This is a genomic window from Mycobacterium sp. IS-2888, from assembly GCF_001954215.1.
In the GTDB taxonomy this organism is placed as follows: domain Bacteria; phylum Actinomycetota; class Actinomycetes; order Mycobacteriales; family Mycobacteriaceae; genus Mycobacterium.
In genome coordinates, this window is record NZ_MBET01000099.1 from 171,160 (window position 1) to 226,365 (window position 55,206).

Below are 55,206 nucleotides of genomic sequence, written 5' to 3' on the forward strand. Positions count from 1 at the left end.
CACCGCGCCAATCCGGGTCAGGGCGACGGCGACCTGCACCCAGCGCACGCAGTTGGGCATGATCAGCCCGACCCGGGTGCCCTTTCCGATGCCGGCGTCGACGAAGATCGCGGCCAAATCGCGTGTGGTTGTGTCGAGTTCGCGGTAGCTGATCCGGGTCGTCGGGTCGATCACCATCGGTTTGGCGCCGTGCTGTGTGGCACGCAACCTGACAAGCCGGTCGATGGTGTCAGGCATCGAATAGCTTCCTCAGCCGCTGCGTGTCGACCTTGCCGCTGGACAGCAGCGGTATTTCGGCACGGGTCAGGGCGGCGAACCGCCTCGGGATTTTGTACGCCGACAATTCGGCTCTGAGCCGCTCGCGCAACGCGCCTTCGTCGAGATTGGGGTGGACGACGACGGCCGCTACCAGCTCGCCCCGCTCGGCGTCCGGAATGCCCACGACGTGTGCCTCGGCGCCGGTGACCTTGGCGATGGCCTTCTCCACCTCCGCCGCCGAGACGTTGGCGCCCGCCGTTTTGATCATCGCGCTGAGCCGGCCGGCGAAATAAAAGAAGCCGTCCGCATCGACGCGCACCAAATCGCCGGTGTGGAACCAGCCGTCGGCGTCGAAGCATTCCTCGCGGCCGCGCTTGTAATACCGCTGCATCACGTACGGCCCGCGAATGCACAGCTCCCCGACTCCCGCGGAATCGGGATCGACGATTTTGGTCTCGAATCCCGGTGCCGGCTTACCGAACGATCCCCGCCGCGCTTCGGGCTGATCCGATTCGTCGTCGCTGATCAGTACGACGCTGCCGGCCTCGGTCATGCCCAGCATGTTGTGACGCAACTCCGGGTCGGCCGGGCGAACATCGGGCGGCATGATCGGGTACAAGTTGCCGCGGCGCATCGAGGACAGATCGCGTTCGGCGAAGCTGGGATGGTTGGCCAGGTGAGCGACCCCGGCTGCGAAACCGTTGGTCATGGTTGGCTTTTCGGCCTCCAGCAGGTCGAGCGTCTCGCCGGCATCGCTGGCGTTGGAGCACACCAGCGTCGACCCGGCAACCAGGGTGGCCAGCAGGCCAAACGCGAACCCACCGATCCAGAAAAACGGCGAATTGCAGAACAGCTTGTCGGCCGCGGTCAAACCGCGGATCTCGTTGAGGTTTTGCTGATGTTCGAGCAGGGCGGCGTGGGTGTGCACCACTCCTTTGGGAGCGCTCGCCGATCCCGACGTGTACACGACGGCCAGCGGATCGCAGCCGTCGACATCGTGTTCCATGGCTGCGAGCAGCGCGGGCTCGACGGACGTGGCCAGCCCGCAGAGCTGCCCATGCGTGAGCGCAACGTGGCCCAATTGCGGTGCGGCGGCGACGAACAGGCGTTCGCCCGAATCGAAGCGGGGGTCCGCCAGCGCCTCGGCGATTCGTTCCGCGTAATCGTGGGAGCGGAACGACTCGGCGCTCAAGAGAATTTCGACATCGCTGTGGACCAGTTGCTCGCGCAGCTCGCGAGCGGTGACGAAAGTCGAAAACGGGATCACGACGGCGCCGATTCGCGCGGCCGCGAGCATCCCGACGACGAACTCGGGGCCATTTGGATAGAGCAGGCCGACATGGGTTCCCTTGCCGGCGCCGAGGGCGATCAGTCCGCGGGCCAGCTCGGCCGACCGCCGATCGGCCTCGGCGTAGCCGATGCGATCGGCGTCGCAGACCAGAAGCGGGTGGCCACCGCGCGACTGCGTCTGGGTCCGCAGGATTCCGGCGACCGTCAACTCACCGCACATGGTCTCGCTGCGCGGCGGATTCGTCGAAGAAACGCTGGACCGCACTCAGATCGGCCTTACCCGACGGTGTGCGCGGGATCGTGTCGACGACCGCGATTTCGGTCGGAATCTCGTAGCGGGCCAATCGCGTTCGCAGGTACTCCACCAGCGCGTCGGCGTCGACGTATTCGGCTGCGCGCAGTTCCACCAGGGCGACCGGAGTCTCCCCGAGCCGCTCATCCGGTCGCCCGACCACCGCGGCACCCGCCACCGCGGGATGGCCCTCCAGCGCGACGCGGACGTCGTCGGGCATGACCTTGAACCCGCCGCGGATGATCGCCTGATCGGCCCGCCCGACGATCCACACAAAGCCGTCGGCGTCGATTCGCGCCATATCCGTGGTCCGCATCCACGTCGCCGCAGGCCCGAGTTGTCCCGGCTTCACCTCGAGCAGGCCCACCCGGTCCGGCTCGAGCGTCTCGCCGTCATCGCCGACCACCCGCAGCTGCGCACCCGGGTTGGCCCGGCCGACGCTGCCGCGTTTAGCGCGCCAGTACTTCTGGTAGTCGGTCAGGGTCCAGCCGGCGACGCCTCCGCCGAATTCGGTTGCGGCATAGGAAGTCAACACGGGGATGCCGTACTTGTCGGTGAAGGCGTCGGCGTCGTCGGCCGAGAGCGGAGCCGTGCCGCAGGTGACCGCCCGAATGCTGTCCAGGTCGGCCCGCGGCACATCGGAGTGCAACACCGTCCGCAATGCCGCCGGTACCAGCGAGACGGCGCGGGGCCGGTGCTTGCGGACCGCCTCGGCCCAGGCGTTGAGCTCGAATCTTTCCAGCAGCACAAACGATCTCGCTTCGGCGATGCATTGCAAAACCCGGAACACACCGCCGATGTGCACCAGCGGCGAATTGACGATCGCGACCCCGCGCCTCAGCCGCGTGGGCGCCGGCGCGTTCTCCGGATCGGGACCCATCACGCTGCGCGCCAGCATGTCGTAACTGAGGTCAACTCGTTTGGGAGGGCCGGTGGTTCCGCTGGTCAGCATCCGGACCGCCACGCCCGGTGGGTCAGCGGCGTCCGGCATCGGTCGCGGCGACCCGCCGGCATCGTCCAACAGGCCCGAGATCGCGACGGTCGGGGTCTCCGGGCTGACCAGCGTCGCCAGGTCCTCGGAATCGCCGATGACCAATGGCAGTCGTAGCCCGGCGATATCGGCTCGGGTGCGCTCATCGCCCCGAGATGGATTGATGGTGACCACAGTTCCGCCGCCCAGCAGCACACCGAGGAATGCCGCGACGTGGGCTGGCCGGTTGCGCAGCAGCATCCCGATCCCGGCCTTGTGGTTGGGGGTGAGGGATGCGACGTGCCGTGCCGCGTCGCCAACTTGACGCCACGACAACCACCGGCCTTCGTACTCGATGGCGTGCGAGTCGGGCTGCAGGTCAAGTACTTCCGCGATGCGCTGGCTGAGTGGGTGAGGAGGCATCAGCGGATCTTCGGCTGGCGCGGGCCCTCGCTCTGCTGGGTGGCTAACTCGGCGGTGCCGAGCGGGTTTCCCAGCCGGGTGTAGATCAGCCCCTGCTCCAATGCGGCTCGATACGGCTTGTCCAGCGACTCCCAGATCGCCTTCACGGTGCCCTGGGTCGCCGACGGCGGCTTGGCGGCGATCGCCGCGGCGATCTCACGGGCACGGTCCCACAGCTGGTCCGGGGAGACCACCTCCGATACCAAGCCGATTCGCAGCGCGGTGTCGGCGCCGACCCGTTCGTCGTTGCCCATGAGCGCGATCCGCAACGTCTCACCCAGACCGATGCGCCGCATCAGGCCGATCGGCTCCAACGCGCAGACCAGGCCGGCCGACACGTGTGAATCGAAAAACGTTGCGTCCGTTGAGCAGATGACCACGTCGGATTCGTTGAGGAAGTAGAACGCACCCGCGGTGCACATGCCCTGGACGGCGCACACCACGGGTTTCCACATCTTCTGCCACTTGGGGCTCAGCGACTCGCCGGGATCTTGGTGGTTCCAGACGTTTTCGGGTTGGCCGTAGGGCGTCTTGATATCCAGGCCGGCGCTGAACGCCCGGTCGCCGGCGGCGCGCAGCACGACGGAGTGCACCGAGTCATCGAGTTTGACCGCGCGCCAGGCTTCGGCCATCTCCTCACACATGGCTCGGTTGAACGCGTTGAGCTGCTCGGGCCGATTCAGCGTGATGGTCGCGACGTGGTCGGAGGCGTCGACGTCGAGCAGGATGGTTTCGAAACTCATCGACACCGCCAATCCGGCTTCCGCTTTTCCACGAACGCCTTGGGCCCTTCGAGAGAATCCTCGGTGTGCAGGTTGCGTTCGCGGAACGACTCGGCCAGCATCTCGGCTTCGTGCAGCGGCAGGTCGAGGCCTTTGATGATGGCGAGCCGGGTGCCCCGAACCGCCAGCGGCGCATTGGAGTTGACGATGTCTGCGATCTCGTGGGCGCGTTCCAGCAGCCGGTCGTGTTCGACGATCTCGCTGATCAGCCCGAGCTCGTATGCCCGCTGTGCGTTCATCCGCTCATGCTTGCCCATGAGAGCCATGCGCAGGGCAATCGAGCGCGGCAGCACCCGGGCCACCCGGACCACCTCGCGCCCGGCCACGAGCCCGATGCTGACATGGGGATCGAAGAACGTCGCTTTGTCCGACGCGATGACAATGTCTCCGGTGGTGACCCAGTCCAGCCCGGCACCACAACACAATCCGTTGATCGCCGCGAGCACCGGCTTGGCCATCGTGCGAAACGGCGGCGTGCCCTCCTGCGGTGCCTCCCACTGTTCGTAGGTCGACAAATACGGCCGTTCGTTGATTACCTTGCCGTCGCCGGGAATGGCTTTGACGTCGGCCCCGGTGCAGAAGGCGCGTCCGGTGCCGGTCACGACGAGCAGCCAGACCCTGTCGTCGTTCTCGGCCTCGTCGTAGGCGGCCCGCAGTTCGGTGATCATGTGCGGGCTCAGCGCGTTGAGCGCCTCCGGCCGGTTCAGCGTGATGGTGGCCGTGTGCCCGTCGACGTCGTAGTCGATGGTGTCGAACGAGTCAGTGGGCATCCCTGCTCCTCATCGGCCGTTGAATTTCGGAGCGCGGCGTTGCCGGAAGGCTTCCAGGCCTTCTTTGAAATCGCTTGTCCGACACGATAGTTCCAGATTGAACAGCTCCTGGATCAGCGACTGGCTCAGCGTCGCATCCTGACCGAAGCCCAGCGCTTGCTTGGCCAGCCCGAGTGCGACCGTCGGCCCGGACGCCAGCCGGCCCACCAACTCCTCGGCGGCGCCGTCGAGTTCGGCGGGGCTTACCGCCTGGTGAATCAATCCCCAGTCGGCGGCATCCGCCGCGCTGACTTTCTCGCCGAGCAGCAGCATTCGCCTGGCCCGGGCCAGGCCGACCAGTCGGGGCAGCAGCCAGGTCGAGCCGGAATCCGGGCTGAAGCCGCGGTCGACGAACGGCTCCCAGAACACCGCGTCGGTCGCGGCCACGGTGAAGTCGGCGGCCAGCGCCAAATTGCAGCCGAACCCCACCGCCCGTCCCTGCACGCTGCACACCACCGGCAGCTGAATGCTCCCGACGAGCTCGATCACCCGATGGGCTTGGTGGGGAATGCGCCGCACCAGATCACCGGTACGCGGGCGCTGCCGATCGTTGGTGGCCACCCAGTCGACACCCGCACAGAAGTCGTCGCCGGCGCCCCGAAGGTGAATCGCCCGCAGCGAGTCGTCGGCGGCGGCATCGGTCAACGTCTCGACCAAAGTCCCGATCATCAACTGGGTCAACGAATTACGCCGGGATGGCCGGTCGAGCGTGACCCGCAAGACCGCGCCGTCTCGGCGCACAGTCACCGAACCGTCGGCACCGGCCTTCTCGGCCTCGTGGCTCACCGTCGAATCCGGCCTTTCTCCGCCGATACGGTTACCCATACAGTAGGCAATACGATTGATACGCTGTATAAGTTAGCAAGGAAACGCTGCCGACGGAAATATCCGGGTGAAAGAGGAAGCATGGCCGAGGGCACAACCGCTTCGCCCCACACCGGCGACGCTAAGTTCGGCGAGGCCCCGCTGGCCCAGACCGTGGCCGCCGCCGGCGCCATGCGGCGCCTGATTTCCCTGCTGCTCAGCCTCGAACACGATCACCCGACGGTCGACGTCATGCTCTCCAAGTTCGCCGAATGGGAAAGCGAGCTGGGCGCCGCCGCTCCGAAGGACTACGCGCCCCGAATAGGTGAGATGGACGACGATCCCCGGCGCGTCTATCTCAATCACGCCACGGACATCGGCGCATACAATCCATGCTTTCCGGAGTATGGGTTCGATCATCTCGACGCCGAGACGGCCGGCGGCCGGGTTGTCTTTCCCCTCGTCTACGAAGGCCCGCCCGGACTGGTGCACGGCGGCTTTCTGGGCGTCTTTTTCGACTGCGTCATACAGCATCACAATTGCGTTACCGGGCTTTCCGGCAAGACGCGATCACTGCTCGTGACGTTCCGCCGGCCGACGCCGATCGTGACCGAGCTGCGGTTCGACATCGTTCGCTCGCAGGGCGAACGAGGGATCACGTCGACGGCCCGGCTCCTGCTCGACGACGAAGTGCTGTGCATCGGTGAGGTCAACACGTTGGCCTCGCCGCCGGAGAAGCTGACCGGATTCAAATTCGGCAGGCGGCGAAAGGAATCCGACGGATGACTGCCTCGGGCGACCCGGACGATCGGGTACTTTTCGACGTCGATGCGGAGCGGCGAATCGCGACGATCACGCTGAACAATCCCAAGCAACGCAACTCCTACGACGCCGCCATGCGCGACGCCGTCGCCCGTTGCCTGGATCGCGTGGCCGACGACGACGACCTCACGGTGGTCCTGCTGCGCGGGGTCGACGGCGTCTTCAGCACCGGCGCCGACATGAACAACGCGTACGGCTGGTATGGGAAGGAGGGCGGTCCAGACGATGCGGCGGCCAAGCGCCGTCCCAGCCAGCGCAGGCGACTCACGGTGGACCGCAAGTCATTTGGCTTCTACCATAACTTGCTGGGCTTCCCCAAGGTAACGGTCGGTGAGATCGCCGGCTACGCCCTGGGCGGCGGCTTCGAGATGGCGCTGATGACCGACATCTCCGTCATCGCGCGCGACACCAAGATCGGCATGCCGGCGACGCGCTTCCTCGGCCCGGCGCTCGGTAGCCTGCACATGTTCTTCCACCGGCTGGGGCCGGTGCTGGCCCGGCGCCTGCTGCTGACCGGCGACATCATCGAAGCCGGCGACATCGAGCAGCTCGGAATCTTCACTGACACATGCGATCCCGGCTCCGTCACGGCCCGCGCCCGGTACTGGGCCGAGAAGGCGGCCAAGATGCCGGCCGATGGAGTCGTCATCGCCAAGGAGGCGTTCCGGCTCGTCGAGCAGACCCAGGCGTACCAGGGTGAGGAAGTGGCGAGCTATCTGTTCCACGCTTTCGGCACCAACCTGCAGTTCGGCCCGGACGAGTTCAACTTCGTCAAAACCCGCGCACAGCACGGCACCAAGGAAGCATTTCGGCTACGTGATGAGCACTTCGATGTGCCGGAACCCGATGCGTGATAACGCGATTCGCCGGTGCTAACGCGCCGCCGGCGCCTTGCTCCGCGCCCGCTGAGCGGGTGACTTGGCCGCCTTGCGTTGCCGCGATGGCGCCGACTTGGCGCCCTTCGACCGCTTGCCCTCTTCGATCAACCGGTCGGCGTGGTCGAGGATGCACGTGAGGCCGTATTCGAAATTGGTGTCGTCGGGGGCCGCGATGCGGTGGCCGATTCCGGTCACCTGGGCCAGCAGGGGAGTGGTTCCGGGATCGATGGCCACGGCGTCCTCGATTGCGCGCTGTCCGAGGTCCGTCGATTGGTTCTTTTCGTAGAGCCGCTGCAGCACCACCGACCCGCGGACGTGCATCGAGACCGCGGAGTAGGTGTCGAAGGCATCCTCGGGCGTGAGCCCGGCCTCGACCAGGTTGGCGATCGCTTTTTCCATCTCCTGCGCCCCGAGGCGCGCGGCTTTGGGACTCAGCGCGGCGCGAATCAGAATCAGGTCGCACAGAATTGGGTTACCCATGAACGTCTTGCGCATCAAACGTGCATGGTTGCGCAACGTCTCGCGCCAGTCGCTGACTTCGACGTACGGGGTGGCGAACACGTACTTGCTCAAGGCGCGATCGGTCATCGCGTTGAGCAGATCGTCCTTCTTGCGGAAGTACCAGTAGATGCTGGTGACACCGACGCCGAGGTGTTTGCCAAGCAGGGGCATGCTCAGGTTGTCTATCGATACCTGCTCTGCGAGTTCGAATGCGCCGCTGATGATGTCATCGGGATTGATGGATCCGCGTTCGCGTCGCTGCCGCTTGTCAGCGGTTGCCTGCTTTGCCACTACGGGCACCTCCATCAGAATGTATCCTGCGTCTGCGGTCTTGAAGAACCGTGCCACCCGTGCAGGTGAATCTACCGGCAGATCCTCTCCCACCTGTGCATACGCGGGCGTGTCGCTGTTCGCCTTTGACCAGCCAACTCGGCTTTCGTGCAAATTTCCATCTGCTACTGTAATACCTATCGTAGGCTTTTTGGTAAATAAGGCTGGACGGGCGAAGATGGCCGGACGCAACCCTGTGGGTGAATCTCCCGATGAGCCGCGGATTACACCATGGATCTAGGACTGGCGAACGCCGCTGCGGTGGTCGTCGGCGGTAGCCGTGGCATGGGGCTGGCGACGGCGCGTTGCCTCGCCGAGGAAGGCGCCCGGGTGGCGGTCGTCGGCCGAACACGGGCCAGCCTCGACAGCGCGGTGACGGATTTGACGGCGCGCGGCAGTCCCGATGCCGTCGGGCTCGCCGCCGACATCGGTGACGCCGGCGAGGTCGACAAGCTGTTCGCCGAGCTTGGCGAGCGGTGGAACGGCGAACTCAACGTGCTCATCAATACGGTCGGCCCGGGCGCGCCGGGCAGCTTCGAAGTCCTGACCGACGACCAGTGGCGCGAGGCCGTCGAAGAAGGCGTGATGGGCATGGTGCGCTGCGTTCGCGCGGCACTTCCGTTGCTGCGCAACGCGCAATGGGCACGGATCGTCAACTTTTCGGCGCATTCGACGCAGCGACAAAGTGTGATGCTGCCCGCCTATACGGCGGCCAAGTCGATGCTGACGAGCGTCTCGAAAAACCTGTCCCTGTTGCTGGCAAAGGACGAGATCCTGGTCAACGTCGTATCGCCGGGCAGCATCGCGTCCGAGTCGCTCGTCGGCTGGGCGAATTCGGTCGGCGTCGACGGGAGCGACCCCTATCGCCTGATGGAGGCCATCGGCAAGCACTTCGGGCATCCGGCGCAAATGCCCCGGGCCGGGCTACCGGAAGAAATCGGGCCCGTCGCCGCGTTCCTCGCGTCGCGACGGAACTCCTACATGACCGGGGCCAACATCAACGTCGACGGTGGTTCCGACTTCACCTGACTTCAAATCGCTTGGCGCACATAAGGAGTGGACTATGGCGACGGCTGCCGAGGCGCGTGTTTGGGCGCGAGGGGCACTGCGGGGAATCGGCGACTCCCTCTACACGCCGTTCTGCGGCGCCGACGGCGACGACATCGACTGGGACGCCTACCGGACGCTGGTGGGCTACTGCGTCGGCGACCTCGGCCACCCGATGTTGTGGTGCACCAGCGGCATCGCCGAGTTCTGGTCGCTGACCCTCGACGAGCGCAGACGCCTGTTAGAGGTGGCAATCGAGGAGGCGCGCAGGCTGAATCCCGATGTCGTCGTGCAGGCCTGCACGGCCGCGATGTCGGCGAAGGACTGTCTGGAGTTGACGCTCCACGCCCAAGAGGTGGGCGCCGACATCGCCTACATCCAAACGCCGATGATGGAGGCCCACGGCGGCGAGGGCGTGTTGCGGTTCTTCAAGTACATCGCCGCGCGCACCGATATCGCGTTGGGGATGTTCAACTCCCCGTCCTCCGGCTACGTGTTGACCCCGGCCGAAAGCGCGCGGATCTACGACGAGGTACCCGCCGTGTGCGCCACCAAGGAGGGCGCCTTCCGGCCGGAGGCCAGCCGGCGGCTGCACGAGTTGGCGCCCGACTTGGCGATCTGGGAATGCGACCGGACCGTGTACCGCGCGGGGTGGTTGCGTGCCGGCATCGTATGCCCCGCGCAATTGGGTACGGCCGGCTACCTGTTCGAGACCCCCAAGCGGCGACTGTTTTCCGAGTACTGGGATCTGGTCAGCAACGACAAACTGCTCGAGGCGATGGACTACGGCCGCGAGTCCGGGATGGACCAGTTCGACCTGGACGTCGGATCCTGGTGGACCTGCTACCCCGGGCGATCGGACTACTTGACCCACTGGGGCGGCGCGTTCAAGTACGCCGCCTCGCTGCTGGGTCTGCCGGTGGGTGACTACCCGCACTCCCGGCCGCCCCAAGCGGTGCTGCCGCCCGAGGCGAAGGCCCAGATCGAGAAGGCCTACCGCCGGCTGGGGCTCATCGACCAGTAGCTGTCGCGCGAAAACGATTGGCGGCGAGCTACTTTCAAGACGAAAGGCCCGACCTCCGACGAGCCGGGCCTTTCGCCATGCAGTTGATGCTTAGTGTTGTTCGGCCTGCTGGCGTTTCTCCGCGAGCTTGGCCGCGCTGCGGGCGGATTCGGCTTCGGCCTCCTTCTTCGCCGCATTGCGCTGGGCCTGGGCCTTGTCCTGCTGAGCCTTGCCCTCGTTGAACAAATCGTCACGACCGATCACCGCGCCGATGACGACCTTGGCCTTGCCCTTCACGTCTTCCACGACGCCCTTGACGGCTTCCGCCACACCGCTCTTGATGTCAACCATTGCATTCCCTCCCCTCGCTAATGGATGTCTCCTATGCGTCTTCCCGGTCGCCGGGCGGGACCAAACGTGTGTCGCGGCGTGTCGCTCGCCACACCCGGGACACGAATCATCCGATCGCCTCGTGAGCGGGGGATTTACACTTCCGTCGACGACTTCGGCGACACGGAATTCGCTGTTGGCCCGGGTTTCGTGTGGCCCCGGTGGCAGTTGTGGAATGCGGTACCGATAGGTATACAGTATGGGTACAAAAAGCCCACCGAATCCGGCAGTCAAGCACGAGGGGGTGCCGCGCACGATGTCCGGCAGCGACGGCGCCTCAGACGCCGAAGACGCTGTGCTGTACGAGGCCACCGATAGTGGAATCGCGATCCTCACGTTCAACCGCCCCGAGCGCCTCAACGCCTGGGGCCCCGACCTTGCCGCCGGGTTTTACGCCGCCGTCGACCGCGCCGAACAGGACCCGGACGTCCGGGTGATCGTGCTGACCGGCCGGGGCAGGGGATTCTGCGCCGGCGCCTACCTGGGCGCGCCCGGTTCGGCGGCCAAAATGGGCGAGACCATGGAGAAGGCGGGTCGGACCGACCTGGCCGACCTGGTTGGCGAACGCCCGCCGCATTTCGTGACCACGCTGCGCAAACCCGTCATCGCCGCGATCAACGGTTCCTGCGTCGGCATCGGGCTCACCCAGGCGCTGATGTGCGACGTCCGGTTCGCCGCCGCCGGAGCGAAGTTCGCCGCCGTGTTCGCCCGCCGCGGGCTGATCGCGGAATTCGGCATCTCCTGGATACTTCCCCGGCTGACCAACTGGGGCGTCGCCCTCGACCTGTTGCTGAGCGGGCGCACTTTCCTCGCCGAGGAGGCCGCCCAGCTGGGCCTCGTCAAAGAGGTCGTCGCGCCGGAAGACTTGATGAAGCGTGCGCTCGACTACGCCGAGGACATCGCGCGCAATTGCTCGCCGGCGTCGATGGCCGTGATCAAGACGCAGGTATACGGCGACGCGACGCGCGATGTCGTGGAAGCCACTTCGCGTGCCGAGGTGTTGCTGCACGAGGCGATGCCGCGACCTGACGTCATCGAAGGGATCACGAGCTTCCTCGAGAAGCGCCCGCCGCAGTTTCCCTCGCTCGCGGGTACTGGAAAGGAATCATGATGGGCAGCTTGCGGTACAAGGCGATTGACGTCGACAACCACTACTACGAACCGCTCGACGCGTTCACCCGCCACCTGGACAAGGCGTTCAAGAGCCGCGGCGTGCAGATGGTCACCCAAGGCAAGCGCACTCTGGCCGTGATCGGGGGCCGGGTAAACCATTTCGTTCCCAATCCGACCTTCGACCCGATCATCGTGCCGGGCTGCCTGGACTTGTTGTTCCGCGGTGAGATTCCCGAAGGCGTCGACCCGGCGTCGCTGATGAAGGTCGAGCGACTGGCCGAACATCCCGAGTACCAGAACCGTGATGCGCGCATTCAGGTGATGGACACCCAGGACATCGAGACCGTGTTCATGCTGCCGACATTCGGTTGTGGGGTCGAGGAGGCGCTCAAGCACGACATCGAGGCGACGATGGCGTCGGTGCACGCCTTCAACCTGTGGCTGGACGAGGACTGGGGCTTCGACCGGCCCGACCACCGGATCATCGCCGCGCCGATCATCTCGCTGGCCGATCCGGTCCAGGCCCTCGCCGAGTTGGAGTTCGTGTTGGCGCGCGGCGCCAAGCTCGTGCTGGTGCGACCGGCGCCGGTGCCCGGCCTGGTCAAGCCGCGGTCACTGGGTGATCGCAGCCACGATCCGGTGTGGGCGCGACTGGCCGAGGCGGGCGTTCCGGTGGGATTCCACTTGAGCGACAGCGGCTATTTGCACATCGCGGCGGCGTGGGGCGGCAAGTCGACGTTCGAGGGATTCGGCGCCAAGGACCCGCTGGATAACGTTCTCCTCGACGACCGTGCAATTCATGACACCATGGCCTCGATGATCGTGCACGGCGTGTTCACCCGGCATCCGAAACTCAAGGCGGTTAGCATCGAAAACGGTTCGTACTTCGTCCACCGGCTGGTCAAACGCCTCAAGAAGGCGGCCAACACCCAGCCCCGTGATTTCCCCGAGGATCCGGTGGAACAGCTGCGCAACAACGTCTGGATCGCCCCCTACTACGAGGACGATTTGCCGGAGTTGGCCGAAGTCATTGGCGTCGACAAGATCCTGTTCGGCTCCGACTGGCCGCACGGCGAGGGCCTCGAGTCCCCGTTGTCGTTTGTCGGGGAGCTTAAGGATTTCAGCGACGCGGATATTCGAAAGATCATGCGCGAGAACGCCTTAGATCTGCTGGGCGTCACAGCCCCAGTGGCGGCCTAGGCGGCCAGCCCGGTGAGCGAATGGACCGTCGGGGCGGTACTCGACGCGATCGCCGAGGTGGTACCAGACCGCCTGATGACTGCCTGTGGCGACCGGCGCAGCAGCTTCGCCGACTCGGCAGTTCGAACCAGTAGGCTGGCAAACTTCCTCATCGACAAGGGATTCGGGGTTTACGCGTCGCGCGACACGCTCGAACGATGGGAGTGTGGTCAGGACCGGATCGCGCTCATCATGTACAACGACCTGTATCCGGACATGCTGATCGGATGCCTGAAGGCGCGCGTGGTTCCGGTCAACGTCAACCATCACTACTCGATGCGTGAGATCGGCGACCTGCTTGACTACATCCGTCCGCGGGGCATCATCTATCACCGCTCGCTCGGCGCCCGGTTCGCCGAGGTGTTGCCGCCCAACGGCACTGAGTTGCTGGTTTCCGTCGACGACGGAAGCGGCGCTTCCGAACTGCCGGGGGCCATCTCGCTCGATGACGCCCTGGCCGCCGGTGCCGCCGACCTCGACCTGGCTGGATCGCCGGACGATTTGATCATGATGTGTACTGGCGGAACGACGGGACGGCCCAAGGGAGTCCTGTGGCGCCAAAGCGACATGTACGTGTCGTCGATGGTGGGCGCCGACCACGAGAGCGTCACCGAGATCCACGACAAGGTCCGCCCCGGCGGCCCACCCTGGTTCGCGGTCTCGCCACTGATGCACGCGGCGGGGATGTGGACCGCGTTCGCGGCGCTCTGTGCGGGCCTGCCCGTCGTGCTCTACGACGATCGCCACAAGCTCGACGTGCGGTCGGTGTGGGAAACCGCCGAGCGGGAAAAGGTGGGCATGATGACGATGGTCGGCGACGCGTACGCCGGCCCGCTGGTCGCCGAACTACAGGCGCACACCTACGATCTGTCGGCGCTGAACGCCATCGGCACCGGCGGCGCGGCCACCCACGCGAAATACAAACGGGCACTGATGGAATGCCTGCCGCACATCACCATCATCGAAGGCTACGGATCGTCGGAATCCGGGAACATGGCGTTCGGGCACAGCCGCGACGGGCACGCCAGCGAAACCTTCGAACCCAGGGTCGGCGCCACCGTCGTCTCAGCCGACCGCAGCCGGTTCCTGGAGCCCGGTGAGCAGGAGATCGGCTGGGCCGCGAGGACCGGCCGGATTCCGCTCGGATACTTCAGCGATCCCGATGGCACCCAACGGACCTTCCCGGAGATCGACGGCCAGCGAGTCGTGATCCCGGGCGACCGGGCGTCCCTTGAAAAGGACGGCACCATCCGCCTTTTCGGCCGCGATTCACTCGTTGTCAACACCGGGGGCGAAAAGGTGTTCGTCGAAGAAGTCGAGGAGGTGCTGCGCGCACATCCCGGCATCGCCGACGCCCTCGTGGTGGGGCGCCCGAGCGAACGGTGGGGCCAGGAAGTCGTCGCGCTCGTCGCCGCCCACCCGGGCGCCGACCTCGGCGGAGATGGGCAGGACCTCTATACCTTCTGCACCGCGCAGCTCGCGCATTTCAAGGCGCCCAAGGCATTCATCTTCGTCGAGCAGATTCAGCGGCTCGGCAACGGTAAGCCCAACTACCGCTGGGCCCGAGAGCAAGCCGAACAGAAGGTGTCATGAACACGGGAGCGATCGACTGCCTGGTCAACGTGCACTTCGGTGAGACGGATTCCCAGCCCTCCTGGATGCTCAAGGTCCGCGACGACTACTTCAAGGGGCCGGAGTCGATGTTCGCTCCGGTCGACCTGTCCGAGCTGCTCGACGAGATGGACGAGCAAGGTGTCCAGAAGGCGATCCTGATGGACTCGCTCGCCAATCCGTCGACCACCGCGCGCAAGTTCGTCGAAGCCAAGCCGGATCGGTTCGCGCTGGCCATGGGCGGGGTCAACCTGCTGCGTCCGGTGCGCTCATTGCGGGAACTGAGCGGGATCGTCGGCGACCTGCCGGTCGCGTATGCGGTTGTGGGGCCGAGCTTCTGGGGCGACGGCCAGTATCCGCCCAGTGACGCGGTCTACTACCCGCTCTACGCCAAGTGCGCGGAGATCGATCTCCCGCTGTGCGTCAACACCGGCATCCCGGGACCACCGATTCCCGGCGAGGTGCAGCACCCCATGCATCTCGACCGCGTGTGCGTGCGGTTTCCCGAACTGAAGCTGTGCATGATCCACGGCGCGGACCCGTGGTGGGACGTCGCGATCCGGTTGCTGCTCAAGTACGCCAACCTGCGGTTGATGACATCGGCATGGTCGCCGAAGCGGCTGCCGGAAAGCCTGCTGCACTACATGCGCACGCGCGGTCCCGACAAGGTGATCTACGCGTCCGACTGGCCGGTCCTGCGCATGCGCCGCGTGATACCCGAAGCCCGTGCGCTGGACCTGCCGGCCGAGGTCCTGGACAACTACCTCTACAACAACGCGCAGGAATTCTTCTTCGGACAGGAGCACTGACCATGGACCGCTTCGAACTGCGCAGACTGGACTACAGCCTGTCCGACGACCACGTGGACCTGCAGAACGCCTACAGGCAGTTCTTCAAAACCCACTGCCCGATCGAAACGGTGCGCGCCGCAGAGCCTTCCGGCTTCGACAAGAACCTCTGGGAGCGGTTGTGCGCGATGGGCGCGACCACGATGGCGCTACCGGAATCGTGTGGCGGTGACGGGGCGACGTTGGTCGATCTCACCCTGGTGGCCGAAGAGATCGGCCGGTCACTGGCGCCGGTCCCGTGGATCGACCATGTCTGCGCGGCGCGGCTGCTGGGACGCCTGGACGCACTGGGCGCCGAAACCGCCGGCGTGACCAATGGAGAACAGCTCGCCGCGCTCGATGCGCGCCTCGACGGCTCGCCGGGCCCGCGCCTGATACCGACCGGGTCGATCGCCGACCACATCGTCGTCCGCGACGGCGATCAGGTGGTGCGCCTGACGTTCGGCACCCGGCCGGCCACGGTCGACAACATCGGCCGGCTACCGATGGCGTGGGTGGATCCGGCCGCGGCCGACGCCCGCACGGTCATCGCCGAAGGACCCGACGCGATCGCGAATTACACGCGGGCGCTGGATGAGTGGCGGCTGCTGACCGCTGCGGCCCTGGTGGGCCTGGTCGAGGAAACGATGACCATCGCCGCGGAATTCGCCAAGACCCGCTACACGCTGGGTGTGCCCATCTCGACGCTGCAGGCGATTTCGCATCCGCTGGCGAACATGGCCATCACCGTCCAGGGCGGTCGCAACCTCGCCCGGCGCGCAGCGTGGTTCCTGGACAACGAACCCGACGAACGACCCGAGCTGGCGCCGTCGGCATTCGTGTTCATGGCCGAGGAGGCCGCCAAAGCCGCAACCATGGCGGTGCACATCCAAGGCGGGCTTGGGGTTTCGTCGGAGGCCGCCGCGACTGCGTATCTGGTCCGGGCCAGGGGGTGGCCGCTGGCGGGCGGCGACCCGGGTGCAACCGCCCAGCGGGTCGCCGAGATTGTGACCGCCCGTGAATGCGCCCCCGTAGGACAGGAGCATTAGATGGATTTCTCCCGGGTTGAGCTGTCCGATGCGGACCAGGCCTTCCTCGATGAGGCGCGGAACTTTCTGGGCACCCACATGACCGAAGAGGTCAGGCGGCGAGACCGCGAAACCGGCGACAACTTCGACGAAGGTCTGCATCTCAAATTCGGTGCCGCAGGCTATTTGGCCAAGGAGTGGAAGCCCGAATCGGAGGGCGGGTTCAGCCGGGTGCATCGGCGCATCTGGGAGCTGGAGAAGCGCCGCGCGCACGTGCCGTGGGTGACGTGGGGGACCACCGCCATGGTGGCGCGCTCGGTGCAGAAGTTCGGGTCACCGGAAGTTCGCGACGAGGTGCTGCCCAAGGTCTTCAGCGGCGAGGTCCGGCTGTGCCTGGGCTACACCGAACCGGAAGGCGGCTCCGACGTCGCGACCTGCAAGACCCGCGCGGTGCGCGACGGTGACGCGTGGGTCATCAACGGCTCCAAGATGTTCACCACCGGCGCGCACAACTGCCAGTATGTCTTTCTGATCACCAACACCGACCCCGATGCGCCGAAACACAAGAGCCTGACCATGTTTCTGGTGCCGTTGGATACCCCGGGCATCGAAATCCAGGGCATCCGCACGGTCGACGGCGACCGGACCAACATCGTCTACTACAGCGACGTCCGCGTCGACGACAAGTATCGGCTCGGGGAGGTGAATGCGGGCTGGACGGTGCTGCGGGAGCCGCTCAACACCGAGCACGGCGCGGTCGCCGCCGCGCCCGACGGGCTGCAGGACACGTCGATCATGATGCACCAGGCCGGCTCGCTGGCCGAGGCGGTGGACAAGGCCGTGGTGCGCGTGACGCAGCCCGGCCCCGACGGCCGCCGGCTTGTCGATGACAAGTCGGTCGCGTACCGACTGGGCCGCAGCTTCGCCCGGTTGGAGGCGGCGCTGTCGTCCCCGAACATCTACGGCAGGGTCGCCATCGCACAAACGATGCGCGACATCTCCCCGGAGCTGATGGACATCCTCGGGGCGGCGTCGGCCCTGCCGTACGGGACCGACGGAGCCGCCGACGACGGCAGCGCGGAATACGCCTATCGGTTCGCCCCCTTGGTCGGAATCTACGGCGGCACGCTGGAGGTGTTCCGAAACATGATCGGCCAGTACGCGCTTGGGCTCGGCAAGCCCGCGTACGCGCCGCCGAAAGTTTCCTGACGCGCCGTTCGGCGTCGCGGCTGAGGCCGTCAATATCGTTGCGGTTCCTAAGGTGACGCCGCGGCATTCGTCGCCTGCGCGTCGCTCTTGAAGGCTTCGCGTCGGATCATTTCCCACACCGTGGGCGTGTGCTCGGTTGTAGAGACGACAACCGTCTTCCGCCTCGCCGTCCCATCTTGGGCAAGTTTGACGAGGTAGTCCGCCAAGTCGATGCGCGCCGTGAATGCGCCGACCGGATCCACTTCTCCGGCAACATAATTGGTAACCTGAGGCAGATCGAACAATCCCGACGGACGCACGATCGTCCAGTCGAGGCCGCTCTCGCGCACCAACGTCTCCATCCGCCGGATGTCGTCGTAGACAGTCTTACCAATTGTGCGGGTGATGATCGGCTCAAATAGTCGCAGCATCAGCGGCGCTTGGCGGCGGCCCGGCGCAGGGTAGGCGCCGGTGGAGCTCACGATCACGAGCCGATTGACGCCGGTTTCGCGCATCGCGTTCACGACATTGCGGGTGCCCACCGAATACGTGTCGACGGGCTGGCGGGTGAACGGCACACCGAGCGTCGACAGGACGGCGTCGGCGCCGCCAACCATCCCGGCGAGGCCCTCGCGCCGCACGTCCGCGCCGGCTACCGTCAGCCGCGGATCGGTGATCGGAAAGTCGTCGGGGCGCCGGGTCACGGCAATCGCTGAGTGACCGGCGTCGAGCACGCGCCGGGTCAGCAGCCTCCCGGTCAAGCCATTGGCACCGAAAATCACGGTATGCATGAGTACTCCTTCGATAGTTACCGGCGGCGGGTTGCCGTCTTGTGCCGCTGAGGCAGAGCGGGGATCAGGACCGCTGCGGCCACACAGTGCAGCGCGGTCAACATGAGTTGGGTGTCTAGGGTCGCGGTCGTCCGGAAGACCGGCACGATGGATACCACCAGGACGACCAGGGTCAGCGCGATCCAAATGCTTCGGGGAGATGAGGTGTAGCGCTCGAGCAGCGCGATCGCGATCCAGCCGGCTATGCCCGCAGCCACGGTGGCGACGATGGTCAGCGCGAGGGTGATTTCCCGGGTGCCGATCGGCGTATCCACTATGTAGTCAACGCGGGCTATCCGTCCCAACAGCCACGCCAGACCGGTTGCCGCGGTGGCGATCGCGAGGACGCCGACACGACCGGCGTGGCGTCGCACCGCGAGATGTCCAGTGAAATGCGCCATCGCAATTCCTTCCGCCGAGCTGCTGTGCGGGAAGCGATTTTCCCTGCTCGCTACTACGACGAAACGGCCCGCGCGAAAGTTACAGGCGATCTGGTGGTGGGCGCCGCGTGACCGAGGTCAGGTCGTCAATATCGTGGCGGCGGCGGTGCCCGGCGCCCCGTATAGCTGAGTGAACCCGACCTTCGGATTGCCCGGGACCTGCCGGTCTCCAGCCTCGCCGCGGAGTTGACGAACTATTTCGTGAATCTGGCGCAGTCCGGATGCGCCAATCGGCTCTCCGTTGGCGATCAGCCCGCCGTCGGTATTGACGGGCATCGCACCGCCGATCTCGGTGGCACCGTCGGCGAGCAGCTTCTGCTGATCACCGTGCGCGCAGAACCCGCATTCGGCCATGTGGATGATTTCGGCGCCGGCGTCGGTGTCCTGCAACTGGATTACGTCAACGTCGTCCGGCGCCACGCCGGCCTTTTCGAATGCGGCCTTGGCCGCATAGACGGTCGGTGACACGTCCTCGTCGACCGGGGCGAAGGTGGTGTTGACCTCGTAGGCGCCATAGCGGCGAGTGCGAACCTCCGCGGCACGCAGGTATACGGGTTTGGCGGTGTAGCGGTGTGCGATGTCGGCCCGGCACATCACCGCGGCCGCGGCGCCCTCGTCGGGTGCGCAAAACATGTACTGGGTCAATGGGTAGTTCAGGATCGGCGAACTCAGGATCTGGTCCTCGGGGATTGGCTTGCGGCGAAAGGCGTTGGGGTTCAACGCTCCATTGCGGAAGTTCTTGGCCGCGACCTTAGCGAGCGTGCCCTGAGAGATGTCGTGCTCGTGTAAATAGCGGTTCGCCTTCATCCCGAAGAACTTAGTGGTCAGATACTGCCCGTTCTCGGCATACCATCTCGGCATACCGACCAGCGCCGGGTCTTCGGTGAACGCCCCGCGCGGGTGCTTGTCCAAGCCGATGGCGATGCCGATGTCGTAATCGCCCAACCGGATCCCATCGGCACAGGCCTTGACCGCGCTGGCCGCGGTCGCGCACGCGTTGAACACATTGGTGAACGGGATGCCGGTCAGACCGACCATCGCGACAATTGCATCGGGGTTGGCCACCGTCCAGCTGCCACCCGTGGCGAACTGGATGTCCTGCCACGCGACACCGGCGTCGGCAACCGCGGCGAAAATCGCATCCGCTCCCATCTGCATCGCGGATTTGCCCTCGAACCGACCGAACGGGTGCAGCCCAACCCCAATAATCGCAACGTCATTCACGCAATGGCTCCCGATTCCTTCAATTCGGCGATGCGATCCCAGTCCATGCCGAGCTCCATCAGAACGATCTCGGTGTGCTCGGAGGCCTGGGGCGCCCTGGTGGTCACCAGCGGCTCGTGGTTGAACTGCACCGGGCCGCGGACGACCTTGAACGGTTCGCCGCCGCTGGCGAGCTCGACTTCGCTGATCATGTCGTTGGCGATGGCCTGCTCATCGCTGGCCAGGTCGATCAGGCTCTGGAACGGCGCCCACTGGCCTTTCATCGTTTTCAGGTGCTGGCGCCAGTATTCAAAGGGCTTGCCGGCGAAGGCCTTCGCGATCAGTTCGGCGGCCGCGTCGGCATTCTGTATCAATGGGAGCACGTCGGCGAAGCGGGGATCGTCGGCGGCCTCGGGGATGCCGAGATGCTCGAAGGTGTCGCGGATCAAGCCGGTCGGGCTGATGATGCACAGGTTGATCGTGCCGCCGTCGGAGGTTTCGTAATTGCCCATGAACGGATTGACCGACGGCGCGCCGGAACCCGGCATGAACGTGCGCATGACCTCGCCGGTCTCCATGCCCTGCGTCACGCTCGCCCCCGCCGCCCACCAGGCGGTGCTCAGCAACGACACGTCGAGCTCGAGGGCCTCGCCGGTGCGCTCACGATGCAGCAACGCGGCCGAGATGCCGCCGGCGATGAACATGCCGCCGATAGAATCGCCGAACGCTGGAATGCCCTGCCCCAGTGCGCCGCCCAGCTCCTCGGGGGTCAGCGCGTATCCGATGCCGCTGCGCGTCCAGAACGCCGTCCCGTCGTACCCGCCGACGTCACGCTCGGCGCCCTTGTCGCCGTACGCAGAACCGCGGGCATACACGATGTCCGGGTTCGCCGCGCGGATGTGTTCGACGTCGAACTTGTGCTTCTGCCGTTGCGCGGGCATGTAATTGGTCAGGAACACGTCGGACGTCTTGGCCAGTTCGTAGATCACTTCCTGGCCGCCCGGCGTGGAAACATCGATCCCGATGCTGCGCTTGCCCCGGTTGGGGTGCTCCATCAACGGGTGTCGGTCCGGGTCGACCTGGATGCCGCCCATGTTGAGGAAGCCGCGCTGGGTGTCGCCGCGCACCGGGTGCTCGACTTTGAGAACGTCGGCGCCCCAGTCCGCGAGGATGGCCCCCGCCGCGGGGACGAACGTAAACTGCGCAAGCTCCAGGACCCGAAAGCCCTCCATTACCTTGACCATTCCCGGACCCTACTTCGCCTCGAACGTCACGGGAAGCGCCGTCGGCGAACGGAACGGCTGACCGTGGATGTGTGGGTCGTTGTCCGCCAGCAGGTTGACGTTGGTCAACCGATTCAGCAGGCATTCGAGGGCGACGCGGGTTTCCAGCCGCGCCAGGTGCAGGCCCAAACACGTGTGCTCGCCGGCGGCGAAAGAGATGTGCGGCATGTGCTTGCGGAAGATGTCGAACTCCTCCGAACGCTCCCAGCGTTGCTCGTCGCGATTCGCCGAGCCGATGCACACGCCGATCACCGAGCGTGCCGGGATCTCAACGCCTTCCACTTCGGCGTCCTCGGTGGTGAACCGCTGCACGGTGGTCAGCGGCGTCTCGAATCGCAGTCCCTCCTCGATGGCCTGGGGGATCAGTTCGTGGTCGGCCTGCACGGCGGCGAATTGGTCCGGATGCGTCAGGAGCAGATACAGCAGGTTTCCCGACGACCGGTAGGTGGTCTCCAATCCGGCGGGCAGCAGCAGGCGCAGGAAGGAGTAGATGGCTTCGTCGCTGAGCTTTTCACCATCGATCTCGGCGGTGACCAGGTCGCCGATGATGTCCTCGGTGGGCTTGGATTTGCGCCGCTCGATCTGTTCGACGAAGTAGTCCTTGAGCGCCGCCGACGCCTCGAAGGCCCGCTCATAGTTGACGTGGTAGCTGATCAACTCCACAGCGCGCTGGTGGAACATCCCCAGGTCTTCGTCGGGCAGGCCGAGGAGCCGGGCGATGACGCGGGTGGGGAACTCGAAGGTGAAATTCCGGACCAGATCCGCCGTACCGGCGTCGATGAACTCGTCGATTAACGCGTTGCAGACCGGCCGCACGATGGCGGGCTCCCACTGCGCCAGCGCCTTCGACTTGAACGCGGCGGAGACCAGGTTGCGATGATCGCGATGCTTCTTTCCCTCCATCGCCAGGATGGTGGGCCCAATAAACAGGCCGATCGTTTTGTCGTAGGGCTCGGAGCTGAATACCCGGCCGTCGCGAAACACCGTGTTGACCGCGTTGAACGAAACCGCGGAGTACTCCCGTTTGGGCATCAGGGATTCGGGCGTCTTCGAGTAGTCCATCACGGTGCCGCGGAAAATGCCGGCCTGCCGGCGCTTATGTGCGAAGAAGGGGTAGGGGTCGCGCAGGCTGACGGTTTCGTCGCCGGTGCCGGCGGCGGTGTGAACGTTGGTCGTCACCTGATCTCCAACATGATTGCCGTGAACGGGCGGTCCTCGCGTACGATCGTACTGTAATTCTTACAGTAGACAATATGGGTTTATCTGCGTTGGTACTTCACGCGTTCACCGCCTGCTCGCGCGCCCACCGGTAATCGGCCTTGCCCGACGGGCTGCGCTCGATCACCGGACGGAACACCACCGCCTTGGGAAGTTTGTAGCGAGCCAAGGATTGTGCGGCGTGTGCGACAAGCTCGTCGGCGCTGGCGTCGGCGCCTTCGGCCAGCGCGACCACGGCAACAACCTCCTGGCCCCACCGCTCGCTCGGGCGCCCGGCCACCACCACATCGGCTACCGCGGGATGCGACGCGATCGCGGTCTCGACCTCCTCGACGAAGATCTTCTCGCCGCCGGAATTGATCGTCACCGAATCGCGGCCCAGCAATTCGATGCTGCCGTCGGCGCGGTGGCGTGCCCGGTCGCCGGGGATCGCATAGCGCACGCCATCGATCACCGGAAATGTCTTGGCGGTCTTGGCCGCATCACCCTTGTAACCCAACGGAACGTAGCCCCGCTGCGCCAGCCAGCCCATGCCGTCGTGCCCTGGTGGCAGGATCGCGGTCAAGTCCTCGGCCGCGACGAAGGTGTCCGGTCCAGCGTTGAAGGTTCCGGTCGACACCGCGCCCGACGTCGACAGGTGGTGCATCTGCGCACCGGTCTCCGAGGATCCGACGCCATCGACGACGACGGCGCTGGGCAGCGCGTCGATCAAGCGCTGCTTGACATACGGGGTGAGCAACGCGCCGCCGTTGGCGACCACGGCTAGCGACGACACGTCGGCTGTGCCCTTTTCGATGGCGGCAAGCAGCGGCCGCGCCATCGCGTCGCCCACTACGGTCACCACGGGCAGTCGTTCCCGCTCGATGGTGCGCACCACTTCGTCGGCGTCCAAATGATCGACGACGGAAGGGAAGACGACGGACTGCCCGGTTGTGATCGCCATCATCACGCTCCACTGGGCCGCACCATGGATCAGCGGCGGCAGAATCATCAACTTGGTGCCGGGGCCCGCGACTACCCCCGCCGTGATCTCGTCGATGGAGGCGAAGGGCTCCCCGGTCATCAGGCTGCGCCCGCCGAACGACGTCATGAAGATGTCATGCTGGCGCCACAGCACACCCTTCGGCATCCCCGTGGTGCCCCCGGTGTACAGGACGTACAAGTCATCGGGCGACGGCTGCACCGGTGGCGGCGCGGGCGAGCTGGAAGCGACGACGGTCTCGTAATCCACTGCGCCGTAGACCAAGTCGTTGCCCGAGTCGTCGGCGATCTGAATCAGCACGCGTAGCTGCGGCAGGTCCGGCAGCACCTCGGCCACGCGCGGCGCAAACGCGGAATGGTAGATCAGCGCGGTCGCCCCCGAGTCCGCCAGCAGGTACTGCAGCTCGCTCTTGACGTACCGGAAGTTGACGTTGAAGGGCGCAACCCGCGCGGCGAACGTGCCGAGCAACGCCTCGACGAACTCGTTCCCGTTGTATGCGTAGATGCCGAGTAGATCCTGGCCCACCTCGTGTCCGGCGAGCGCTGAGCGCTCGGTGTGACATCCCAGTCCCCGCGAGTGCAGATATGAGGCGAGCCGGTTCGATCGCTCGAGGATTTGTGCGTAGCTGTAGCGCCGCTCGCCTTGGATCAGCAACTCCCGATCGGGAATCGCGGCGGCGACGGCTGTCGCGACGGCTGGCACCGTGAATTGTGTTGCGGTGTCGGTCATGGCCGTGTCCATACCCCGAGCAGGTCGTCGGTCGTGGTGATGGTCGCCAGCAGCGACAGGGTGTTGGCGATGATGGCCTCTCCGTATTCGGTCGGGATGCCGGCGACGGCATCACGGGGCACGATGACGCGATAGGCGGCGTTGACCGCATCCATCACGACATTGGGTATCGCGATATTCAGCGAAACACCGACCACCACGATGGTGGATACTCCGAGGTTCCGCAGCACCGCATCAAGGTCGGTACCACCCATCGGCCCGACGCCGTGCCACCGGCTCAGCACCAGATCCGTTGGTTCGGGACCCAATTCGGGCAACACCGCGGCACCGGGCGTGCCGGGGACGATGTCCACCTCGCCGCGCCCGAGCGCAAAGATCTTCGCGTTGTGGCTCGAGCCCAGCCCGTCGGGCCGTCGCTGCACCAGGCAGTGCACGACGCGCACACCAGCCGCCCGCGCCGCCGGCAGCAGCCGCACGATGTTGGGCAGCGCAACGCGGCGCGCCTCCTTCGCGAGCGCGGCCAGGCCGGCGTGCGGGCCGATGACCGCGCCCTGGCATTCCTGGGTGACAATCGCGGTGTGCGCGGGCGCCGCAAGGTCTTGAAGTGCCGTCATGCCGGAACTTCGTAGAATTGGGTCGCCCACTTACGCAGTGCCATATACCCTTTCGCGTCGACCTTGGAGAGCGGTGGGCGCTCCACATATTTCTGATAGCGCCAGATCTGCAGATCGTCGAAGACGGTGGACAGGAACTGCTTTTCGATGACCTCGCGCAACTTGCCGTCAGGCACATCGGCGGAATCGCCGGGGATTCGAGGCCACCAGATCGAGTAGAAGAGGTCGGAGCACTCGTCGTCGACCGGTGTGCAGGTGAAGATCAGCCGATGGTTCTGCGCGCCCTCGAAGACGCTGATCGCCCCGCCCAGACCGAACAGGTGGCTGTGGAATCGCAGCGCGAGATCCTCCGGGTCGTCGCTGCTGGCGTCCGGCCAACCCGCGACGAACCGCCATTCGTGGTCGACGATCTTCCAGTCCAGCACCCTGGGCGTCACGGTGGCGTGGTGCACATACTCGAAATGGGCGCTGTCCGGGGCGTTCTCCGCCACGATCTGCGGATGTACCGGTTCGCGCTCCGCGCGCCGGGAGAACTCCGGATACGCCCGGTAATAGGCCGCCGGGTCGGTCTCGAATTGAGGGAACTTGCGGAAGATGTCCGGCATCTCCCACTGTGGCTCCTTGCCGTCCGGCTGGTGCCAGACGAACACGCAGTCGTACTGCTCCCGCACGGGAAACACCCGCAGCCGCAGCGCGCGGTTGGGCCGGTCCGGTTGATAGGGGATGTATCGATTGGTGCCGTCGGGGCCCCAGCGCCACCCGTGGAAGGGGCACTGGACGCAGTCGCCCACTACGGTGCCGCCGTGGCCGATGTGCGCACCGAGGTGTTTGCAGTGCGCCTCCAGGACATGCAGCTCGCCCGACTCGTCGCGGTAGGCCACCAGATCCTCGCCGAAGTAGTGCAGCGGCCGCGCCTCGCCGATCGGAAATTCGGGCGACCACCCAACCATGAACCAGCCGGTTACCTTCCAGGTGAAGGGCACTTTCACGCCGGCGCCTCCCGTGAGCGTTGATACTAAGTCCGTTACAGTATAGATTTCAGCAGTTCGGTCGGTGCGCGGCAAGGAGCGAAATGACGACAGCGGCTGACGAGCTCGAAGCGATCCGGCAACTCAAGGCGCGCTACTGCCGGTTCCTGGACGCCAAAGATGTCGAGGGCTGGCGCGGCGTATTCACGACCGACGTGGTGGTGTACCTGGATATGGCGGTCTCTACTGGTGGGGCCGATCCCAAGACGGCGCCGCCACTGGAGGGTGTCGACAACTTCGTCCCGATGGTGCTGGGCGGGCTCGAGAACGCGGCCACCATGCATCACTGCCACACCCCGGAGATCACCCTCACCTCGGACACCACCGCGACCGGAATCTGGGCGATGGAAGATTGGATCGTCTTCGGCGACGGCCACGAGTTGCATGGGGCCGGCCACTATCGCGAGACGTACGAGAAGCGGGACGGCAACTGGCTGATCAAGACCCTGCATCTGACCCGAACCATCCTGAAGCTCAGTGATGGCGGTGGCTAAGGCATTGAGCGGTTTGGGCCTCGCCGCGCGCGAGCTGGGCATGGTGCTGCCGAGGACGGTGTCAGGTCTCAACGAGTCGACGGGCTGGGTCCCGGTGTCGCGGCGCGGCGTGCGTCAGTTCGGCGAGGTCATGCTGGACGAGCTTGTGCTGAGCGGCTTCTCGCTGCTGGGCGGGGTCCCCGGTCCGCTGCGGCCGCTGAGTTCGTGCTCCGCGGCGGCCGAGGAGCTGTCGGAGCTGGGCATCGACCGTGCGCACGCCGACCCAAAACCGTTGCGGGTGACGTCGTTACGGCGGCGGCGCATCGCGGGGCTGGCCTACGCGCGGATGATGTTCGAGCACGACCCGGCGCTGCCCAGCACTCTGGAAGCCGAGGGCCTGGGTGGTCCGGCGCGGGCGGCGGTGCACCTGTGCCGGCACCGCGACGGCCCGAGGCCATGGCTGGTATGGGTGCACGGCGCCGGCCAGGGCGGCACGGAAGACCTGTTGTTGTCTCGAATCGGCCGGATACATCACGGGCTGGGATTTAACGTCGCGATGCCGGTACAGCCCGGCCACGGGTGCCGCCGCCGCGAATGGCCCGCCTACCCGGACATGGATCCGCTGGGCAACGTCGCCGGCATGATGCGCGCGGTCTCAGAGGTGCGCGCCGTCGTTCGATGGGTGCAGCCACAAGCCACCGCCGTTGTGGTGGCGGGGATTTCGATGGGCACGCCGGTCGCGGCGCTGGTTTCCCACCTGGAGAGGCAGATCGACGCGGTGGCGCTGTACACCCCGATCCTGGGGCTCAACGCGATGATCGCGCGACACCTGGCGCGGTGGGGGCCGTCGCGTAACGGGTTCCGGGAGCTCTTGGGGTCCCCGGAGATCGCGAAGCTGGCATCGGTGGTCGACCCGCTCGCGGTGGATCCCGCCCCGCCTCCGCACCGCCGGCTCATCGTCGGGGCGTGGCACGACCGGATGGCGATGCGCGAACCCGCGATTGCGTTGCAGGAACGCTGGGGTGGGGAGCTGTACTGGTACGACGGCGGCCACGTCGGCCACGTGTTCTCCCGGCGCGTGCAGCGGGTCACCGAGCGATTCCTGCGCGGGATCGCCGACGACGCGGCCACCGGCTGATGGCACTCGTTCGGACCGCCCGCGAAGTGGTCGAGCTCTACAACCTCGTGGTGTGGAACCAACGCAACCTGACGCTGGCCGAGGAGTTGTTCGCCGACACCGTGATTCGGCACGAGGTGGGGGAGGCGCACACCCTGACCCGCGAGCAGGCGGTCAATCGCGTCAAGGACCTCTGGGAGTTGTTCGACAGCTTGCGCTTCGATTTGAACATCCTGGTCGCCGGCGACGACGGTGAGCACGTCGCGATCGTCTACGACTCGACGATGACCACCAAGGACGGGACCAATACCAACGTCGCCAGCATCGAGGTGTTCCGCATCGTCGACGGCAAGATCGTCGAGGTCTGGAATTGCGGCTACAAGCAAGGGGTTTGGAATTGAGCGATCGCCCGCTGGACGAATTGGGCTACTACCTGCTGGCCGGGGCCGGCGGCGAGGGACCGGCGACCTTGATGGACGAGGCGCGCCGCGGTGAGGAACTGGGCTTCGGCACCGCGTTCATCTCCGAGCGCTGGAACGTCAAGGAGGCCTCGTCGCTCGTCGGCGCCGCGTGCGCGGTGACCAACCGGATGCAGATCGCCACGGCCGCAACCAATCACAACACCCGTCATCCGCTGATCACCGGATCGTGGGCCACCACCATGCACCGGCTTTCGGCTGGCCGTTTCACCCTGGGCATCGGCCGCGGCATCGCCGCGATCTATGGAGCATTCGGCATTCCCGCGGTCACGACCGCGCAGATGGAGGACTGGGCCCAGGTCATGCGCCGGCTCTGGCATGGGGAGATGATCTTCAACCACGACGGCCCGATGGGCAAGTACCCAATCCTGTTTCTGGATCCGGACTTCAACGAAGACATTCGCCTGGCGTTGGTTGCCTTCGGGCCCCAGACGCTCGCGCTCGGCGGCCGGGTATTCGACGACGTCATCTTGCACACCTACTTCACCCCGGAGACGGTGCAGCGCTGCGTGAAAACGGTGAAGTCGGCCGCGGAGAAGGCGGGCCGCGATCCCGACAGCGTCCGGGTGTGGTCGTGTTTCGCGACGATCGGCGACCACCTTCCCGAGCGGTTGCGGCTGAAGAAGACCGTCGCGCGCCTGGCCACCTATCTGCAGGGCTACGGCGACCTGTTGGTGCAGACCAATAAGTGGGATCCCGCTGTGCTGCAACGGTTTCGGGAAGACGCGGTGGTGACGTCGATCGCGGGCGGGATCGATCACAAGGCCACGCCCGAGCAGATCGAGCACATCGCGACGCTGATACCCGACGAATGGCTGGAACCGTCGGCTACCGGGTCTGCGGACCAGTGTGTGGACCGCATCCGCAAGGAATTCGACTACGGGGCCGACGCGGTGATCCTGCACGGGGCGACGCCCGACGAGCTCGAACCCGTCGTCACGGCGTATCGCCTCAGGGCATGATGACGGTTCGGGTCACCGGTTCGGCGGCGGCCTGGCGGCTGGACAGGCCCCGCAGCAGGGATGCGAGCAACGCGTCACGGGTCTCGCGAGGGTCGATGAGTTCGTCGAATCCCATGCCCTCGGCCGACCGATACGACGCCTGCAACTCGGCGTTCCGCAGCTTTTCCGACAGGTCCTCGCCGGCGTGCGACGCCCTGCTCAGCGCCGCCGCGCTCATGGCGCCCATCGTCGCGCCGGGATAGGCGAAGGTCGCGACCTGGTGGTCGAACCCCAGCAGCGACATGACCATGGAACCGAATCCGTACGCCTTGCGCAGCGTGAGGTGCAGCTTCAAGGTGGTGGCCGCCGTCTGCGCCGCGAACATTCGGGCCCCGGCACGCAGCACACCGCTGCGCTCGGACCGACTGCCGGGCAGCATCCCGGGGTTGTCGGCGAGGAAAACGATCGGCAGATGGAATGAGTCGGCCACCATGATGAAATGCGCCGCCTTGTCCGCGGCGGCGGCGTCGATGGAGCCGGCGAGCACCTGGGGCTGGTTGGCCACCACCGCGACCGGATGACCGCCGAGGTGGGCCAGCGCGCAGATGATCGCCTTGCCGAACTGCGGCTGGACCTCGAACCAGTCCGGCCGGTCGAAGATCACGTCGAGCACGGCGCGCATGTCGTACACGCGGCGGTTGTCGCGGGAGACGATGTCGAGCAGCTCCGGCGTCTGCCGCGGCTCGCTGGTCTCGGAGGCGGGCAGCGGCGACGGGTAGGACCACGCGCTCGGCGGGAAGTACGACAGGTAGCGCCGGATATCGTCGAGCACGGCTTCGTCGTCCTCGGCGACGTTGTGGATCACCCCGCTGGGCAGAGCGACGTCCGGTCCACCGAGGTCCTCCTTCGAGATGTCTTCTCCCGTCGACTCTTTGACGACCGGCGGCCCGGCCGTAAAGATCGCGCCCTGGGCGCTCATGATCCGGAAGTCGCACACCGGGGCCACCAGCGCGCCGTGCCCGGCCGACGGGCCGAGCACCGCCGCTACGGTCGGAACGCGACCCGAGCACTGCGCCTGGGCGAGCAGGTCGGTCGGGCTGCGTCCGTAGTGCCCGCCGGTGGGACGAAAGCCCGCGCCCTCGAGCAGCATCACCAGCGGAATCTTGTCGCGCAGCGCCAGTTCGGCGATGCGGTATCGCTTGGAGTTGCCTCCGGGACCGATGCTGCCGGCCATCGTGGTGAAGTCCTCGGCGCCCAGCATTACCGGCGTGCCGTTGATCGCGCCGGAGCCCACGACGAGCGCGTCGGCCGCGACCTCACCGCCAACGAGCGTGCCGAGCTCGCGGAACGTGCCCGCGTCGAGCAGCCGCTCGATCCGCGCGCGGGCGTCGAGCTTGCCCTTGCCGCGGTGCTTGTCGAGGCGCTCCGGCCCGCCCATGGCCAATGCGCGCTGGCGGCGGCGGCCGAGATCCTGCAGCGTCTCACCCCAGTCCTGGGCTTTCGTCATGCTTCTGTCCTACCTCGTGCGGCTGCGATCGCCTAGTTGGAACTTGCAGGGTCACATACTGGATTGCTTACTGTAAAGTTACCCGCATGGCTGAAGCCACCCGCCTCAAGATCGACGGGGGCATCCCCAATCGACTGGCGGTGGTGGCCGAGGCGGCCGCCGCGCTCGAGCAGCAGGGATATGACGGGGGCTGGACCGCCGAAACCAGTCATGACCCGTTTCTGCCGCTGCTGCTTGCCGCCGAACACACGTCGCGCCTCCAGCTCGGCACCAACATCGCGGTGGCGTTCGCGCGCAATCCGATGATCGTCGCCAATGTCGGTTGGGACCTGCAGGCGTACTCGAAGGGTCGATTCATCCTTGGGCTGGGCACCCAGATCCAGCCCCACATCGAGAAGCGGTTCAGCATGCCGTGGAGTCACCCGGCGCGCCGGATGCGCGAATTCGTTTCCGCGCTGCGCGCGATCTGGTCCGCCTGGAAGGACGGCACCAAGCTGCGCTTCGAGGGCGACTTCTACACGCACAAGATCATGACCCCGATGTTCACCCCCGAGCCGCACCCCCACCCGCCGCCGAAGGTCTTCCTCGCCGCCGTCGGCGAGACCATGACCGAAATGTGCGGCGAGGTCGCCGACGGCCACCTCGGTCACCCGATGGTCTCGAAGCGCTACCTCGAAGAGGTGACGCTGCCGGCGCTGCGGCGAGGCATGCAGCGCTCCGGCCGGGACGGCAGTGGCTTCGAGGTGTCATCCGAAGTCATGGTCGCGACGGGCGACAATGACGCCGAGCTGGCGGCGGCGATGACCGCCGCGCGCAAGCAGATCGCGTTCTACGGATCCACACCGGCGTACCGCACAGTGCTCGACGTGCACGGTTGGGGCGACCTGCACGCCGACCTGAACCGCCTCTCCAAGGAAGGCGAATGGGACGCCATGGGTTCGCTCATCGACGACGAAATGCTCGGTGCGTTCGCGGTCGTCGGCCCGGTGGACACGGTTGGCGCCGCGCTCCGAAGTCGTTGCGAGGGCGTGGTCGACCGCGTCCTGCCGATATTTTTCAAAGCCTCTCCGGACTGTATTGCCACCGCACTGAAGGAGTTTCGCCAGTGAGCACGCCCACGATGGATGACGCCGCCAAGCTGCTAACGGATCCGCTGGCGTACACCGACGAGGCGCGGCTGCACGCGGCGCTGACTCACCTGCGGGCGAACGCGCCGGTGTCCTGGGTCGACGTGCCGAACTACCGGCCGTTCTGGGCGATCACCAAGCACGCCGACATCATGGACATCGAGCGCGAGAACATGCTCTTCACCAACTGGCCACGCCCGGTCCTGACGACCGCGGAAGGCGACGAGATGCAGGCCGCGGCGGGGGTGCGCACGCTGATCCACCTGGACGACCCGCAGCACCGGGTGGTGCGCGCGATCGGTTCCGATTGGTTTCGTCCAAAGGCCATGCGGGCGTTGAAGGTTCGCGTCGACGAACTGGCCAAGATCTATGTCGACAAGATGATGGCGTCGAGCCCCGAGTGCGACTTTGTGCAGCAGGTGGCGGTCAATTACCCGCTCTACGTGATCATGTCGTTGCTGGGGCTGCCGGAGGCCGACTTTCCCCGCATGCTCAAGCTGACCCAGGAGCTGTTCGGCAGCGATGACTCGGAGTTCAAGCGCGGCAGCACCAACGAGGACCAGCTGCCGGCGTTGATGGACATGTTCGAATACTTCAACGGCGTGACCGCGGCACGCCGCGAGCACCCGACCGAGGACCTCGCGTCGGCGATCGCCAACGCCCGCGTCGACGGCGAGCCGTTGTCCGACATCGACACCGTGTCGTACTACCTCATCGTCGCCACTGCGGGACACGACACCACCAGCGCCACCATCTCCGGTGGCATGCAGGCACTCATCGAGAACCCGGACCAGCGCGAGCGGCTGGGCGACAACCTCGACTTGATGCCACTGGCCACCGAGGAGATGATCCGCTGGGTCACCCCGGTGAAGGAGTTCATGCGCACCGCCGCGGAGGACACCGTCGTGCGCGGGGTGCCCATCGGAGCGGGCGAGTCCGTGCTGCTGTCGTACGTGTCGGCGAATCGCGACGAGGATGTCTTCGACGACCCGTTCCGCTTCGACGTCGGGCGTGACCCCAACAAGCACCTGGCCTTCGGCTATGGCGTGCACTTCTGTATGGGCGCCGCCCTGGCTCGCATGGAGGTCAACAGCTTCTTCTCCGAGCTGGTGCCGAGGCTCAAATCCATTGAGCTGACCGGTGATCCGGAGCTGGTCGCGACAACATTTGTCGGTGGCCTCAAGCATTTGCCGGTGCGCTACTCGTTGGCCTGAATCGGGCTGCGGCCGCTGAGCGGTCCGCTTAGATCGCGCTCGCTAGACTCCCCGTGGAGGACCAGGCAATGGCGCGCAGGACGATTCTCATCACGGGTGCCAGCGACGGCATCGGTGCCGCGGCGGCCCGTCGGCTGCACAGTGGCGGCGAGAACGTCATCGTGGTGGGGCGCTCGGAAAGCAAGACCGCCGCGGTGGCCGCCGAATTGGATGCCGACTATTTCGTGGCCGACTTTTCCGACCTGTCCCAGGTTCGGGCGCTGGCGGACAAGATTCGTTCCCAATACCCGCGCATCGACGTGTTGGCCAACAACGCCGGAGGCATGTTCACCGACGTCCACAACACGGTTGATGGGCACGAGATAACGTTCCAGGTCAATTACCTGGCGCCGTTTCTGCTCACCACGCAGTTGGTGGAGGTGCTCGTTGAGTCGCGTGCCTCCGTCATCAACACGACGAGCTCGTCACAGCGGCTGCTTCCGCGAGTCAGGATCTCCGACCTGGACAGCACGGCAGGACGCCGACCCAGCGTCGCGTATGCCTTGAGCAAACTGGCAATTGTGTTGTTCACCATGGAGTTACATCGGCGATACCATGCCAGCGGGTTGTCGACCGCGACGTTTCACCCCGGCTTCGTCAACTCGAATTTCGGCGAGGCATCGGGGTCACGGTTTCTCACGTTCATGAAGTACCGCGTGCCGATAAGCGCCCGATTTACGCTCACCGCGGACCAGGGAGCCGACCAGCTGGTCTGGTTCGCGTCGAGCAGGCCCGGCGTCGATTGGACGTCTGGCGAGTACTACGTGAAGCGCAAGATCGCGAAGGCCAATCGTGCGGCTTATGATCCCCAGCTCGAGCGCGAGTTGTGGGACCGCACCCTGGCCAAACTGGGGGTCGCGCCGTGACCGCCCCGATCGCCCTGGTGACCGGCGGTGGGTCGGGGATCGGTCGCGAGGTTGCAGCGCGGCTGCGCGAGGCCGGTCACGGGGTCGTGGTGTGGGACCTGTCCGGCGGCGACATCGCTTGCGATGTCAGCGATCCCGAAGCCGTATCGACCGCGATGGAACAAACCGTGCGCAGCCACGGCGTGCCCACCCGGGTCGTGACCTGCGCAGGGATCGGCGCGTCGGGCATGCTGCTCGAACAGCCGCCCGCGGAATGGGAGCGGGTGTTGGCGGTCAACCTCACCGGCACCTGGCTGACCATCCGGGCCGGGGCACGGGCCATGGTCGACGCCGGCGTGGGTGGCTCGATCGTCGCGGTCTCGAGCATCAGCGGCACCCTCGCCGACCGCGACATGGGCGCCTACTGCGTGTCCAAAGCGGGCGTGGACATGCTGGTGAAGGTCGCCGCCGTGGAATGGGGTGTGCACGGCATCCGGGTGAACGCCGTCGGGCCTGGTGTCACCCGGACGCCGATGCTGGCGAAACCCGAACAGCTTCCCGGCTGGGTGGAGGGACTGACCGAGCGGACCGCCCTGGGCGGCGTGGGTGACGCGGGCGACGTGGCCGGCGCCATCGTGGGCGTTCTCGAATTGCCCTGGGTGACCGGCCAAATCGTGCACGCCGATGGCGGCTTGGCGCTGCACAGCCCCATCGACGCCTACGGTCAAGCCCAGCGGGCGATGGGCCGCAAGGACTAGCTGATCCCGTAATCGATGATGCCCCGGACGATCTTGCCGTTGAGCAGGTCGTCGTAGGCGTCGTTGATGTCGTCGAGGCGATAGCGCCTGGTGATCATCTCGTCGAGTTGCAGTTGCCCGGTTTGGTAGAGCGTGGCCAGCCGGGCGACGTCCGACTTCGGGTTGCAGGAGCCGAATATGGTGCCCGCCAACGTCTTGTTCATCAGGATGAAGTCCTGCAGATCGATGTTGACCGACCGAGTCAACTGCGAGGTCATCCCGGTGAGCACACAGGTCCCGCCCTTGCGGGTTAGCTTCACCGCGTCGCGCACGTCGTCGGGGGTGATCAAGGACGGTGAGACCACCACCGCGTCGGCCATCACCCCGTACGTCAGGCCGCGCACCAGGTCGAGCGCCTCATCGACCGTCGCGACGCTGTGGGTCGCGCCGAACTGCAACGCCGACTTCTGTTTGAACTCAACGGGATCGACGGCGACGATCTGCGCGGCGCCGTTAATCCGGGCGCCCTGGATCGCTCCCGTGCCGATCCCGCCGACGCCGATCACGACGACGGTGTCCCCAGCGCGCATGTTGGAGCGGTTCGCGACTGAACCGTAGCCGGTCGGGATCGCGCACGACAGCAGCGCGCTCGGCGCCAGCGGCAGGTCCGGCTCGATCTTCACGAGCGAATTCGTCGATACAACAGTGTGTTCCGCGAACGCACCGACCTTGGCGATGTGGCCCAGATTTCGGCCGTCGGCGGTGTGATGCCGGAAGGTGCCATCGGTGGGCATTCCCGGAATCATGGTGCCGATGCCGACGTCGCAGATGTACTCCATCCCGGTCGCGCACCAGCGGCACTGTCCGCACACGGCGACGAACGACATCACCACGTGGTCGCCGGGCACCACGCCGGTGACGCCCTCGCCGACTTCACGCACGATGCCGGAACCCTCGTGGCCGCCGATCATCGGGAACATGGTGGGCAGCCCGAGGGATCGCATCACCTCGTTGGGCGCCGACATGTCGCCCTTGAGGATGTGGTCGTCGGAATGGCACAACCCGGCGGCGGCCATCTCGACCAGAACTTCGCCCGCTTTCGGCGGATCAAGCTCGAATTCCTCGACAGACCAGGGCCCTCCGACATCGTGGAGGATAGCCGCGCGGCTTCTCATGCGGCCGGGCTGAACGTGACCGGAAGCTTGTTGGGCGACCGGAAGGTGAGCCCGACGATTTTCGACTCCTCGCCGGTTCCGTCGTCGGGCACAAACGCCAAATCCTTGACCCGGTCGAAGAGGCTGTTCAACATGACCCGCGTTTCCAGGCGCGCCAGATGCATGCCGAGGCACATGTGGATGCCGCCGGCGAACGCGATGTGTGCCTGGCGGGGCCGCTGAATGTCGAACGTGTTCGGATCGGTCCAGCGGCTGTCGTCGCGGTTGGCCGAGCCCATGCACATGTCGATCTGCGCTCCGGATGGGATTGTCTTGCCACCGATTTCGACTTCCTCGGTCGTCGTCCGCATCACCATGGTCAACGGGGTTTCGAACCGCAGGCCCTCTTCGATCGCGCTCGGAATCAGTGATCGGTCCCGGGAGACCATCGCCAACTGCTCGGGATGCGTCAGCAATAGGTACAGCAGGTTGCCCGACGAGCGATAGGTGGTCTCGAGTCCGGCGGGCAACAGCAGGCGCAGGAACGCGATGATCGCCTCGTCGCTGAGCTTCTCGCCGTCGATTTCAGCGGCGACCAGATCGCCGATGATGTCGTCGGTGAGTTTGCGCCGCCGCTGTTCGACCTGGTTGAGGAAGTAGCCATGCAGCTCGGTCGCCGCGTTGAGCCCCGCCTCGATGTCGGTGGGGATCGAGATGAGGTCCAGCGACAGTCGCCGGAAGAGGTCGAGATCCTCGCGGGGGAGTCCGAGCAGTGTGGAGATGATCCGCGTCGGAAATTCGAAGGTCACCGCCTTCACCAGGTCGGCGTGACCATCGTTCTTGATTTCGTCGACCAGCCGATCGCAGACCGGCCCGATGACCGAAGGCTCCCAGCGCTCCAGCGCGGTGGCGCGAAACGCCTTGGCCACCAGGTTGCGGTGGTCGTGATGTTCCTTGCCGCCCATCGCCAGGATGGTGTGGCCCATCACCAAACCGATGGTCTCGTCGTACTTGTGCGAGCTGAAAATGCGGTCGTCGCGGAACGCCTGGAACAGGTCGTCGTAACCGAACAGGACCCATTCGTCGGGCGGGCGCATCTCCTCCGGCATTTGGGAGTGGTCCGCCAGGGCACCATGCCAGACCGGGTCGGTGCGCCTCATGTACTCGAAGAACGGATACGGGCTGGTTTCGCCGGTGAGGTCGAGAGTGACGGGCTGGCCGCCCGGGTCGGTGCTGAGCGTCATCCGCGCTCCTCCTGAACAGCCGGTATGGCGGGTTTGTATCGAAGGGAATATCGCTATCATAGTATAAATAGCAACGAAGCCCAACGGTCTTGTAGTAGTTACCGTAATGGGCACAGTATTGACCCTGGTGTCAAGAAGGCGGAGATTCAGCAGGTGCCCACGCGGCGTTTCGTGTGCTTCCTCGACGAGCTGCCACCCGGCGGCATGAAACTGGTTGACGTCGGGAAGTTCGGCGTGGGCGTATACAACGTGCGCGGTGCCCTGTACGCGATCGTGAACTATTGCTCGCACGAGGGTGCGCCGCTGTGCCTGGGCCTGATCGGCGGCACCAACGAGTCGGCTCCGGAATCGCCCGATCGGATGCGCCGGGTGCGGGACGGCCACATCGTTCGATGCCCTTGGCACAACTGGGAATTCGATGTCACGACGGGCCAAAACGTCGCCGATCCGCGACGCCGCGTCCGCACCTACGAAGTCGACGTCACCGACGGTGAGGTGTACCTGACAGCATGAGCCCCAACGTCATAGATACCAATGTGCAGCCGCACTTCCGCTACAACGCCGAGATCCGGCGCTATCTCCCCGATGCCCACAAGCTGCGGGCGATCCCCGATGTCGAGCAGCAGTGGTACCAGGCGCCGGGCGGCGATTACCGCCAAGACCTCTACGGAGAGAACTACCCGGGGTCGGATCCCGACACCGTCGGCCGCCATTTGTCCTCAAACGGCGTGGACTACGCGATCCTGAACCCGCTGACCCGCGGAAACATCGCGGATTACCTGCTCAACAGCAGGATCTGCGCCGCGGTCAACGACTGGCTGCTGGACCGGTGGCTGGAACCCGACACCACCGGCCGCTTCCGTGGCACCATCCGCGTCAACCCCGAGGACCCGAAGGGCGCGGTCGCCGAGATCGAGCGCCTCGCTGCGCATCCCAAGCTGGTGCAGGTCGGCGTTCCGATGCAGTCGCGCGAGCCGTACGGCAAACCGATGTTCGAGCCCATCTGGGAGGCCGCGGCCGCCCACGGCCTGCCGGTCGCGGTGCACATCAACGGCGGCAACGGCGTCGACCATCCGCCCACGTTCGCCGGCCACGCGCACACCTACCCGGGATATGCGGCCTTCATGCCGCTGAACTACTTCGTGCACCTGGCAACCCTCATCGTCGAGGGCGTGTTCGGCCGGCACCCGAGCCTGAAATTCGTGTTCGCCGACGGCGGTTACGACATCCTCACCCCGTTGATGTGGCGACTGGACACCTTCTGGTTGTCGATGCGGGACCAAACACCGTGGGTGGACCGCTATCCCAGCGAGTACCTGCCCGGCCATGTCCGGTTCTGCTCGTCGGCGTTCGACGGACCGGTCGACACCGGCGCGATGCAGCGCTGGATGGAGTTCAGCGGCAAGTCCGACCTGCTGATGTACGGGTCGAGCTATCCGCACTGGTCCACCTCGTCGCCGGACGCGATGGCCGAGGGACTCGACGATGCGCAACGCGACAAGGTGTTGTGGCGGAACGCCAGTGAGCTCTACGGGATCAAGGAGCGTGTGTGATGACAACGATCGAGCGAGTCGACTCACCAACGGGTCAGGAGGACGAAATCGCGGTCACCATCGTCGACACCGATGTGCACCCGCTACCCGTCTCCGCCGAGGTGCTCAAGTCCTACGCCCCGGCCGAATGGGTGGACAAGATCTGGCCGACGGGAAATGCCGTCAGCCCCGTGCCGCACTTCTACGACACGCCGGACTCGTACAAGACGATGTCGCTGCGCCTCGACGCGGCCCCGCCCGACGGCGGAGTCGCCGGCAGCGACCCGGATTTCGCCGCCAAGCAGTTGCTGCTCGACGCCGGCGTCAGCATCGCGACGCTGGAGCCGATGTGTGACGCGCAGCTGCCGCAGGCCGAGCATGTGCTGAAGTCGACCCACAACGACTGGCTCGCCGACGTCTGGCTCGACAAATACAACTGGCATGGCCGGTGGCGCGGGTCGATCAGCGTCAGCGCGCAAACGCCCGAGCAGGCGGCCCGCGAAGTCGAGCGGTGGGCCGGGCATCCGTACATGGCACAGGTGCTGATGACCCCGCAGACGCGTGGAATCCCTTTCGGCAACCCGCATTTCGACCCGCTCTACGAGGCCGCCTCGCGCAACGGATTCCCGGTGGCCACGCACCTGATGGGTCAGACGCCCTTCGAGTTGATTCCGTTGTACCCGGTAGGCAACCCCGCGCACTGGCATGACTTCTTCGCGTCCTGGCCGCTGCTGTACGTCTCGCACCTGATGAGCCTGGTGTTCGACGGTGCGTTCGATCGCCATCCCGACCTCCGGGTGGTCTTCGTTGAGGGCGGCTTCACCTGGGCGATGCCGGTGATGTCGCGGATGGACAGGATTTGGGAAGCCCGCCGCGGCGACCTGCCGCATGTGCGTCGCCGCCCCTCGGAGTATGTGCGCGAACACGTCCGGTTCACCACGCAGCCGCTCGAGGACACCGACACCGTGCAGTTTCGCGAGTACCTGCAGATGATGGACCTCGGCGACAATCTCATGTTCTCGACCGACTACCCGCACTGGAGCTACGACGCTCCGACCTACGCCATCAACCGGTTCCCCGCCGACCAGCGCGAGCGGATCATGCGCGGTAACGCGACCGCGCTCTACGGGCTACCCGCAACCGTCAAGGCGTTGCCCGGGGAACGGTGAGCGATGGCCGATCTGACCGCCAAGTTGAGCGCTCTGATCGGCGAATACGACGCGAAATGGGCGGCGCTGGATATCGCCGGCGTCGCCGACCTCTGGGAGCGTGACGATCCGCGGCCGATGTACATCGGCGACGAGTACGCGACGCCGCTGATCGGCGCCGACGCACTCGACAGGCATTGGGCCCGGCTGGCCGGCCGCTTGAAGCGGGCATCGATGTCATCGCGGCTGTGGTGCGCCGAGGAACTCGCCGGCGGCATTGTTCGCTGCGTGCTGCTGAGCCGATGGAGCTTCACCGGAGAAGAATCCGATATCGCGCACACCGGCACCAGCTGGATCACCTGGCTACTCACTCCTCGCGGCGACGGGTACCGCATCTTTCACCACATGGAATCGCAGGTCTACCTTGAAGAGGGTTTCCCGGACGGAAGTTGAGAGGGTATGACACAAACGGATCTGACGCGGCCGCAAGGTCTTAACCGCATCGACCCGGTGCTGCGCGAGGCCGCGATCGATGTGGGCATCGTCGAATTCCAGGCCGAGACGCTTTCTGCCGAGCGGGAACACGCCAATTTGCTGGCCGCAAAGCGTGCCGCTGCAGTCGGCACCGACGGAGTGACCATCGAATCGCGATCCATCCCCGGGCCGGGAGGCCAGCAGCTCAACCTCCGCTTATATCGGGGCCCCTCGCAAGACGCTTCGGGCACACCCCTGGTCCTCTATGCCCACGGCGGAGGCTTCGTGACCGGAAACCTCGACACCGATCACGCGCAATGCGTTGAGCTGGCCAGGGACGCCGGATGCCTGGTGGTCTCGGTCGACTACCGGCTGGCGCCGGAAAACCCCTGCCCGGCGGCATTGGACGACGTCGAGGCGGGCTTTTACTACGCCATCCGCAACTGCACCGAGCTGAACGTGGATGTCGGCCGGATCGCGGTGATGGGCCGCGACGCCGGCGCCGCACTGGTCGCGGGCCTGACCCAGCGCATGTTCGACGACGAAGGTCCGCAGATCCTGGTGCAGATCCTGCATCAGCCGATGCTGGACTCCGACGCCACCCAATCGCGGCGCGAATTCCAGCGCACGCCGGGGCTCAACGGTCCCGCGGTGAGCCGGGCGTGGAACCACTACCTCAGTCAAGCCGGCGCCAACGGTCAACACGTTCCGGCGCATCGGGCGAACCTGGAGGGCCTGCCGCCCACGTTTATCAGCTGCTCCGAGATCGACCCATGCCGTGACGAGGCGATCGACTATGCCAACAGGCTGCTACACGCCTACGTTCACACCGAGCTGCACGTTATTGCCGCGACTTTCAACGGCTTCGATGCGCTGGTTCCGGATTGGGTTGTGTCCCAAGAGAACCGGGCGCTGCACGCGCAGACGCTGCGCCGCGTGTTCGCGATGTAGCGCTCGGGTCGCGTGGCTTAGATCGGGTCGAACTTGGTGATCAGCCAGTGGTTGTCGACCCTGGTCATGCTCACCAACACATTGCTGGCCGACATCGACGGATCGGGCTTGTCCTTGCTCGTGGTGCTCTGGTCGACGAAGACCAGAACGACGGCCGAATTCGGATGCAGCTCCGACACCGCCGCGCCCATGATGTGAGCCGTGGTTTTCAGCGACTTTTGTTTGGCGGCCGGAGCCACGATCTCCGAGGTGAACTGGTTGTAATAGGACAGGAAGTCCCCGGCGAGGTGCGACTTGGCGGCGGCAAAGTCCTTGTCGAGCGACTCCGGTGAGTAGGACAGCAGCGCCACCGTTCCATCCGATGCCGCGCTGACCACCGCCCGGGCCACGTCGGGGCTGGTCTGCTGCGCGGGCTTGTACTGCCGGAAGTACAGCCACGCCGCCGATCCGCCGGAGATCAGCAGCAGCACGATCAAAATCACCGGAACGAGTTTCGCGTTGCGCAGCATGCGTAGCCGGTTCCGGGTGGGTCGCGCGGGCGATTCCTGCGTTGCGGGCTTTTCGGTTGCCTCGGGCGTCTTTTCGGTCATGGCACGAAGTCAACTTTCGACATCTTGTACTGTCCGCCGTCATCGGTCACGGTCACGCGGAGCCGCCACGCGCGCGGTTCGTCCTTGGCGCCCGCGGAATTGGTGATCTTCGAGGTCGCGGAGACCAATACCGTTCCGGAATGGTCGTCCATGGATTCAAGGGCCGCGCTGTTGACCGTTCCTTCGGTGACGACCTTGGACTGCTCGACGACCGTCGTGAAATCTTTTGCGCGCTGCTGGAAATCGTCCCTGAACTGTCCGGTGGAGCTGTCGATGACGCGCTGGACGTCGTGCTGGGCATTGTTGAAGTCCAGGGAGGTCATGTTGACAACGCCCTGCCTGGCACCGGCGACGAACCTCGCGGCGCGCTGGTCTCGCTCGGTGGCGGCATTGTGTTGCCAGACCATGTATCCACTGGCCGCGCCGAAGCCGACGATCAGGATGATCGCCGCCGCCTTCCACGTCACGGACAGTGACGGCAGCCAGCGCCGCCACCGGGCCGCCCCCGCCGCCGGTTCCGTGGCCTCGGCGGTCTCGTCGGAGGTTTCCTCATCGGCCGTCTCTTCGGGCTCGGCCTCCGCGGCTTCCGCCTCGTCGGCCCGGGGCTGGGGCTCGGCCGTGCTCTCGGGCTCAGCCTTGCTCTCGGGTTCTGCGGCGGCCTCCGGCTCGGCCTCAGCCTCGTCTTTGGTCTCGGGCTCTGGTTCTGCCTTAGCCAGCGCCTCGCGGCGCAGCCTGGCGGCGCGGGCGCGGGCGCGGGCAGCCGCCGCCAGCGCTTCGGCCTCGGCGGCCTCAGCCTCGGCCTCCTCGAGGAGGGCCATGGCGTCGGCTTTCGATGTGGCCGAATCCTCCCGCGGTTCCTTCGCCTTAGGCATCGCGCTCACCGCTGGTCAACATCATTATCGACTGGACTCCGGTATCTCTTACTGTATTGCTCATTGATAGCATCAGAGTCTCCAGCGAACTCCGACGAGGACCGATGAGGCGGACGATCATCCACCCACACTTTCCACCTTGCATCCCTGGCAGCGGCGATCGAATGCCCAGGAAGGCCCTGTCGACACCATGACCGCCGTCGACTCTCCCGAAAAGATACTCTTCGCTTCCACAACCCAAGCCTTTCTCCAAAAGGAAGCGCCGCTGCGTCACGTCCGCGAGCTGCACGCCGCGGGCGCGTCCTTTGATCCTGCATGGTGGCAGCGGGCCGCCGAACTCGGGTGGACGGGTCTGCTGGTTCCGGAGGAATTGGGCGGCGGCAGCGTGTCGGGCAGCGGCATCGCCGACCTCGCCATGGTCGCCGAGCAGCTGGGCAAGACGGTCGCGCCCGGACCGCTGTACCCGGTCAGCATCGTGCTCGCCGCGCTGGCCGGCTGCGCCGAGGCGCAAGCGCACGCCGACACGATCGAGTCGCTGATGTCGGGCGAAACGGTGGCCTCGTGGGCGGTGTCCGAGCCGGGCCGGGGCTGGGCGCCGCAGGATCCGACGGTGACGGCCACCGAAACCGACGCCGGGTACCGCATCGACGGCACCAAGGACCGCGTCGAGGCCGGCGCCCAGAGCGCGCTGCTGCTGGTGGTGGCGCGATGCGGCCCAAATGCTTCTGACGTTCGCCAATTCCTGGTCCGGACGGACGCGCCGGGCGTACGGATCGTGCCGCAGCAGTCGGTGGACCTGGTTAAGCAGTACGCGCGGGTGCAGTTCGACGGTGTGGTGGTGGAGCGGTCGGCGGCCGTGGGGGGCGCGGCCGAGACGCCGGCGTTGATCGAGCGGCAGAGCCAGATCGCTCAGGTGTTGCAGTGCGCGGAGGTGGTCGGCGTCCTGCAGACGGTCTTCGACTTCACCGTCAAATGGGCGCTGGACCGGCATACGTTCGGTCGCCCGCTCGCGTCGTACCAGGCGCTCAAACACGGGTTCGCCGACATGAAGCTGTGGCTGGAGGCGTGCCGCGCCACCACTGCCGCGGCGGTCGCCGATGTGGCCGCCGGCGCGCCCCAGGCGGGCCTGTCGGCCAGCATCGCCAAGTCCTACGTGGGGGAGACTGCCGGGCGCGTCGTTCAGGCGTGCGTGCAGATGCACGGCGGCATCGGTGTCACCTGGGAGCACGACCTGCATCTGTACCTGAGACGGGTTACGTTGTACCGCTCTATGTTTGGCACTCCCGAGGAGCACAACCTGAGGGTGTACGAGTCGGAGAAGGCGGTCCGGTCGATGGTGAACGCCGGATGACGGCAGCCGAAACCGTCGCGGAGTTCGCCGCCCGCGCGCGAGAGTGGTTGGCGGACAACATGCCTGCCATCGACCCGGACTCTCCGCCGGGCGCGCCACGCGATGACGAACGCTCCTGGCTGCGAGCTCGCGAACTGCAAAAGCGGCTCTATGACGGGGGATTCGCCGGCATCTGCTTTCCCCGCGAATACGGTGGTCTGGGGCTGGATTACGCATATCAGAAGGCATTCGACGAGGAATCCCGCAACTACGAGATGCCGTTGATCCTCAACACCCCGACGTTCACAATTTGCTGCGCCACATTGCTCGACATGGGTAGCGAAGATCAGAAGAGGCAGCACATCGCCGCCGCGCTGCGTGGCGATGAGGTTCTGGTGCAACTGTTGTCGGAGCCCAGCGGTGGCTCGGATCTGGCCGGCGTCCTTACGCGCGCGGAACGGCGGGATCACCGTTGGGTGCTCAACGGCGCCAAGACGTGGAGCACCAGCGCGTTCGCCGCCGATTACGGATTGTGCCTGGCCCGCACCGACTGGGACGTGCCCAAGCACGAGGGCCTGACGATGTTCCTCGTGCCGATCGCGCATCCGGGAATCACGTTGCGGCGCATCACGATGCTGAGCGGTTCCACGGAATTCTGCGAGGAGTTCCTCGACGAGGTCGACGTCGGCGACGACGCCGTCGTCGGGGAGGTCAACGGTGGCTGGGCGGTGGCGTCGCGGCAGCTGTATCACGAACGCCGGGCCGTCGGGCAGGGCTCGGAATTCTCCAGCGGCGCGGGCCATGAAGGCGGCCATACGACCCCGGTCGACTATGCCGAACTCGCCGAGAAGACGGGACAGGCCGACAACGAGCGCGTGCACGAAATGGCCGGCCGGGCGCTGGTGCACCGCGCGGTGGCCGAGCAGCTGATCGATCACGTGTACCGCAACGTCAGGGACGGCGTGTTGCCTCCGGCCGGCGGCACGCTCATCCGGCTCTTCCACTCCGAGACGGTGACCCTCGAGATGGACACGGCGCTGGCGATCACGGGGGCGGCTGGTGTGGTGGGGGACATCGGCGAAGGGTTGGAGGCCGGGCTGCGTTATCTGTCGCGGCAGAATGTCGCCATCGGCGGCGGCACCACGGAGATGGCCCGCAACGTCATCGGCGAACGGGTGCTGGACTTTCCACGGGAATACGCCGCCGACCGCGGGGTGCCGTTCAATCAGGTGCGTCACGGCAAGGCGCGCTGACCTAATCTTCGACGAAGACGTTCTCGATCTCGCCGCTGACTACCGGGATCTGGACCAGCGACAAGACGTGGTGCGCCGGGCTTCCGGGCGGTGCCACCAGCAGACAGTCGCCACCCTGCATGCGCGCCCGGTCCCGCGCGGCGGCCAGCGCGCTGATGCCCGCCGATCCCAGGTGGGTGACCGCGCTAAGGTCGATCGTCAAAGATGCTATGCCCGAGCGGCTTTCGACTGCAATCTGACGATCCAGGGTGGATGCGGTGTGGGCATCGACATCGCCGCTGACGATGATGTGACCGGCTTCGTCGACCATGGAGACGAATTCGGAGTTGACCGCACGCTGGTAGGTCGGCCGGCCGATCATTGGGTCGGAGACGAAGTTCGCCGGCCGCGAAAGGCGGTGCGTAAGACTGGCAGTCGTCCCGTCGATGCCATGCGTGACAACAGCACGGGATACCAAGGCTTCGGCCATCGCGAGTCCGCGCCCACGGCCCTGTTCGCCTTCCCGGTAGTCCTTCCACTTGCCGTGGTCGCGGACCGAAGCATGGAGGTTGCCGTCGCCGGACAAAGATGCCTCGACGACAACGCCGTCGGAAACGTCAGTGGCGTAACCGTGTTCGACGGCGTTCTCGACGAACTCCGAGATGGCGTGCACCACGTCGGATATGTCGGCGTCGGAGGCACCGATCTCCGCCAGCCAATCACGAAGCCGGTAGCGCACGGCGCGCGCGGCGCGGATCGTCGCATCCACGGTCATGTGCAACGGTGAGGGTGGCGTACGCCGTTGCGCCGCAAGCAGTGTGACGTCGTCGTTGTAGCCGGTCGACCGGAGCAGCAACTCAAGGGTTTCCGAACAGATGCGGTCGATCGGCCGCGCCCCCGCGTCGATGAGAAAACCGCTGCTGCCGCCGGCGACATTGGCGGCCAGGTCGGCGAATTCCGCGGTGCTGGCAACCAGCGGCCGGCCGGGACGTTCGATCAGGCCGTCGGAATACAGCAGGACCGAGTCGCCGACGCCGAGGAGCTCGGAGCGCATGGGAAATCCGGCCCCGCTGCCGAGCGGGCCCGCGCCCGACGGTTCCACGTACCGCGACTGCGCGTCGGCGGTCACGAGCAGCGGCGGCGGGTGTCCGGCGGTGCAGTACTGGAACTCCCCGGTGGCGTGATCGAGCGAACCGACGCAGATGGTGGCCGACTTCGATCCGGGTACATGCTCGTGAAAGCGGTCCAGAGTGTCGAGGGCCTCGGCGATGGTGCGGCCCGCAACGATCTGCATCCGAAGGGCGGTGCGCAACTGCGACATCACGGCCGCGGCTTCGACACCGTGGCCGACGACATCGCCGACGATCAGAACCAGCCGATCACCGAGGGCGATTGCGTCGAACCAGTCGCCGCCGGCACCCGTGTCCTCGGCGGCGACGAGGTACTGCGCGGTGATGTCGGCACCGGGAACGACGGGCACCGACGGGGCCAGTAATGCCTGCTGCATAACGGTGGCCGAATCGCGCATGTTTCGGTAGCGCTCGGACAGCTCCTCGATGCGCGCCTCGGCGGCGAGCCGCGCCCGCACCCGGGCGGTGACATCGTCGAAAATGAGTTGCACGCCCATGATCGATTCGTCCTCGCGGCGGCGGGGCGTGACGACAAAGTCGAAGAACTTCTCCTGCAATCCCGTACCGTCGTAGTCGGCCTGCAGCCGCCACTCCGACCCGGATTGTGGTTCACCGGTTTCATACACCCGGTCGAACATGTGGTAGATCTGCTGGCTCTCCAGCTCCGGAAAGACCTCTCGCGCAAGCTTTCCCACGGGGTTGCCGGTCGGATTGAAGGCGCGGTAAGCCGCGTTGACGGCGACGAAGCGATGGTCCGGCCCCTCCAGGCCAACGAGCATCGCCGGCACATTCTCGAATATGCGACGCACCTCGTCGGCCGGACCCACGGTTTTGTCCCAGTCCTTTTCGGCGACCATATGGCCGTCCCTCCTTTACGGACCGAGCAAAAAGCCTGTGCGAATCCATTACTCGCAGGCAATCAGCCTATCAACGGGTAACGGGTGCTCAGCGCAGCAGTTTGCTAACGCGCCGCAGGCGCCGTCGACAGGGCGGCGTCGGTGGTGGGATGCAGGGACAGAACGTCGCGGAGATTGCATGCTTCTACCACCCGGGCGACGCTGGGATCGCAGCTCACCAGCCGAAGTTCGACCCCACGGCGACGGCACCGCTCCGATTCGGTGGCCAGGACGGCGAATGCGCAGCAACCCATGAAGCCGAGGCCGTTCACGTCGACAACGAATGGACCGGGTTCGCTGGCGACGGCGGCCGCCTCGCCGACCAGCCGCTGCCAAATGTGCTCGTTGGAGCCGTCGACCTCACCGCCCGCGCGGACGATTACTACCGTTCCGCTGCGTTGGGTGGTTGCCCTCAGCGTGCTGTGCGGATCGCCCAGCTCCGACAGCAGTCGAGGGCTCAAGGCGATCTGGGTGGGAAATGACTCCGCGGGAGCCAGATTCATCGTGCGCTCCTAGTCGGCCGCCTCGGCGAGGCCGCGATGGATGCCCGTCTATCTCTGGATACTGACCGTGGTGTTGCGTGGGTTCTTTTCTATAGCAACACGGGTGGGCCCGTCTATAGGACGCATGTTCACCAGGGCAGACAAAGTCGGGCCCTCGGACGTCGGGGGCGCGCTAGGTGTGATCCGGGAACGCCGTCAGGCGGACACGGGCTTCTTGGCCGGCTTCGAGACCTTCATCAGCTTCATCAGGTTGCCGCCCATGATCTTGGCGACATCGTCCTGCTCGAAATCGGTGAGCTCGTCGACGAAGGAGATGGGATCCTTCAGGCCCTCGGGGTGCGGCCAGTCGGACCCGAACAGCACGCGGTCGGTGCCCACCATGTTGACGATCTCGGTGAACCGGTCCTCCCAGAATGGGGTGATGTAGACGCAGCGCTTGAACGCCTCGACCGGGTCCTCGCTGAACGACTGCGGCATCTTCTTGTAGACGCCCTTGAGGCCCTTGAACAGGTCGGGCACCCAGTCGGCGCCGTTTTCGATGGACAGGATCCGCAGGTCGGGATTGCGCGACAGCGCGCCGTGGCAGACCAGCGCGCCCATGGCGTCCAGGATCGGCCGATGGCCCATCGCGAAGCTGCGGAATGGCGTCGGCTTGAACGGCAGGAACTCGTCGCCTGGCTCCCACACGTTCGCGAACTCGGAGTAACCGCTGTCCGAGGCGTGCATCGACACCGGGAGTTCGGCTTTGATGCAGGCCTGCCAGAACGGGTCGAACTCCTCGAGGCCGAACGAGCGGCTGCCCTTGAAGCCGGGCACCGGCGCTGGGCGCACCAGCACCGTGCGGGCACCGCGCTCCAGCACCCATTCGAGTTCTTCGAGCGCGCGCTCGACGATCGGCAGGGTGATCACCGGAGTCGCGAAGATGCGCTCCTCGTAGTTGAACGACCACGTTTCGTACATCCATTGGTTGAGCGCGTGGATGACGTCGTGCGTCATCTCCGGGTCGTCCTTCATGCGCTCTTCGACGAGGCTGGCCAGCGTCGGGAACATCAGGGCGTAGTCGATGCCGAGCTCGTCCATGACCTCCAGCCGCGGGCCGGGCTCGCGGAAAGCGGGGATGGCCTTCATCGGCTCGCCCAGGATCTCTCGGTAGCTCTTGCCCTGTGCGCCGTTACGGAAGTAGTCCTCCTGGGCGCCCGGCTTGGCGACCTTCTCGAACGTCGGGTTCGGGATGTACTCGCTGATGTGGCCGCGCACCACGATCTTGGTGCGACCGCGCACCTGGACGTAGTCGATCACGTGCTTGCGGTTGTCCGGGAGGAACTTGGTCAGCGCTTCCTGCGGTTCGTACATGTGGTTGTCGGCGTCGAACACGGGGAAGGAAAGTTCGCGAGACGGCATGGCGATCTCCTTGCGGCAGTCTTGATTCTCAGTCGGTGGTAATGACGTTACCACTTTTGCGCAACAACGTGTACCCGTCCCAGGGCGGCTAGGCGCCCGGCCAGCTGGGGAGCTGGGGTGTCGTTCCCTCGATCACCGCGAAGTTCACCGTCGCTGTGGCGAGCAGTTCGTCGCCGTCGCCGTAAATGTCGACTTGCATGACCATCGACCGGCGCCCGGACCGCAGCATCCGGGGCACCGCGAACGCCGAGCCCTGCCGGATCGGCCGCAGGTAGCGGACGAACAGGTCCGCGGTCGTCATCGTGGTGCCCGGTTGCAGGTATTCCAGCCCGAACTGTCCTCCGGCCACGTCCACGAGCGTGGCGATCAAGCCGCCCTGCAGCGCGCCGGAGGTGTTGACGACTTGCGGGCTGACCGGCATCGTCATCGCGAATTCGCCCTCGCGCGAGCCCGGCCGCATGCCGATCTGCGCGAACAGCTCCGAGAGGGACGGCGCGGCCGACTCCTCGTCGGTCTCCCGGATGCCCAGGGCGCGGCTGCAGAAGTCATACAGCTGGCCGGCGTCGATCGGTGTGCCGTTCAATTCGCTGCCCAGCCAATGCAATCGCTGCGCACCCACTATCGTCTGCATGACGATCGCGGCCGCCGCGCCGACGTCGAGTCCCGGGTTGAACACGCCCTCGGTGATGCCCTGCCCGACGATGTCCCGAATCAGCTGGTGCATGGGAGAGAGCACGCGCGCGTATTCGCGGGGACGGGTCTCGGCCAGGTACTGGTTGTAGAGGCCGAGCGCGCGATTGAGGCTGTCCTGGGTGGTCGATTCCGGTTGTTGGCTGACGCGGTCGATCAGCAGCTTGAGCGCGGACGTACTGTCCAGGCCGTTGGTCTCGGCGCGCCAGCCCTGCGCGGATTGCGCGATGGTCCTGTCGAACAGCGCCAGCAACAACTCGTCCTTGCTGCCGAAATGCTGGTAGAAGGCGCGCAGCGAGGTCTTGGAGCGCGCCACGACCTCCTGCACGGTGAAGTCGGTGCGTCCGGTTTCGCCCAGTATCGCGACAGCCGTCTTGATGAATCGCTCGGCGCGCGTTACTTCGGTTTCTTCGTGGGGGCCGGTCATGAGAATGAGGTTACCGCGCGCTGTGGCATATCCGCGAAGGTGGAATGCGAATATTCTTCCGCCATGGCGGCGACGGTGTCAGGGAAGATCGCATTGGTTACCGGCGGCGCGTCCGGCATCGGTGCCGCGCTGACCACCAAGCTGTTCGACGGGGGCGCCGAGATCTGGATCGCCGATCGTCAAATCGCAATGGCGCAGGAGCTGGCACAACGCCTCGACAGTGGCGGTGTTAGAGCGCATGCGATCGAGCTCGACGTGCGCGACTACTCGTCGTTCGAACGCGCAGTCGCCGAGGTGGTGGAGCGATCCGGGCGGATCGACTACCTGTTCAACAATGCCGGCATCGGGGTCGCCGGCGAGGCCGACTCATACACGCTCGAGGACTGGAACGACGTCTTTGATGTGAACCTGCGCGGTGTGGTGCACGGCATCCAAGCGGTCTACCCGCAGATGATCCGGCAGGGCTCCGGTCACATCGTGAACACGGCGTCGATGGCCGGTCTCGTCGCCTCGCCCGGCTCGGTGAGCTACACCGCCACCAAACACGCGGTCGTCGGGATCTCGAAGGCGTTGCGGGTGGAGGCCGAGCGCCACGGGGTGCAAGTGTCGGTGCTTTGTCCGGGCGCGATCCGGACCCCGATCCTCACCGGAGGCAAGTACGGACGGGTCGATATGCCCGGCGTCAGTGACGAGGACCTCCTCAAATCGTGGGAACGGTTGCGGCCCATGGCACCCGAGATATTCGCCGAGCGCGCCCTTCGTGCCGTGTTGCGGGGAGACGCGATCATCGTGGTGCCGGCATGGTGGAAGGCATTTTGGTACCTGGAGCGGCTCTCGCCAGCGTTGTCGATGCGATTGACGAAGGTAGCGCTTCGGCGCGTACGTGAATTGGAGTCCGCCGCTTCCTGATTGAACTCTCAGGAAAGCAGTACCGACGGTACGAATAACCCGTCCCTCGGGCGGGTACGCGCCTGAGTGAACAGTTGTTCCGCGGCGCGGCGCCGTTCGCTTCGCTGGTGGCTTGACTGTTCGTTTCGAGGCAACGAAGGAACCGGCGGAGGCGCTTCGTCGGCGGGAGGAGCTTCTCATGCCAGAGGTCCAACTTCACCACGAAGGACACCCGAAGTACCGGCGGATGGTCCGTTTCGATTGGTCGGACACACCCCTCCACTGGGTGCCCGGCGACCCGTTTTCGACCCACATGATCAACGTCCTGCATCTGTTGCTTCCCGAGGGTGAGCGGCACTTCATCAAGGCCGTCCTCGAGGCGTCGTCACTGGTCGATGACCCCGAGTTGGAGGCGGCCATCAAGCCGTTCATCCAGCAGGAGTCCTGGCACGCCTGGGCGCACCAGATCGTGCTGGACCACCTGGCCGAGCAGGGCATCGACACCAAGCCGTACACCGACCGGCTCGGGAGGCTGTTATCGATAACGCTGGGTGACGCCCCCAAGTGGTTTCCGCCGGCACTGAAACGGTGGTGGCTGTATCGCCGGCTGGCCGATGTGGCCGCGCTGGAGCATTACACCGCGATGCTGGGCCAGTGGGTGCTGACCAACCGAGGCCTGGACTACGCGAAGGCCGATCCCATGATGCTGGACCTGCTGCGCTGGCACGGCGCCGAAGAGGTCGAGCACCGCTCGCTGGTGTACGACGTCTTCCAGCACGTCAGCGGCAACTACTGGATCAGGGCGTTCTCGATGTTTTTCACGACGCCGCTGTTCGTCGGCTGGTGGATCGCGGGCGCTCGCTACCTGATGGCCCAGGATCCGACCATCGACCAAAAGTGGCGGTGGCGGGATTGGCTGTGGGCCGCCCGCGAGTACCGGGTGGTCGGCCCCTGGAAGCTCATGGTGACGACGCCAGTCCGGTATCTGCGGCCCAGCCACCACCCCAATGACGAGGCGTCCACCCAGATGGCGGTCGACTACCTGAACTACTCGCCGGTGGCGAAGGCGGCCCAGGAGCGGGCGCGCGCTCAGGCCAAGTCGGGCGGACCCGACGGTTCCCGCGGGGTTTCCGGCGCAGCAGCGGAAAGGGCTGAGGTTCGATGAAGGTTTCGGTGGATCTAGACACCTGCGACGGCAACGGCGTCTGCATGAGCATTTGCCATGAGGTGTTCGACGTGCGAGAAGACGGGCTCCACTTGCTCCAGGACGAGCCGCCCGCGGAGTTGCGCCAGCAGCTGATTGGCGCCGAAGTGTCTTGTCCCACGCAGGCGATCAAGGTGGAGGAGTGAGCCGATGCCGAGTCGTCAGCTGAAGGACGTGGTCGTGGTCGGTGCGGGCGTGGCTGGCACGCGGGCGGCCGAGACCCTGCGACAAGAGGGCTACGACGGTGCGCTGACCATCGTGGGTTCCGAGCGGCAAGCCCCCTACCATCGCCCGCCGCTGTCGAAGAAGTTGCTTACCGGCGAGGTGCACCGGGCGGGTGTCGACCTGGCGCCGCAGTTCGACTTCGAGGCGCGTGTGCTGCGAGGGGCATCGGCGCTCAAGTTGGACATGGCCGCGCGGGTGGTCCACGTGCGTGACGAAAACCAGGATCTGGCAGTGCGATTCGACGGGCTGGTGATCGCCAGCGGCGCGGTCCCGCGCCAATGGCCGGGCCCGGTTCCCGACGGTGTGTTCGTGCTGCGCACGGTCGACGATTGCCTGGCGATCCGCCAGCGGTTGGGCTCGCGGCCCCGGGTCGTGGTGGTCGGCGGCGGGTTCATCGGTGCCGAGGTCGCCGCGAGTTGCCGGTCGTTGGGCCTGGACGTGGTGCTGATCGAGAAGGCCACCAGTCCATTACTGGCCGCCCTGGGCGGCGAGCTGGCACCTCGCTGGGCGGACCTGCACCGCGACCATGGCGTGGATTTACGGGTCGGCGTGGGTGTCGACGCATTCGTCGGCAACGGCCGCGTCGAGGCGGTTCGGCTCACCGATGGTTCACAGGTTCCGGCCGATCTCGTCGTCATCGGACTAGGCGTGGCTCCCGCCACCGATTGGCTCGAAGGTTCGGGATTGCCTGTTGACGACGGCGTGGTCTGCGATGCCACTGGAGCGGTCGAGGGCGGCACCGATGTCGTCGCCGCCGGCGATGTCGCGCGCTGGTTTCACCCGCTGTATGAACGGCACTTGCGGACCGAGCACTGGGACGACGCGGGACGTCAGGGTGCGGCCGCGGCTCGGACGCTGCTGGCGGGGCCGGACGACGCGGAGGCGTACGTCGACGTGCCATATTTCTGGTCCGATCAGTACGACGTGAAGGTGCAAATGCTGGGCGTACCAACCGATTACGATGCCCTCGAAGTTATCGAAGGCGATCCCGATACGTGGGAGTTCCTCGCGGCGTACGGACGTGGTGGCCGCACCATTGCCGTACTGGGGACGGTCTCGAATCGGGTGTACGCCTACCGCGATGCCATCGCGCAGCGCGCCGAATTCCCGCCCGCAACGGCCTGACTAGCCGCCCCGGGCCGCGATCATCGCCGAGCGATTGACCTTGGTCGCCGCGGTGCGCGGAATCGCGTCGACGAACTCGACGGTCTTGGGGGCCTTGTAGTGGGCGAGCCGGCTTTTGGCGTACTCGATCACCTGCTGCTCGGTGAGCCCATCGTGGCCCTCGGCGAGTTGCACCACGGCATGCACGCGACGTCCCCACTGCGGATCGGAGAGCCCGATGACCACGACGTCGGCAATGCCCGGGTGGCCCGCGAGTGCCGACTCCACCTCGGCGGGAAAGACATTCGCGCCGCCCGTGACGATCATGTCGACGCGGCGGTCGACGATGTAGAGGTAGCCGTCGTCGTCCAGGTATCCGATGTCGCCGGCGGAAACGAAGCCGTCATCGGTCGACGGCAGCGGCGCCGCGCCGCCCAGGTAGCGGGATCCCGCGCTCATCGGCGCGCGCAGATAGACCTCGCCGTGTTCACCGGGACCGAGCGGTTTCTTGTCGGCGTCCAGGATCCGGATCTCGGTGTCACGGAAGCCGCGGCCGACGCTGCCTGGGTGAGTGAGCCACTCGTCGGCCCGCAACGCGGTCAGCCCGAGGTTCTCGGTCATGCCGTACGCCGTCACGATCCGCTCGGGGCTGAGCAGCTCGCACCAGGTGTGCATGAGCGACGGCGGCATCACCGCGGCGCCCTGCAGGATGAACACCACGCTGGACAGGTCGCGCTGCCGGACGTCGGGCCGGGCCGCGATGCGCGACAGCATGGTAGGCGTGGCCGTGAAGTTGGTGATCCGATAGCGTTCGATCACGTCCAAAACCAATGCTGCGTCGAACTTTTCGAGCACCACCAGATGGTCGCCGGCGAGCAGGAAGAGGAAGGTGGCGAAGCCGTTGGTGTGATACATGGGCGCGGGCACCATGATCGTCTGGGGCTGGGCCACCGGCGTCCAGTTCGACAGAAACGGTTCACCGTGCTGCGGCGTCCACAGCGACGGCGCAAGGCTGAGGATCACCTTGGGCACGCCGGTCGACCCGCTGCTGCAGATGCCGTTGGAGTGGAGGGCAACGGCCTCGGGCAGCGGGCTCGAGGACTCACCGGCAGCGCGCGCCTCTAACTCCCAGCGGGTGGTTTCGTCGACGGCGACGGCGGGGTCGATCACCTCGCGCACCCGCTCTCGCTCCCACTCGGGCAGGTCCCAGTGCATGGGTACGGGAACGGCGCCGATCTTCCAGCATCCGAGGGTCCCCAGCACGAGGTGTACTGAATTCGGGATAGCAAGCGCGACAAGGGAACCCGTCTCGGCGCCGCTGGCCGCCAGCGCACGCCCCCACTGGTTGGCGCGGGCGTCGAGCTCACCGAACGTAAGCGACTGCGCGCTGCCGTCGAGCGCGACGATGGTCACCGCCGTGTCGCCGTGTCGTTCTTCGGCGAGCTGCGCCAGTTTGGTCCCGAACGGGATTCCGTCTTCGAGCGGGCTGGGTGTTGCCGAAGGCGCGACGGGTTCTGTGCTCAATGGCGCCGCTCCTCCTCATCGCTGCGCTCTGCATCGTCGCCGGCGCGGCTCATGCCGATACCGGACCGCTGAACAGCGTCTCCAGCGAGCCGTCCGGCACACCCAGCCGCTGATCCGATTGCCGCTGAGCACCGAACAGCTGGCTCTGCGGCTGATACCCGGTGTGCCGGTCGAGCACGCTGACGTCGGACTCGTCGCAAAAGCCCAACGCGCCGAGTAATTGATGGGAAGTGCGCA

General features: G+C 65.9%; 55 protein-coding genes and 1 pseudogene (1 of these 56 only partly in view). 29 read left to right on the top strand and 27 right to left on the bottom strand.

Annotation, left to right across the window (positions count from 1 at the left end; translation table 11 throughout):
* The 6 genes in view from A5745_RS19650 to A5745_RS19675 are tightly spaced (at most 9 nt apart) and all read right to left on the bottom strand, a layout consistent with a single transcriptional unit that may run on beyond the window.
* Positions 1-237, bottom strand: the 5' end (the start) of a protein-coding gene (locus A5745_RS19650; protein ID WP_076118233.1) for a class I adenylate-forming enzyme family protein. Its footprint begins 1,296 nt before the window's first position; 237 of the gene's 1,533 nt are visible here — the first part of the coding sequence; its start codon is at positions 235-237; the stop codon falls past the left edge of the window.
* Positions 230-1,768 carry a class I adenylate-forming enzyme family protein gene (locus A5745_RS19655; RefSeq protein ID WP_076118235.1) on the bottom strand — a complete coding sequence of 513 codons (1,539 nt, stop codon included), beginning with the start codon at positions 1,766-1,768 and terminating at the stop codon, positions 230-232. The genes A5745_RS19650 and A5745_RS19655 overlap by 8 nt, the downstream gene beginning before the upstream one ends.
* Positions 1,758-3,233 carry a class I adenylate-forming enzyme family protein gene (locus A5745_RS19660; RefSeq protein ID WP_076118238.1) on the bottom strand — a complete coding sequence of 492 codons (1,476 nt, stop codon included), beginning with the start codon at positions 3,231-3,233 and terminating at the stop codon, positions 1,758-1,760. Before A5745_RS19660 ends, A5745_RS19655 begins: the two co-directional genes overlap by 11 nt.
* On the bottom strand, positions 3,233-4,015 hold the full coding sequence (locus A5745_RS19665) for an enoyl-CoA hydratase/isomerase family protein (protein WP_076060367.1): 783 nt from the start codon (positions 4,013-4,015) through the stop codon (positions 3,233-3,235). The genes A5745_RS19660 and A5745_RS19665 overlap by 1 nt, the downstream gene beginning before the upstream one ends.
* Positions 4,012-4,824 (bottom strand): enoyl-CoA hydratase/isomerase family protein, encoded by an 813-nt coding sequence (locus tag A5745_RS19670; RefSeq protein ID WP_076118240.1) that lies wholly within the window; start codon positions 4,822-4,824, stop codon positions 4,012-4,014. The genes A5745_RS19665 and A5745_RS19670 overlap by 4 nt, the downstream gene beginning before the upstream one ends.
* Positions 4,825-4,833: 9 nt before the next feature.
* Positions 4,834-5,688, bottom strand: coding sequence for an enoyl-CoA hydratase/isomerase family protein (locus A5745_RS19675; RefSeq protein ID WP_371337059.1), 855 nt, complete (start codon positions 5,686-5,688; stop codon positions 4,834-4,836).
* Between the two features lie 81 nt (positions 5,689-5,769).
* Between A5745_RS19675 and A5745_RS19680 the strand changes: the two genes are divergently transcribed.
* Positions 5,770-6,453 carry a hypothetical protein gene (locus tag A5745_RS19680; protein ID WP_076118244.1) on the top strand — a complete coding sequence of 228 codons (684 nt, stop codon included), beginning with the start codon at positions 5,770-5,772 and terminating at the stop codon, positions 6,451-6,453.
* Positions 6,450-7,343 carry an enoyl-CoA hydratase/isomerase family protein gene (locus A5745_RS19685; RefSeq protein ID WP_076060373.1) on the top strand — a complete coding sequence of 298 codons (894 nt, stop codon included), beginning with the start codon at positions 6,450-6,452 and terminating at the stop codon, positions 7,341-7,343. The genes A5745_RS19680 and A5745_RS19685 overlap by 4 nt, the downstream gene beginning before the upstream one ends.
* 18 nt (positions 7,344-7,361) lie before the next feature.
* On the opposite strand, the gene A5745_RS19690 is transcribed toward A5745_RS19685, so the two are convergent.
* Positions 7,362-8,174 (bottom strand): TetR/AcrR family transcriptional regulator, encoded by an 813-nt coding sequence (locus A5745_RS19690; RefSeq protein ID WP_076060658.1) that lies wholly within the window; start codon positions 8,172-8,174, stop codon positions 7,362-7,364.
* A gap of 255 nt (positions 8,175-8,429) precedes the next feature.
* Between A5745_RS19690 and A5745_RS19695 the strand changes: the two genes are divergently transcribed.
* Together A5745_RS19695 and A5745_RS19700 are read left to right on the top strand one after the other, a co-directional pair.
* Positions 8,430-9,227, top strand: coding sequence for an SDR family NAD(P)-dependent oxidoreductase (locus A5745_RS19695; protein WP_076118246.1), 798 nt, complete (start codon positions 8,430-8,432; stop codon positions 9,225-9,227).
* Between the two features lie 34 nt (positions 9,228-9,261).
* A complete protein-coding gene (locus A5745_RS19700; RefSeq protein ID WP_076118248.1) occupies positions 9,262-10,269 on the top strand; it encodes a dihydrodipicolinate synthase family protein in 1,008 nt (335 codons plus the stop codon).
* Between the two features lie 90 nt (positions 10,270-10,359).
* Here A5745_RS19700 and A5745_RS19705 read toward each other — a convergent pair whose 3' ends face one another.
* Positions 10,360-10,599, bottom strand: a complete 240-nt coding sequence (locus A5745_RS19705; protein ID WP_076060379.1) for a CsbD family protein — start codon at positions 10,597-10,599, stop codon at positions 10,360-10,362.
* A 295-nt stretch (positions 10,600-10,894) separates the two neighbouring features.
* Here A5745_RS19705 and A5745_RS19710 point away from each other — a divergent pair, with 295 nt between their 5' ends.
* The 6 genes from A5745_RS19710 to A5745_RS19735 are packed head-to-tail and all read left to right on the top strand — an operon-like array spanning position 10,895 to position 17,665.
* Complete coding sequence (locus A5745_RS19710) at positions 10,895-11,749, top strand: enoyl-CoA hydratase (RefSeq protein WP_076118330.1); 855 nt, start codon at positions 10,895-10,897, stop codon at positions 11,747-11,749.
* Positions 11,749-12,951 (top strand): amidohydrolase family protein, encoded by a 1,203-nt coding sequence (locus tag A5745_RS19715; RefSeq protein ID WP_076118250.1) that lies wholly within the window; start codon positions 11,749-11,751, stop codon positions 12,949-12,951. The genes A5745_RS19710 and A5745_RS19715 overlap by 1 nt, the downstream gene beginning before the upstream one ends.
* 12 nt (positions 12,952-12,963) lie before the next feature.
* Positions 12,964-14,583, top strand: a complete 1,620-nt coding sequence (locus A5745_RS19720) for an acyl-CoA synthetase (protein ID WP_076118252.1) — start codon at positions 12,964-12,966, stop codon at positions 14,581-14,583.
* Positions 14,580-15,410, top strand: coding sequence for an amidohydrolase family protein (locus tag A5745_RS19725; protein ID WP_076118254.1), 831 nt, complete (start codon positions 14,580-14,582; stop codon positions 15,408-15,410). The genes A5745_RS19720 and A5745_RS19725 overlap by 4 nt, the downstream gene beginning before the upstream one ends.
* Before the next feature lie 2 nt (positions 15,411-15,412).
* A complete protein-coding gene (locus A5745_RS19730; RefSeq protein WP_076118256.1) occupies positions 15,413-16,477 on the top strand; it encodes an acyl-CoA dehydrogenase family protein in 1,065 nt (354 codons plus the stop codon).
* Positions 16,478-17,665, top strand: a complete 1,188-nt coding sequence (locus tag A5745_RS19735; RefSeq protein WP_076118258.1) for an acyl-CoA dehydrogenase family protein — start codon at positions 16,478-16,480, stop codon at positions 17,663-17,665.
* A gap of 47 nt (positions 17,666-17,712) precedes the next feature.
* Here A5745_RS19735 and A5745_RS19740 read toward each other — a convergent pair whose 3' ends face one another.
* From A5745_RS19740 to A5745_RS19775, 8 genes are all read right to left on the bottom strand, one after another.
* Positions 17,713-18,435, bottom strand: a complete 723-nt coding sequence (locus tag A5745_RS19740) for an NAD(P)-dependent oxidoreductase (RefSeq protein ID WP_076118261.1) — start codon at positions 18,433-18,435, stop codon at positions 17,713-17,715.
* A 17-nt stretch (positions 18,436-18,452) separates the two neighbouring features.
* A complete protein-coding gene (locus tag A5745_RS19745; RefSeq protein WP_076118263.1) occupies positions 18,453-18,875 on the bottom strand; it encodes a DUF6069 family protein in 423 nt (140 codons plus the stop codon).
* A gap of 117 nt (positions 18,876-18,992) precedes the next feature.
* Positions 18,993-20,138: a thiolase family protein gene (locus A5745_RS19750; protein ID WP_076118265.1), complete on the bottom strand. Its 1,146-nt coding sequence runs from the start codon at positions 20,136-20,138 to the stop codon at positions 18,993-18,995.
* Complete coding sequence (locus A5745_RS19755; RefSeq protein ID WP_076118332.1) at positions 20,135-21,349, bottom strand: CaiB/BaiF CoA-transferase family protein; 1,215 nt, start codon at positions 21,347-21,349, stop codon at positions 20,135-20,137. Before A5745_RS19755 ends, A5745_RS19750 begins: the two co-directional genes overlap by 4 nt.
* Before the next feature lie 21 nt (positions 21,350-21,370).
* A complete protein-coding gene (locus A5745_RS19760) occupies positions 21,371-22,579 on the bottom strand; it encodes a cytochrome P450 (protein WP_076118267.1) in 1,209 nt (402 codons plus the stop codon).
* A gap of 97 nt (positions 22,580-22,676) precedes the next feature.
* On the bottom strand, positions 22,677-24,329 hold the full coding sequence (locus tag A5745_RS19765) for an acyl-CoA synthetase (protein ID WP_076118334.1): 1,653 nt from the start codon (positions 24,327-24,329) through the stop codon (positions 22,677-22,679).
* Positions 24,326-24,943: a cysteine hydrolase gene (locus A5745_RS19770; protein WP_076118269.1), complete on the bottom strand. Its 618-nt coding sequence runs from the start codon at positions 24,941-24,943 to the stop codon at positions 24,326-24,328. The genes A5745_RS19765 and A5745_RS19770 overlap by 4 nt, the downstream gene beginning before the upstream one ends.
* Positions 24,940-25,932, bottom strand: coding sequence for a Rieske 2Fe-2S domain-containing protein (locus tag A5745_RS19775; protein ID WP_076118272.1), 993 nt, complete (start codon positions 25,930-25,932; stop codon positions 24,940-24,942). Before A5745_RS19775 ends, A5745_RS19770 begins: the two co-directional genes overlap by 4 nt.
* A gap of 83 nt (positions 25,933-26,015) precedes the next feature.
* Between A5745_RS19775 and A5745_RS19780 the strand changes: the two genes are divergently transcribed.
* The 4 genes from A5745_RS19780 to A5745_RS19795 are packed head-to-tail and all read left to right on the top strand — an operon-like array spanning position 26,016 to position 29,002.
* Positions 26,016-26,465: a nuclear transport factor 2 family protein gene (locus tag A5745_RS19780; protein WP_076118274.1), complete on the top strand. Its 450-nt coding sequence runs from the start codon at positions 26,016-26,018 to the stop codon at positions 26,463-26,465.
* On the top strand, positions 26,458-27,582 hold the full coding sequence (locus tag A5745_RS19785; RefSeq protein ID WP_083662998.1) for a PHB depolymerase family esterase: 1,125 nt from the start codon (positions 26,458-26,460) through the stop codon (positions 27,580-27,582). Before A5745_RS19780 ends, A5745_RS19785 begins: the two co-directional genes overlap by 8 nt.
* Entirely contained in the window at positions 27,582-27,962 is a 381-nt protein-coding gene (locus A5745_RS19790; protein ID WP_076060401.1) for an ester cyclase, read from the top strand. Before A5745_RS19785 ends, A5745_RS19790 begins: the two co-directional genes overlap by 1 nt.
* Complete coding sequence (locus tag A5745_RS19795; protein WP_076118336.1) at positions 27,959-29,002, top strand: TIGR03857 family LLM class F420-dependent oxidoreductase; 1,044 nt, start codon at positions 27,959-27,961, stop codon at positions 29,000-29,002. Before A5745_RS19790 ends, A5745_RS19795 begins: the two co-directional genes overlap by 4 nt.
* On the opposite strand, the gene A5745_RS19800 is transcribed toward A5745_RS19795, so the two are convergent.
* A complete protein-coding gene (locus A5745_RS19800) occupies positions 28,992-30,488 on the bottom strand; it encodes an acyl-CoA carboxylase subunit beta (RefSeq protein WP_076118279.1) in 1,497 nt (498 codons plus the stop codon). The two genes, A5745_RS19795 and A5745_RS19800, sit on opposite strands and share 11 nt — an antisense overlap.
* A gap of 86 nt (positions 30,489-30,574) precedes the next feature.
* On the opposite strand from A5745_RS19800, the gene A5745_RS19805 reads away from it, so the two are divergent.
* The 4 genes from A5745_RS19805 to A5745_RS19820 all read left to right on the top strand — a co-directional run bounded on the left by A5745_RS19805 (position 30,575) and on the right by A5745_RS19820 (position 34,471).
* A complete protein-coding gene (locus A5745_RS19805) occupies positions 30,575-31,597 on the top strand; it encodes an LLM class F420-dependent oxidoreductase (RefSeq protein ID WP_076060405.1) in 1,023 nt (340 codons plus the stop codon).
* 11 nt (positions 31,598-31,608) lie between these two features.
* Complete coding sequence (locus A5745_RS19810; protein ID WP_076118338.1) at positions 31,609-32,829, top strand: cytochrome P450; 1,221 nt, start codon at positions 31,609-31,611, stop codon at positions 32,827-32,829.
* Between the two features lie 68 nt (positions 32,830-32,897).
* The gene (locus A5745_RS19815) at positions 32,898-33,734 is read left to right on the top strand and encodes an SDR family NAD(P)-dependent oxidoreductase (protein WP_076118340.1); all 837 of its coding nucleotides are present in this window, start codon (positions 32,898-32,900) and stop codon (positions 33,732-33,734) included.
* A complete protein-coding gene (locus tag A5745_RS19820) occupies positions 33,731-34,471 on the top strand; it encodes an SDR family NAD(P)-dependent oxidoreductase (RefSeq protein ID WP_076118281.1) in 741 nt (246 codons plus the stop codon). The genes A5745_RS19815 and A5745_RS19820 overlap by 4 nt, the downstream gene beginning before the upstream one ends.
* Here the strand turns inward: A5745_RS19820 and A5745_RS19825 are convergent.
* On the bottom strand, positions 34,468-35,625 hold the full coding sequence (locus A5745_RS19825) for a Zn-dependent alcohol dehydrogenase (RefSeq protein ID WP_076118283.1): 1,158 nt from the start codon (positions 35,623-35,625) through the stop codon (positions 34,468-34,470). The genes A5745_RS19820 and A5745_RS19825 overlap by 4 nt on opposite strands.
* Positions 35,622-36,848 carry a cytochrome P450 gene (locus A5745_RS19830; protein ID WP_076060412.1) on the bottom strand — a complete coding sequence of 409 codons (1,227 nt, stop codon included), beginning with the start codon at positions 36,846-36,848 and terminating at the stop codon, positions 35,622-35,624. Before A5745_RS19830 ends, A5745_RS19825 begins: the two co-directional genes overlap by 4 nt.
* Before the next feature lie 153 nt (positions 36,849-37,001).
* On the opposite strand from A5745_RS19830, the gene A5745_RS19835 reads away from it, so the two are divergent.
* Genes A5745_RS19835 through A5745_RS19855 form a run of 5 tightly spaced genes read left to right on the top strand, consistent with a single transcriptional unit; the run spans position 37,002 to position 40,953 of the window.
* Positions 37,002-37,361, top strand: a complete 360-nt coding sequence (locus A5745_RS19835) for a Rieske (2Fe-2S) protein (protein WP_076118285.1) — start codon at positions 37,002-37,004, stop codon at positions 37,359-37,361.
* Positions 37,358-38,401 (top strand): amidohydrolase family protein, encoded by a 1,044-nt coding sequence (locus A5745_RS19840; RefSeq protein ID WP_076060416.1) that lies wholly within the window; start codon positions 37,358-37,360, stop codon positions 38,399-38,401. Before A5745_RS19835 ends, A5745_RS19840 begins: the two co-directional genes overlap by 4 nt.
* Positions 38,401-39,549 carry an amidohydrolase family protein gene (locus tag A5745_RS19845; RefSeq protein ID WP_076118287.1) on the top strand — a complete coding sequence of 383 codons (1,149 nt, stop codon included), beginning with the start codon at positions 38,401-38,403 and terminating at the stop codon, positions 39,547-39,549. Before A5745_RS19840 ends, A5745_RS19845 begins: the two co-directional genes overlap by 1 nt.
* A gap of 3 nt (positions 39,550-39,552) precedes the next feature.
* Positions 39,553-39,981 carry a hypothetical protein gene (locus A5745_RS19850; protein ID WP_076060419.1) on the top strand — a complete coding sequence of 143 codons (429 nt, stop codon included), beginning with the start codon at positions 39,553-39,555 and terminating at the stop codon, positions 39,979-39,981.
* Between the two features lie 6 nt (positions 39,982-39,987).
* Entirely contained in the window at positions 39,988-40,953 is a 966-nt protein-coding gene (locus A5745_RS19855) for an alpha/beta hydrolase (protein ID WP_076118289.1), read from the top strand.
* Positions 40,954-40,970: 17 nt separating this feature from the next.
* Here A5745_RS19855 and A5745_RS19860 read toward each other — a convergent pair whose 3' ends face one another.
* Both A5745_RS19860 and A5745_RS19865 read right to left on the bottom strand, forming a co-directional pair.
* Positions 40,971-41,543 carry a hypothetical protein gene (locus tag A5745_RS19860; RefSeq protein WP_076060423.1) on the bottom strand — a complete coding sequence of 191 codons (573 nt, stop codon included), beginning with the start codon at positions 41,541-41,543 and terminating at the stop codon, positions 40,971-40,973.
* Positions 41,540-42,415, bottom strand: coding sequence for a hypothetical protein (locus tag A5745_RS19865; protein WP_076060425.1), 876 nt, complete (start codon positions 42,413-42,415; stop codon positions 41,540-41,542). Before A5745_RS19865 ends, A5745_RS19860 begins: the two co-directional genes overlap by 4 nt.
* A 190-nt stretch (positions 42,416-42,605) precedes the next feature.
* On the opposite strand from A5745_RS19865, the gene A5745_RS19870 reads away from it, so the two are divergent.
* Both A5745_RS19870 and A5745_RS19875 read left to right on the top strand, forming a co-directional pair.
* Positions 42,606-43,766 (top strand): acyl-CoA dehydrogenase family protein, encoded by a 1,161-nt coding sequence (locus A5745_RS19870; RefSeq protein WP_076118292.1) that lies wholly within the window; start codon positions 42,606-42,608, stop codon positions 43,764-43,766.
* Entirely contained in the window at positions 43,763-44,998 is a 1,236-nt protein-coding gene (locus A5745_RS19875) for an acyl-CoA dehydrogenase family protein (protein WP_076118294.1), read from the top strand. Before A5745_RS19870 ends, A5745_RS19875 begins: the two co-directional genes overlap by 4 nt.
* A 1-nt stretch (position 44,999) precedes the next feature.
* Here A5745_RS19875 and A5745_RS19880 read toward each other — a convergent pair whose 3' ends face one another.
* From A5745_RS19880 to A5745_RS19895, 4 genes are all read right to left on the bottom strand, one after another.
* Positions 45,000-46,964 (bottom strand): SpoIIE family protein phosphatase, encoded by a 1,965-nt coding sequence (locus tag A5745_RS19880; protein ID WP_076118297.1) that lies wholly within the window; start codon positions 46,962-46,964, stop codon positions 45,000-45,002.
* A 104-nt stretch (positions 46,965-47,068) separates the two neighbouring features.
* Positions 47,069-47,506 (bottom strand): anti-sigma factor antagonist, encoded by a 438-nt coding sequence (locus A5745_RS19885; RefSeq protein ID WP_076060432.1) that lies wholly within the window; start codon positions 47,504-47,506, stop codon positions 47,069-47,071.
* Between the two features lie 195 nt (positions 47,507-47,701).
* Positions 47,702-48,907: an amidohydrolase family protein gene (locus A5745_RS19890; RefSeq protein ID WP_076060434.1), complete on the bottom strand. Its 1,206-nt coding sequence runs from the start codon at positions 48,905-48,907 to the stop codon at positions 47,702-47,704.
* An 88-nt stretch (positions 48,908-48,995) separates the two neighbouring features.
* Positions 48,996-50,024, bottom strand: coding sequence for a hotdog fold thioesterase (locus A5745_RS19895; protein WP_076118299.1), 1,029 nt, complete (start codon positions 50,022-50,024; stop codon positions 48,996-48,998).
* Between the two features lie 63 nt (positions 50,025-50,087).
* Between A5745_RS19895 and A5745_RS19900 the strand changes: the two genes are divergently transcribed.
* The 4 genes from A5745_RS19900 (at position 50,088) to A5745_RS19915 (ending at position 53,466) form a co-directional block, all read left to right on the top strand.
* Positions 50,088-50,933: an SDR family oxidoreductase gene (locus A5745_RS19900; protein WP_076118342.1), complete on the top strand. Its 846-nt coding sequence runs from the start codon at positions 50,088-50,090 to the stop codon at positions 50,931-50,933.
* A 178-nt stretch (positions 50,934-51,111) separates the two neighbouring features.
* Positions 51,112-52,077 carry a metal-dependent hydrolase gene (locus A5745_RS19905; protein WP_076118301.1) on the top strand — a complete coding sequence of 322 codons (966 nt, stop codon included), beginning with the start codon at positions 51,112-51,114 and terminating at the stop codon, positions 52,075-52,077.
* Positions 52,078-52,085: 8 nt separating this feature from the next.
* Positions 52,086-52,262, top strand: coding sequence for a ferredoxin (locus A5745_RS19910; RefSeq protein WP_254848403.1), 177 nt, complete (start codon positions 52,086-52,088; stop codon positions 52,260-52,262).
* A gap of 4 nt (positions 52,263-52,266) precedes the next feature.
* On the top strand, positions 52,267-53,466 hold the full coding sequence (locus A5745_RS19915; RefSeq protein ID WP_076118303.1) for an NAD(P)/FAD-dependent oxidoreductase: 1,200 nt from the start codon (positions 52,267-52,269) through the stop codon (positions 53,464-53,466).
* Here the strand turns inward: A5745_RS19915 and A5745_RS19920 are convergent, their stop codons facing one another.
* Both A5745_RS19920 and A5745_RS24810 read right to left on the bottom strand, forming a co-directional pair.
* Positions 53,467-54,969 (bottom strand): class I adenylate-forming enzyme family protein, encoded by a 1,503-nt coding sequence (locus A5745_RS19920; RefSeq protein ID WP_076118305.1) that lies wholly within the window; start codon positions 54,967-54,969, stop codon positions 53,467-53,469. It lies immediately after the preceding gene.
* Between the two features lie 49 nt (positions 54,970-55,018).
* Positions 55,019-55,206: pseudogene (locus A5745_RS24810) on the bottom strand (acyl-CoA dehydrogenase); the annotation flags it as partial.

Excerpts from the sequence above, each read along its gene's own strand:
- A5745_RS19655 (WP_076118235.1), bottom strand. The coding sequence starts at position 1,768 with ATGTGCGGTGAGTTGACGGTCGCCGGAATCCTGCGGACCCAGACGCAG.
- A5745_RS19660 (WP_076118238.1), bottom strand. The coding sequence starts at position 3,233 with ATGCCTCCTCACCCACTCAGCCAGCGCATCGCGGAAGTACTTGACCTG.
- A5745_RS19665 (WP_076060367.1), bottom strand. The coding sequence starts at position 4,015 with ATGAGTTTCGAAACCATCCTGCTCGACGTCGACGCCTCCGACCACGTC.
- A5745_RS19670 (WP_076118240.1), bottom strand. The coding sequence starts at position 4,824 with ATGCCCACTGACTCGTTCGACACCATCGACTACGACGTCGACGGGCAC.
- A5745_RS19675 (WP_371337059.1), bottom strand. The coding sequence starts at position 5,688 with ATGGGTAACCGTATCGGCGGAGAAAGGCCGGATTCGACGGTGAGCCAC.
- A5745_RS19680 (WP_076118244.1), top strand. The coding sequence starts at position 5,770 with ATGGCCGAGGGCACAACCGCTTCGCCCCACACCGGCGACGCTAAGTTC.
- A5745_RS19685 (WP_076060373.1), top strand. The coding sequence starts at position 6,450 with ATGACTGCCTCGGGCGACCCGGACGATCGGGTACTTTTCGACGTCGAT.
- A5745_RS19690 (WP_076060658.1), bottom strand. The coding sequence starts at position 8,174 with ATGGAGGTGCCCGTAGTGGCAAAGCAGGCAACCGCTGACAAGCGGCAG.
- A5745_RS19695 (WP_076118246.1), top strand. The coding sequence starts at position 8,430 with ATGGATCTAGGACTGGCGAACGCCGCTGCGGTGGTCGTCGGCGGTAGC.
- A5745_RS19700 (WP_076118248.1), top strand. The coding sequence starts at position 9,262 with ATGGCGACGGCTGCCGAGGCGCGTGTTTGGGCGCGAGGGGCACTGCGG.
- A5745_RS19705 (WP_076060379.1), bottom strand. The coding sequence starts at position 10,599 with ATGGTTGACATCAAGAGCGGTGTGGCGGAAGCCGTCAAGGGCGTCGTG.
- A5745_RS19710 (WP_076118330.1), top strand. The coding sequence starts at position 10,895 with ATGTCCGGCAGCGACGGCGCCTCAGACGCCGAAGACGCTGTGCTGTAC.
- A5745_RS19715 (WP_076118250.1), top strand. The coding sequence starts at position 11,749 with ATGGGCAGCTTGCGGTACAAGGCGATTGACGTCGACAACCACTACTAC.
- A5745_RS19725 (WP_076118254.1), top strand. The coding sequence starts at position 14,580 with ATGAACACGGGAGCGATCGACTGCCTGGTCAACGTGCACTTCGGTGAG.
- A5745_RS19730 (WP_076118256.1), top strand. The coding sequence starts at position 15,413 with ATGGACCGCTTCGAACTGCGCAGACTGGACTACAGCCTGTCCGACGAC.
- A5745_RS19735 (WP_076118258.1), top strand. The coding sequence starts at position 16,478 with ATGGATTTCTCCCGGGTTGAGCTGTCCGATGCGGACCAGGCCTTCCTC.
- A5745_RS19740 (WP_076118261.1), bottom strand. The coding sequence starts at position 18,435 with ATGCATACCGTGATTTTCGGTGCCAATGGCTTGACCGGGAGGCTGCTG.
- A5745_RS19745 (WP_076118263.1), bottom strand. The coding sequence starts at position 18,875 with ATGGCGCATTTCACTGGACATCTCGCGGTGCGACGCCACGCCGGTCGT.
- A5745_RS19755 (WP_076118332.1), bottom strand. The coding sequence starts at position 21,349 with ATGGAGGGCTTTCGGGTCCTGGAGCTTGCGCAGTTTACGTTCGTCCCC.
- A5745_RS19765 (WP_076118334.1), bottom strand. The coding sequence starts at position 24,329 with ATGACCGACACCGCAACACAATTCACGGTGCCAGCCGTCGCGACAGCC.
- A5745_RS19770 (WP_076118269.1), bottom strand. The coding sequence starts at position 24,943 with ATGACGGCACTTCAAGACCTTGCGGCGCCCGCGCACACCGCGATTGTC.
- A5745_RS19780 (WP_076118274.1), top strand. The coding sequence starts at position 26,016 with ATGACGACAGCGGCTGACGAGCTCGAAGCGATCCGGCAACTCAAGGCG.
- A5745_RS19790 (WP_076060401.1), top strand. The coding sequence starts at position 27,582 with ATGGCACTCGTTCGGACCGCCCGCGAAGTGGTCGAGCTCTACAACCTC.
- A5745_RS19800 (WP_076118279.1), bottom strand. The coding sequence starts at position 30,488 with ATGACGAAAGCCCAGGACTGGGGTGAGACGCTGCAGGATCTCGGCCGC.
- A5745_RS19805 (WP_076060405.1), top strand. The coding sequence starts at position 30,575 with ATGGCTGAAGCCACCCGCCTCAAGATCGACGGGGGCATCCCCAATCGA.
- A5745_RS19810 (WP_076118338.1), top strand. The coding sequence starts at position 31,609 with ATGGATGACGCCGCCAAGCTGCTAACGGATCCGCTGGCGTACACCGAC.
- A5745_RS19815 (WP_076118340.1), top strand. The coding sequence starts at position 32,898 with ATGGCGCGCAGGACGATTCTCATCACGGGTGCCAGCGACGGCATCGGT.
- A5745_RS19825 (WP_076118283.1), bottom strand. The coding sequence starts at position 35,625 with ATGAGAAGCCGCGCGGCTATCCTCCACGATGTCGGAGGGCCCTGGTCT.
- A5745_RS19830 (WP_076060412.1), bottom strand. The coding sequence starts at position 36,848 with ATGACGCTCAGCACCGACCCGGGCGGCCAGCCCGTCACTCTCGACCTC.
- A5745_RS19840 (WP_076060416.1), top strand. The coding sequence starts at position 37,358 with ATGAGCCCCAACGTCATAGATACCAATGTGCAGCCGCACTTCCGCTAC.
- A5745_RS19845 (WP_076118287.1), top strand. The coding sequence starts at position 38,401 with ATGACAACGATCGAGCGAGTCGACTCACCAACGGGTCAGGAGGACGAA.
- A5745_RS19850 (WP_076060419.1), top strand. The coding sequence starts at position 39,553 with ATGGCCGATCTGACCGCCAAGTTGAGCGCTCTGATCGGCGAATACGAC.
- A5745_RS19855 (WP_076118289.1), top strand. The coding sequence starts at position 39,988 with ATGACACAAACGGATCTGACGCGGCCGCAAGGTCTTAACCGCATCGAC.
- A5745_RS19860 (WP_076060423.1), bottom strand. The coding sequence starts at position 41,543 with ATGACCGAAAAGACGCCCGAGGCAACCGAAAAGCCCGCAACGCAGGAA.
- A5745_RS19865 (WP_076060425.1), bottom strand. The coding sequence starts at position 42,415 with ATGCCTAAGGCGAAGGAACCGCGGGAGGATTCGGCCACATCGAAAGCC.
- A5745_RS19870 (WP_076118292.1), top strand. The coding sequence starts at position 42,606 with ATGACCGCCGTCGACTCTCCCGAAAAGATACTCTTCGCTTCCACAACC.
- A5745_RS19875 (WP_076118294.1), top strand. The coding sequence starts at position 43,763 with ATGACGGCAGCCGAAACCGTCGCGGAGTTCGCCGCCCGCGCGCGAGAG.
- A5745_RS19880 (WP_076118297.1), bottom strand. The coding sequence starts at position 46,964 with ATGGTCGCCGAAAAGGACTGGGACAAAACCGTGGGTCCGGCCGACGAG.
- A5745_RS19885 (WP_076060432.1), bottom strand. The coding sequence starts at position 47,506 with ATGAATCTGGCTCCCGCGGAGTCATTTCCCACCCAGATCGCCTTGAGC.
- A5745_RS19890 (WP_076060434.1), bottom strand. The coding sequence starts at position 48,907 with ATGCCGTCTCGCGAACTTTCCTTCCCCGTGTTCGACGCCGACAACCAC.
- A5745_RS19895 (WP_076118299.1), bottom strand. The coding sequence starts at position 50,024 with ATGACCGGCCCCCACGAAGAAACCGAAGTAACGCGCGCCGAGCGATTC.
- A5745_RS19900 (WP_076118342.1), top strand. The coding sequence starts at position 50,088 with ATGGCGGCGACGGTGTCAGGGAAGATCGCATTGGTTACCGGCGGCGCG.
- A5745_RS19905 (WP_076118301.1), top strand. The coding sequence starts at position 51,112 with ATGCCAGAGGTCCAACTTCACCACGAAGGACACCCGAAGTACCGGCGG.
- A5745_RS19915 (WP_076118303.1), top strand. The coding sequence starts at position 52,267 with ATGCCGAGTCGTCAGCTGAAGGACGTGGTCGTGGTCGGTGCGGGCGTG.